This is a genomic window from Ruegeria sp. BE10 (assembly GCF_056538905.1).
This window is the reverse complement of sequence record NZ_JBQFTX010000003.1, coordinates 221,479-275,283: the sequence shown is the minus strand read 5'-3', so window position 1 is coordinate 275,283 and position 53,805 is coordinate 221,479. Positions and strand designations below refer to the sequence as shown.

The following is a 53,805-nucleotide window of genomic DNA, read 5'->3' as shown; positions in this document are numbered from 1 at the left end:
ACATTGCGACGCCGAAGGAAGGTTAACCGATGCCCGAAGCAGATATTGATCGCATCTACGACTACGACCCCAAGTACCTAGCCGACATCCTGCAGTCGGTCAAAACCATTGCAATGGTGGGGGCTAGCGCGGACAAAACAAAATTCAGTTATGGCGTTCTGCGACAGCTCAGTGAAATCGGTTATGATATTGTACCGGTGAATCCTAACCCGAATGTTTCGGAAATTAGAGGGCTCAAGGTCTACCACTCGCTAGAAGAGATCGACAAACATGTTGATATGGTTGACGTCTTCCGCCCAAAGGAAGAGTTGTATGGCTTTGCCGAGAAGGCTATCGCTATCGGGGCAAAAGTTCTTTGGGGTCAAATCGGTGTGTACGACGACCAAGCAGCGCAACTCGCTGAAGCGGCGGGCCTTAAAGTCGTGATGAACCGATGCCCCAAGATTGAACTCTTCCGCCCTTTTTGGAAGCCGCGCCTGGACTTAAAGATATGATGGAAATTCGATTGGTAGCGGCCTCCTCAGCTTCCAATGAGGGTGCCAATTGAGATATTGTGCTTACGGAAGAGAAGACAAGTAATCCTGTCACTCTACACAACCGCCTAGTCTAAAACCAAAAATGTCCGATTAGTTTGGAGAACCAAAGGCCGCTTTGTCCGCAGTGCGGTTTCTCACGACAATTCGACGAACGACCGCACCGAGCCCTGAGCGGAAGTGTCAAAGTGTCGCTGCGCGCGCTCGCAGCACGAATTTTGCCGCGTAAGCATCATATTGAGCACGGCAACCCGGCGCGAAGAGCGGTCATTCGCGCCGGGTGCAGCGAGATTTCGTCTGGTAATGAGCGAGACGCGGACTTTGCTGCCGTCCAGGAATTGAAACCGAAAGTCAGCTTTTGGTTTCCAACGACCATTCCTGCGCTTTGACCTCAAGGGCTTCATCTCTCAGGTAGAAATGAAAATGCCGCGTCCCAGACCCTTCCATCTTGACCCAAGGCGTGGGGTCCATGTCGTCTCTGGTGTCGCCTGAAATTTCGTAGAACTCGCCCCATGACGGAGCGAGCCCGCTGAAACGGCATTGGCCCCCATACCAACCATGGTCATTCATTGGTGTCACACGATACCGCTCGCAGCCTGAAAAGCGGACTGTGATTGAGGGTATGTTCTCGTATTTACGATAGGCGTATGGATTTGGCCGCATTTGGGCCAGTAACGTTTGATCATTCTGCTCAATCTTGAGGCCGACATCATTTGGATGAGCGTTCCAAGTTTCATTGAGGTGATTAAATGTCGGCAGATTATCCGTTTGGAAGTGCCAAGGAAGTTCGTCTTTAGAGGTCCAAGTGACGACAGGGCGATCTGGACCCTGCGCTAACGGGCGAAGAGCTTCGCTAGGTTTGTTGACCAAGACAGCAATACTGCCGCGCCCCGGCATCTTCCAACCAGTCAGGCAGTCTCTAAACCGCCGCCTATCGACTTGAGCGATAGTCAAGTTCTGGTCCGCAACCGTTAATACGTCTCCTGCCTCTGGAACGTGCGTGAGCCGATCCAACATCAGGACGGTTCGAGGTTTTCCAAATTCATCATCTGGTAAGGCAAAAACGTCGGTCACCCGACCCTTGGGTTTGCGCACACGGTTGCTCCACTTGCTGGAACTGACGTTACCCATAATGAAAAACCTTTGAAAGCAGACACTCTGGCACCGTGCAGTATCGTTAAATTTGGGCTCGCAGTCGACCAATGCCCATGCAGCAAGGCATTGGACGCAGGCGTCGCGGAACCAGCCGTCGATAGATCGAGCCAAGCCCTTGATCTTGAGTCGCCTCGCTCGCCGGACGGTCGTTCACAAATCAGGAGCCGAGCTTCGCGCTACAGGCGGCGAATGCGGGCTGAGAGCCCGGAGCCGCCATTACTATGAGAACTGAGTGCTGCGGGTGCATTTGTCTGCTCTCCGCGCATTGTCGACCTTGGTCGCCTAGATGCCCGCCATTGTCTGAGTGAAATGATCGGATGTCGGCTGCGAGCCCATCCTGTGAATTTGATTTTCTCGCTGCGTGAGCTCGCAGCACAGACTTTTCCGCGTGCGCATCATCTTGTGCACAGCAACGCGTCTGAAGAACCGGCCGTTCCTGCGCAGCGCAGCGACAATGGATGCGCCAACTCACAGGTCGCGGACTTAGTGCTAATTCAGACGACATTGGAGTGAGCTCAATGGCGCCCTTTTGATTAAGCACCAACGGGCTTCTTTTTCAGGTGTTGAATAAAGAGGCGCAGTGGTGTCATCGAACGGTATTCCCGCGGGAAAAAGATATTGATGCCGGGGATGGAAACCCTGTTTTGGACTAAGACTTCTTCGACTAAACCGGATGCCAGTGATTCCAGACACGTGTCGCGAAACGAATAAGCTATTCCCAGCCCGCGGGCCGCCATTTCAACCGTGACCGGCGAAGAGTTTGCGATCAGGCTACCGCCCACTTCGACGGCGTAGTCACCTTCAGGGCCGGTGAATGTCCAGGGGGCGAATTGGCCGGAGCTTTGGAAGCGGTAGCGCAGACAATTGTGTTCCAACAAATCCCTTGGGTTTTCTGGGGTGCCATTCTCCGCAAGATACTTCGGGCTTGCCACCACAGCTGTTTGCAATGGACTTGTTAAGCAGATGGCAATCATATCCTGCGCAATCATGCCACCCATACGAAATCCAGCATGGAAGCCCTCGCCAAGCACATCCGACAAAGCATCGGTTAGCAGCAGCTCAACCTCGATCTCGGGGTATAGCTCCTGGAATGAGACCAGCGCTTCGCGAACGACCAGATGATAGGCGATCTCGGAAATCGCGAGCTTCAACGTACCGCGGGCTGAATGGCCTGCTGTAAGTGCGCTTTCAAGCCCGTCGGCAAGTTGATCAAATGCCGGGCCCGAGCTTCTCGCCAGAGCACGCCCGGCTTCTGTCAGATTGATTGACCGCGTCGTCCGGATGAACAGTGCAGTTCCAAGTCTGTCTTCTAGGTTCTTTAGCTGATGACTTACTGTGGACCGTTTGAGCCCCAGCTTTTGTGCAGCAGCACTCAGGCTGCCGTGTTGAGCAATCGCATTGAACACTTCGAGAGTGGAAAGAGGCAGGCGCATTGGTGCATCTCCTACACCATAGAGATGGTTAACAGGCATATTGTTGTCTGTGATGGAATAAATAGATTTGGCCAACAAGTAAACGCGCCCCCCCCGGACGGCAGAGACAAATCACCAATGAACATTCTCGTTTTGACCGCTCATCCAAACCTCAAAGCCTCATTGGTCAACCGAGTGTGGTTTGACGCCCTGTCAGATGTGGCAGGCATCGCAACCCGTGACCTGATGGCCGTCGGCGGGCGAGAGATGAAATTTGATCCGGAGGTCGAACAGGCGCTGCTTCGGAATGCTGACCGAGTCGTGTTACAGTTTCCGTTCTACTGGTACTCCTCCCCGCCCGTACTCAAGGCGTGGCTTGATCAGGTGTTGCTGGCCGGGTTTGCCTATGGCCCCGGTGGCAGCCTACTGAATGGAAAAGAGCTTGTACTTGCCGTTTCCACTGGCGGACCGGTCGAAAGCTACCGGACTGCTGCATTCAACAATTTTTCCATGTCCGAGTTTCTGACTCCGTTTCGACAGACGGCACTTACAACTGGCATGACCTATCTGCCGCCGTTCGTACTCCACAGTGCGATGAGCCAGGACCAGATCCGGATCGAAGCAAGCGTTCCGGCGTTGATTGCGCATCTGACTGGGCAACAGCCTGAAGCCAGCGCCAAGTTGGCTGGATAGGCACATACCCCTCGCTAAAAATCAGGAGAAGTAAATGGAAAACCTCGAAAACAAAGTGATCCTTATCACCGGTGGTGGTACGGGAATTGGGAAAGCCACGGCATCTGCCTTTATTGCCAATGGGGCGAAGGTGGTTATTACCGGTCGCAGACAATCCGTTCTTGAAGAAGCAACTCAGAAACTTGGGCCGCAAGCCTACGCTATTGTTGGGGATGTCAGCAAAGATGGCGAACCGGCCCGAATTATCGAGGAGACCATCCGCAAATTTGGCCGGCTGGATGTTTTGGTCAACAATGCTGGAACAGGAAAGATGGGTCCACTGTCTGAAACCAGTGACCAGGATATCGAAAGCATTTACCGAACCAACGTGTTTGGACCGCTGGCTTTTGCCCGCGAGGCAACCCCCCATCTTGCCATCAGTAAGGGGGCAATCATCAATATTTCTTCGGTAGTCGCGCGCGGCATGATGCCTGGTGCTGCGGTTTACGCATCGTCAAAGGCAGCTGTGGACCACGCAACCAGACTCATTGCTGCGGAACTCGGTCCAATGGGCATCCGGGTCAATGCGGTCGCACCCGGACTTACAGACACGGAAATAACGGCAGACGTAAAGTCAAATGAACAAATGCTAGGAATGATTATCGCTCAAACACCGATGGGTCGCATCGGTGAACCTGAAGACATCGCAAACGCGGTTCTTTTGCTTGCCGATAACCGTGCCGGGTGGATCACAGGCCAGTCTGTACAAGCAGGTGGAGGGTTCCTGTTGTAAGGCGACGAGGGTGATTTTGAACATCAAGCTTCAATAAATATCCGCAGAGGGTCAAAAGCGACCCGGCAACATCTTCAACATGATGTTGTCGGGTCTTCAATGATTACAGCATGAGATTTCTTGCCGAACCAAACGATTTGCTGAGTTACACCGTCGGGATCAATATTGCGCTGCTGAAGCAACGAAAACCGCAAAGACTGACTCACTTGAATTAGCCTTTGTAGGGCAATGTACGAACTCTGCGTTTAGCGCCTCTTCAAGCGTTAAGCAGCATCTGGAAGATTGGGGCTCAGACCAGCTCAATGCACCCGCAGTGTTTCCCGAAGAACAAGCAATCGGACAACGGCCATTCAAACCAACTGTAAAGTTCAGGTGTCAGCGCAGTGCTGATGTCTGGGCCTGGCGGGAGGATTGGAGGGCCCAACATGCCAAGAATTCAACTTCCCGCTGTCACCCCGAAACGAAGAGCCTGGATCAAGGGCCGGTTCATTGGCCAGAAACGACCGCTGTTGCCGAAACAGGTCTGGGCGATCCGAGCGCGGCTCGAATTGGCGGGCAACCTGCGCGATCTTACATTGTTCAACGTGGCGATTGATAGCAAGCTTCGCGGATGCGAATTGGTGAAACTGGGTTTACCACCATGTGCGAGAGCGACGCCCCTGGCGATGTCGTTGATTTCTTGCGCGGGTATCATGACAGGTTGGGCAAGGCAGTTTTCGAGAACGAAGGCACACTGGACAAATATCTGGGCGACGGGCTGATGGGGACCTTCGGGACACCAGAGCCCAGTGAGAACGACGTCAGTAACGCACTTCAATGCGCCTTTGACATGCTTGAGGTATTGAGCATCTGGAATCGTGACAGAAATGCTGAAGGGCTTCCTCCGGTGCGCATCGGAATTGGCATCCACTTCGGTCCTGTAATTTCTGGTGACATCGGAAACCGGCGCCGTCTTGAATACAGTGTCATCGGCGATACCGTGAACGTTGCAAGCAGGCTGAAGCAGTTGTCGCGGAACCTAAAATCTTCTTTGGTGGTTAGCGGTTTGTTGATCGAGGCAATAAGTCCGACGGACAAGGCTGGGCAATCCTTAGTTAAGTGGTTGGTGTCCGCCGGAGTGCAAGATTTGAGGGGACGACGCGGAAAGATCGGCGGTTGGATCTACCCGCTGAAATAGTAAGTGATTGCACATGGCTTTGCCATTCCCCCGATTCAACTTTCGCAATCCATTCGGTCGGACCCGCTCATTGAGCCGGTCAACGCCATCCATTTCCATATGGTCATGCAGCGTGTGACGATCGTAAAACAACTCGGGTCTGGAAAATCGACTCATCCACAACGCTTAATCGACGTGCGGCACTTACCAGAAACCGGTTCAGCGGATCACGTGGACAGAACAATTGGCGTGGTGAACGACCCGGTTTGCAGTTGACCCAATAAAAATGTTCTCGATCCCCGGCTTGTGTGAGGCCAGCACTATGCAATCGATGTCATTTTCATTTGCGAAGTCAACGATCGCGCGGCCAGCGCTCCCCGAGACAAGGCGCGGTTTCGCACCCGATAGGTCGGCAGCATTCCGATGTAAGCTTTCCTGAAGTTCTTTTCGCGTATTTGCCAGAACTTCCTCGGGTATCTGAGATGCCACATATGCAGGGATCGGTTCCTGCACATGAAGCACTGTGAATTCCGCATCGGCATTCGCCAGCAAACGAGCAGCTTCAAATGAGGCCTGTGTATCGTGATCTTTGTCCAGTGCGACTGGTACCAGAATGTTTTTATACATATGAGCTACCTTCCATTGCTCCAGCTGCGATCGTTCCGACCTCTGCGGTGATACGGCTCTCTATACCGGATCGGATTTCGGAGATTTACCCGCCTTCTTAGCTGTGCTTGCAACATCATCCATTGTCTTTCCCACAGCTTCGACTTCTGTTTCCGCTGCATATGCTGCACATCGGGCAACTGTTTCGAACCATTCCTGAGCGTCAGCCACAAGGCGTTCGGCTGAGTGCTTCTGCCACTCTGCTATGGATTGCAGCGCTTTCGCCGGATCAGTCGGGTCTGCAGCAGACGCCGAGCGCGCAGCCTCCAGCGCGGTTCGCACAGCCTCGTGACGCCTCTCAAACCAATGCTGAGCAAAGGCCTCTGCCTCTTTCAGCGATTTTTCCTGCATGTCCCAGAATTGCTCAAGCTGAGCGCCCAGAAACGGATTGGCTGAAGTAGATGGCTGCATCTGCTTGAAGATATCGACAAGTGGGTTGGAGTAACTTGATTTTGGCTTCTCTTCATGCATCGGAGATTCCTCCTCATCTCTAAATGCTGAATATTAACTGAGATCGAGGAAACTTGCCTTAATGTAAATCAACCAGTGCCGGCAAACGTGGTAGTGGTGTCCTGCAATCCAAGGGTGGACTTTGTGCCAACCTATTCGGTCTGTATAGCCTCAAGATACGCAATCACATTCGCCAACGGCACACCTGCGAACATCGGTTGGCCGTCAGGCATCGTCAGCGCAACTTTTTGATCCGAATCCAAAGCTGGTCCAAAAATGGGCATTTCTCCACCATGCGCGAGCAATGGTGCGCGACCATCAATTTGACGCGCCACCGCCTCAATCGGAAAAACACCGTCGTTTTGGGCCGCGAGCCTCGTCAGATCAGGTGTCCTTATCGCCAGCATCTCCGCCATTGGACCATCTCCTGTGGCCTCGAAACCATGGCATTGCCAACAATAAGTTCTGTAGAGATCGTGCCCATTTTGAAGGTCAATATCCTGCGCCAGTGCAGCACTTGCAGCAAATATTGACAAAAGAAGTCCGCGACAAACTAGCATCTGTTCCTCCTCCGAGATCAGCATTTCGAGTTGAAAATACGCGATATCGAATGAATGCTTCATTGATCTCGCTCATATTCAACCTTTGAGTACCAGCTGGGAAAAACCATCACGAAACGACGGTCGCAGCATTCGGATCCGCCTCTCTGATCAGTCTTAGCGCCTGATGATATAGATCAATGCCAAATAAAGAATTACATTTCAAAGTATGAATGTTTCAGAAGAAGCTCGGCATGAGCGGTGATGAGCCCTTGGTTTATCATCGGGGTGCTTGTTTGCGGCACAGCTTCGGTAACCCGGCAATTGCCCATCAAGGAGTGAGGTGAATGCATACAGTTGATCCACCGTCCCCTAAACTCCGACGTTCTCTCACCACCCCGTTGCTTACATTATATGGGCTCGGTGTTACCGTCGGTGCGGGAATTTATGTGCTCGTCGGCGCAACCGCCGAGGCTGCGGGCCCTTATGCTGCAGTTTCGTTTCTTGTTGCAGCGCTCGTCGTTTCGCTGACGGCTTTGTCGTACGCCGAACTCGCGACACGCTATCCCGTAAGCGCGGGTGAAGCGGCATACGTTGAAGCGGGATTTCAAAGGGGCTGGATTGCGGTTCTAATCGGTCTTGCCGTTGCTGCGTCTGGGATTATTTCAGCCTCCGCTGTTGCGATTGGGGCGACCTCATACCTTCACACCCTGACGGGGCTTGGCACCGCATTGCTTACGATCGGCGTTGTGTCGATCATGGGGCTGATTGCACTCTGGGGCATTACGCAATCGGTGTTTGTGGCAGCCGTGATCACGGTCATCGAGATCGCGGGGCTTCTTTTTGTGATTGGCTGGGGCATGTCTGTGCAGGAACCGCAAGGCCATGAAATTAGTGAGATGATTCCGGGACTCGAGCTCAGCACCTGGCGCGGTATTATGGCGGCATCTCTGCTGGCATTTTTTGCCTTTGTCGGCTTTGAGGACATGGCAAACGTCGCGGAAGAGGTAAAAGACCCAACCCACACAATTCCAAAGGCTATCCTTTTGACGCTCGTTCTGGCGACGGGTTTGTATCTAGCGACCTCGATCACGGTCCTGCTCGTTGTTCCTATCGATACCTTGTCGACCTCGGCCGCCCCACTCACGCTGGTTTTCTTCGACGCACCCGAAGTAATCAAACAAGGGTTCGCCGCAGTCGCAGTCGTTGCAACAGTCAATGGCGTCTTGATCCAGATGATTATGGCGTCGCGGGTGATCTATGGTCTTGCCGACCGGGATCATCTTCCGAAAATACTGGCGACTGTCCCGCAGGTTACCCAAACACCGGTCGTCGCAACCCTGTTGGTAGTTGCGATAATTCTTCTGCTGACGCAAACCTTGCCAATCGGCATACTAGCGGAACGCACATCCCAGATCGTTTTGGGAGTGTTTGTTTTGGTCAACATCTCGCTGATATTGCTGAAGTCCCGGCCAGGGTCAACTCGGGAACATTTCCGCGTACCTCTTTTTGTACCAATTCTTGGGGTGCTGACCAGCGCTCTGCTTTTTGGTGCCGGATTTCTCTGAGAGAAAAACCGACAGCACAGGGTCATCAGAACGGGGTCCAACTGACGCATGAACATTGACCGATCAACATTTGGAAGGCGGTTTTCAGGCTGGTGGCACCGGACTTTCGTCGATCTGATCGCGCAATTGCAATGGTCTTACCTGCCACCATTGATGGTTTACTTTGCGGCCGGGGTTTCGGGGCTAACATCCGTCGTCGGTGCGTTTTTTCTTAAGGACTATCTGAATCTATCCGCCGCTTTTGTTGCGGGATTGGCATTCTGGGCCGGGTTGCCATGGATTCTAAAAATGCCGCTGGGTCATCTGGTTGACCTGTTCTGGCGCTGGAAATCCCTACTGATTGCCGTTGGCGCATCCTTTATCACGGCGTCATTGCTCATCATGTACAGGCTTGTGGCTGCGCCTGACCAAATGGCCGGCATTATGCCACTTGAGGATTGGTACGTCGTTGCCTTGATGTTGGCTCCTTCAGGTTATGCCATTCAGGATGTCGTTGCTGACGCCATGACAGTCGAAGCAGTGCCGCAATCGGACCGAGACGGACGCGCGTTTATTCAGGACGAAGTTCGTGCCCGGCACACCACCATGCAGACCCTCGGCAGGATTGCGATCATATCCGGGTTTGCAGGGGTCGCCGCGATTAACATCTGGATTTTTTCGGGGGCGGAAAATCTGGAGCAAGCCGATCGTTTGGTTCTCTACGGTCGGGTCTATCTCATTGCCCTGGCTATCCCACTGTTGTCTGTCAGTGGAGTGGTTCTTCACGCTCTGATACAGCGTCGCCTCGTTCGTCGAGGACACCTTCTGCACAGACCAGATCAAACCACCGAAGTCAGGTGGCCGATACTGCTGGGCGGACTTGCGTTTGTTGTTCTCAGCATAGTGTTGGGAACCGCAAATTTTGCCTTCGCGCAAGAGACCGTTTTTGCGGTGTCGCTCACGGTCATTCTCTACCTCATGTCGCGTTTGCTGAGAGAGCTGGAGTCGAAACAGGCCAAAGTTCTGATCGGAACAGCAACTATCATTTTCGTTTTTCGAGCAGTTCCCTTGCCAGGACCGGGCCTGACCTGGTTCGAGATCGACGAGCTTGGGTTTGACGAACAGTTCCTGGCCATTCTAGCGCTTCTGACCTCACTACTTGCTCTGCTTGGCCTGATTATCCTCAGGCCGTTTATGGCAAGTCGTTCGATTGCGCAGGTTGTAGTGTTACTCACGATTGCCGCCGGAGTGCTGTCCCTGCCAAACCTTGCCTTGTACTACGGGGTGCATGAATGGACGGCCGCGCGCACAGGTGGGGTCGTGGATGCAAGGTTTATCGCCATTCTTGACACAGCCGTTGAGTCACCGCTGGGTCAAATCGCGATGGTCCCAATGTTGGCTTGGATCGCGCGCAACGCCCCAACACATCTGAAGGCTACCTTTTTTGCGGTCATGGCGTCGTTCACCAACATGGCATTGTCAGCAAGCAGTCTCGGTACAAAATACCTGAATCAGATCTTTACCGTTACCCGCGCGGTTACCGATCCCAGAACGGGTACCGTTGCCTCCGTCGCTGACTATAGCCACTTGGGGAACTTGCTGATTACCGTGGGCTTGATCTCTGTCATCATCCCACTGGCTGTGGTTTTTCTGGTGCAAAACTCGCCTTATCAGACGCGCGATTGAATATGCGGATCAATCGCTTTCATCGAGAAGTATCTTGAGGTGTGACACCGGAACGCCAATATTCGAGCCGCCAAATTCGGGTAAGATCGCGGCATTGATAGCAACCACCTCGCCGTTTCGGTTAAGGGCAGGTCCGCCGCTTCCGCCGGTTGTGGTTTCAGCATCATAAACGACTGCACCGGGACTGGTCTGGGCGACGATCCCCCGGCTGGCCAGAGGCCTGATCTTGTTCTGCTCTGAAAGGTGTTTTGCAATAGTCCAGAAATCGACGGCTCCGTCTCTCTCAAGCGTTTTCAGAAAATCCGGCCCAGCCTGCACAATCAAGGCCTTAAGGCCAGTCGGAAATCCAAGCAAGAAAACTTCTTCACCTGCTCGCGTCGGGTGAGGTGCCAGTGAAAGTCCAAGCCCTTGAACACGGTTCGCATCAACGGACAGAAGCGCCAGATCGGCCGTTTTGCTTGCCCTAAGCAACACCGCTTCCATTGGCTTGGATTGTTCTGGAAGATAAGCCAGCAGGCTAAGTATCTCGGCTTCAAGCCCTGCTGCCTTCAGGGCCTGCGCGCGATCCCCGGTCGTCCAGGGCAAGGCGACATGACGGTTGGTCACCAAAAGAGAGGTGTCCTGCAATAGAAACCCGGTTCCGGTGAACTGAAATTCTGCCGGCGCGCCTTCCGCATCTGGCTCAATCCATGGTTTTCCGAATGGAGTTTTTAGTTTCTCCCCGTCCGGGCCAAGCACATGCCGCAGCAATTTGCCGCTTTCGGTCTGTCGCAATCCGTAAGCACCCTGGATGAAGGCAATAGATCGCGTCGAGGCTGTGATAACTCGCCTCGAAGCACCAGCGCGTTCTTCCAAAGTGCCAAGGCGCTGCTCGGTGGAAATCACCTGGTTGTCAAACGCTTCTCTGAGCGCGACCAGATCATCCGCCGTCAGTGCATCTTCTCGCGTCTGCGTAAGCATGACAGCAACCGCCTCGATCTTGAGAGCCTCCTGTTTAAGGCTGTCCGCCAGCTTCCGATCGTTCTGAAAAAGCAAATAGCCAAAGGCAAAGATCAGAAGAAGCACACCGATAACGGTAACCCTGAACAAAACCGTGGTTTGTGATGTCAGCCGACGCCCGCCTTCGCGCAGCGCACCGGACATTTTTCTGGCGAAGGGTCGTCGGCTGGAGCGCGCATACACATAAGCGTCACTTATTATGTCTTCGACCGTGTGATGTGCAGGGAATGAGTGGTCACACACCCTGTAACGCGACATGGGCCCCTCTGCACCGAACTCAATCATGTCGCCATGCCCAAGAACTGCCGAAGCAGTTTTTTGACCATTGACCCAGATATCCCGGCCAGGCAAAGCGTTTAGCGCGTAACCGCCTTGCGACCACTGAATGGTTGCCACGTCTTCGTCATGCGGGGGCAAATCCTCTTTCCGCCTGAATTTCAGGATACGATCAGGACCCACCGAAGCAGCCAAAGCGTTGCCGACAAGCCAGGTAACGGTTCCGCGGGACGGCCCCGTCAAGCTCTCCAGAAATGCACGGACATCGCCCGTTTCACTTTCCACATCGCTTTTGTCCGGCGTCCGCATCGTCCATCTCTGTTCTCTAACCCTATTGGCACATTATCATGCGCAGCAGTGAAACCGCTATGGTGGGCAATAATGTGCTCTTTTTAAGAACACCAAGGGTCCGCGCATGCTGCCCGGACCATGATGGTTGCGCGTGCGCCTCTATTGCTCCTATTTCGATGAGACCTTAATCTTCCGGCTGGGATCCTGAGGTTCTGTTTTCGGCATCGTGACGTGCAGGACGCCTTTGTCGAACGCAGCGGAAATCTCCTCGATATCGACTGCATCAGGCAGCGTCATTGTCCGAGTGAAACTGCCATAGCTTCTCTCGCTAATGCGCAGATCGCCTGTGTCATCATGCGTAACATTCTTCTGGCCCCGCAGCGTCAATCTGCGGCCTTTGATTTCGACTTCGACGTCGTCTTCTTCGAGACCCGGCAATTCAGCCGTGAGAACGATCGCTGTATCCGTTTCGTGGATGTCAATCGCCGGCGAAATCGCACCTGTCATGTCCAACGACGGGAAGCCCGTGCGTTGCGCGGCTGTTTCCAGCGGCAGGAATGGCGCTGCGCCCCCGAAAAAGCGCGACATCATGGATTCCATTTCGCGTCGAAAATTATCAGAGAGCGGATGTGTTCCAGCAAACAGTTGTGGTTTTTTGTCTTCAAGCATTTTCTGATCCTCCTCCTTCGGTGCGATTGGGGGGAGGCTGCATTATGGCAAAAAACTCGTCTAATTACCTTGATCTTGCGCAAGCAAGCGTCCTCGATAACGCGCCAAAAGGACATCCCGGCCGTATCGGCATTCCGAATGAAACAAGGCGCATTACCGGTCATACGTCCAGGCCAAGGGGTAAACTGATCTGACTCTATTGCGCCACCGAACGTCTGAAAAGCATCAGGCTGGACGCCAGAAGGATTGCGCCGAGTAACGCCATCCATAAGAACTCTGGCCAGACCGTCTCAAACCTCGCCCCCTTGAAGATGATGGATTGGCTGGCGGACATGTAATGGCGGGACGGAAGGATCGATGTTCCGACCTGAAGCCAGTCGGGCTGCCCCTCGATCGGTGTCTCACCTCCCGACAGCATCAGCATCGGAAGGACTGTCAGCATTACCAAAAGTGCAAATTGCGCCATTGAGCGTGCAATCGTTGCAAGAAATACCCCAAGTGCGGTTGCTGTGAAGAGAAACAGGGCGGTGCCAAAAAGAAACAACACCTTCGACCCCGCGATGTTGATCCCCAGGAAACCTTGCATAACAAAGGTCAGCGATAAGGCGGCCGCGACAAGAACCACCGCTGCGTTTGCCCAAATCTTGGCCATCGCAATGTCAAACGGGGTAAGCGGCATCGCAAGCAGATGTTCGATTGTGCCATGTTCACGCTCGCGGATCATCGCCGCACCGGTGAGGATCGTAGTCAGCCACATGATCTGGCCGATGAGCGCCACGATTCCGGCAAAACGAACAGTATCACGGTTGGGATTGAACGCACTGCGCATGATGATATCGACGGGCAATGACTCAGCCAGGTCCGCACCAATGGCAAAGCGACGGATCTCGGCGCTGAGGATATTGACGATATAGTTTGCGCCAATCCCGGCCTGTTCCATCGCCGTCGCATCAATCAGAACCTGAATTTCCGGCGTGCGCCCGGCGCGAACATCTTTCTCGAACCCTGGTGGCACCGCGACCACAAACAGGAAATGCCCGGCATCCATCTTTTCGGCTCCGGTACCTGGTGCGATCTGGACAACGGGTTGAAACTCCGGAGGGAAGAATGCCGTGGCAAGAGACCGTGAAAGGGGCGAGCCATCCTCATCGGCAAATGCAATGGAGGCATTGTTGACCGAGTTCGAAACCCCCGTCGCCTCCATCACGGGTGCCAGCGTGAATGACCAGACCAGCAGCGCCATCATCACCCAATCACGCCGAAGGCTCATCATTTCTTTCAAGCCAAGCCAGAAGATGCAGGACAACCGTTGCATTCATTTCTCCTGCGCTCGAAGTAAAAGGGCAGCGATCAACGTCAGCACTGGTCCGAAACAGGCTAGGGCGAGAAGATCGGGGGCAAGCGCATCCCAGCCCAGTCCTTTGGTGAAGGCACCGACATTCAGGTGCAGGAAATAGGATGACGGCCAGAGTGATCCGATTGTCTGCGCACCGCCTTCAAGAGTTGAAACCGGCTGCAGCAGGCCCGAGAACTGAATGGTCGGTACGACCGAGGCGATCGCGGTGGCGAAGGTAGCGGCCACCTGGCTTGAGGTCATGGTCGCAATGAGTAGCCCATAGGATGTTGTAGCCCAGACATACAGCAACGCGCCGATTGCCAGAGGAACCGGGTTGCCTTTGAGCGGTACATCAAAAACAAAGACCGTCATTCCAGCCAAGAGCAGGAAATTGGCGAACGCGATTGCGATATAAGGGATTTGCTTGCCAACCAGAAACTCAAGCCGCGTCGTTGGCGTTGCATAGAAATTGGTGATTGTTCCCAACTCTTTTTCACGTGCGACGCTGACCGCCATCAGAACTGCCGGTAACATTATCAAAAGGATCGCAGGCATGGCTGGGGCCATTGCGGCAATACTCTCGAAACTCTGATTGTACCTGAAGCGTGGCTCGATACGGGCGATCTCGACCGGATGCACACCGTTTTGGCGGGCCATTGCCGCCAAAAAGGTATTGTGGAGCCCCGCCACATAGCCTTCTACAGTCTCGCCTTTGAACGGAATTGCGCCGTCCACAATTGCAAGCACGTCCGTTGCTTCAACAGAGCGGATCTTGCGCCCAAAGTCAGGTGGGAGTTCGACAACCAGCGAGGCATCTCCTCGGGCCAGCCGTTCATGGCCCTCATCGATACTCGTCAGTGGCTGCGTTGGGTTGAAGTAGCGCGATCCTGAAATCTCTGCAATGTAGGCGCGGCTTTCTGGCCCCTGTGACAAATCCAGTACCGCGAAATCCAGTTCTTCGATGTCCAGCGTAATCCCATAGCAAAAGACCAGCATCAGGATCACTGAGCCCAGGAACGCAAACGCCAAACGCACGCGGTCGCGCAAAATCTCGATGGTTTCACGCTTCGTGTATGCCAGTGTGCGCCTGATACCCCCGCCAGCGCTGTCATCAAGGGCATGAACCGATGCCTCAGGAGCTTTCACCGGTGCCGGAGGGTCAGCTGCCTTCAATACCGTGACAAATGCTTCTTCCAGACTGTCTACCTGTGCCCCGGCGATCAACTCATCCGGTGTTCCCTCAGCCAGAACACGGCCCGCGTGCATGAACGACACCCGATCACAGCGCTCTGCTTCGGCCATGAAATGGGTCGAGACGAAAATCGTCACTTCTTCATCTCTCGAAAGCTCAATCAGCAACGCCCAAAACGAGTCGCGCGCCTCAGGGTCCACTCCCGAGGTTGGCTCATCCAGGATCAGCACGCGAGGTCGGTGGATCACAGCGACGGCCAGGGAAAGACGTTGCTTGATGCCAAGTGGCAGCGCCGTGGCCAACATGTCCATATGTGCAATCAGGCCAAAGCGTTCCGCCAGTTCATCGATACGCCTATCGCGGTCCGTGATCGCAAAGATGCGGGCATGTAGCTGGAGGTTCTGCCGAACGGTCAACTCGCCATAAAGCGAGAATGCCTGACTCATGTAGCCAATCTCGCGACGCATCCTCAGGTCGCGTGCATCAACCGGTCTTCCGAACAACAGCGCCTCACCGTCACTTGCGGGCAGAAGACCTGTCAGCATTTTCATGGTGGTCGACTTGCCGCAGCCGTTCGACCCGAGGAAGCCGAAAATCTCACCACGGTTGATCGAGAATTCGACGTTATTGACTGCCGTGAAATCGCCAAAGCGCCGCGTCAATCCGCGTGCCGTGATCACTGGGTCTGCCTCACTGTGATGTGTGGGCGCTTTCCTTGGTGCGATCAGGGGATCTCCGTGCGCCTGCAACCGCCGGTAGGACGTTTCAAGATCGCTGGCTTCCCCCTTCAATTCTGCCGGAGAACCATGGAAAAGCACGCGCCCGGCATCCATCGCGACGATAAAGTCGAATTGTTCGGCTTCTTCCATATAGGCTGTCGAAACCAGTATGGAGAGGTCGGGAGTAGCCTCTCGGACCGCGTCGATCAGCGCCCAGAATTGACGCCGCGACAGTGGGTCGATGCCGGTGGTCGGCTCATCCAGAACCAAAAGCTTAGGATCATGGATCAGTGCACAACACAGCCCAAGCTTCTGCTTCATGCCGCCCGAGAGTTTTCCCATCAGACGATCAGAGAATGGCGCAAGCCCGGTTGCCGACAGCAATGCTGCGATCCGGATGTCACGCTCCTGTTGCCCCTGTCCGAAGAGACGCGAAAAGAACTCAAGGTTCTCGCGCACCGACAATTCTGCATAGAGGTTCCGGCCCAACCCCTGCGGCATAAATGCGATCGCTGGGCAGATTTTGTGACGATGGGCACGGTCGTCGATCGATCCACCGAGAACCTTGATCGTGCCGGATTGAAGCTTCTTCGCGCCGGTGATCAATCCCAAAAGCGTTGATTTGCCAACCCCGTCAGGCCCGATCAGCCCAATAAGCTGACCTACCGGCAGGTTAAGCGACAGGTTATCGAGTGCTTTCCGCTGGCGATACTTATGCGTGACACCACTGACGCAGAAATCAGATGTGCCCGCCTGGGAATTCATTCGAACAATTCGGGTGGAATCCGCCTTTCCAGATATTCCGGCCATACACTGTCAGAAGTAAGCCTGATCACAGCGATACCGCGAAGGCCGGTTTTCACATGTTCGATCCGTTCTGTGATCAGATCCTCAGGAATGCGAACCCGAACGCGAAAGACCAACTGTTCACGCTCGCTCAATGTCTCTACCTGCTTTGGAGTGAACTGGGCTTCGGGAGATACAAAAGTGACGGTTGCAGGAACGGCAAAATCCGGCAAGGCATCAAGTACGATGCGCGCCTCAGCCCCGATGGGCAGCAACCCCGCTTCGCGTGCGGGCAGGTACACGTCCATATAGACGTTCTCTAAGCTGAGAAGCGTAAGGATCGGCTCACCCGCGCCAACAACTTCACCGGGCTCAGCCAGTCTGTAAAGAATGCGCCCCGGCATAGGGGCAACAAGCGAAGCATCCTCGATCTGGGCGACGATCCGGCGCACTTCGGCTTCGGCAGCCGCGATCTGGCTGTCCGAGGTTGCAACCCGGGCCTTGGCGGCACCCAGAACGGCGTCGGCAACCTGAAATGCGGTTTCGCGATCTTCAAAGACTGTCATCGAAATGTTTTGACCGGCCAACAGTGCCTTTGCCCGTTCCAGTTCCTGCGCCGCGCGACGCTGTTGGCTTTCTCGTTGGACAACAACAGCCTCGGCTTCGGCCTTGGCTTGACGCGCCAATGCTACTTCGGCTTTGGCGCGATCAAGCGCTGCAGACAGTTCATCGGTGTCCATCTCGACCAACAGTTCACCTACAACAACCAAGTTGCCTTCTGCCGCCAAAACCTGTGCAACCCGCCCTGCGAAGGTGGGGGCAATTTCCACTTGTTCGGCCTCTATCCGTCCATTGCCCTGTACAAATCCAACTGGCAATTCACTGCTGTCTTCTGAAACGAATAGGTACAACGCCGCACCTGCGAGAAGGAGCATTACGACGATCAGTATTGCGCGCACATTCTTTTTCATGATCTGGCGTACCGCGGTTAAAGCTACTAGGTGACGTTATCTCAAACCCCGCAAAACGCTTTGTTTTGGATCAAACAGAGCCCTTTAGAGGGTTGTTCAGGCCAAACTCGGGTAGAAAACCGGCGCAGCAGTCTGATTGTTAACCCGCATCAATGGCTCAATGCGGATTTAACGGCGTGACTTTAGATTTCGGTTGCGCCGAACTGACGGAATTGTTGCGCATGGGCAAGCATCACGCGGTCGAAACAAATGCCCAATTGTCCATCCATCGTGTCAAAGCACTTACAAGTCACACTTCCAGCGTGCGGATGAAATCAACACTGCGTCAGTATTGCGGGTTGCCGCTGCTACTTCGGCAACATGAAGAACTCTTCCAGTACAATCTTTCCGTCTGCTACTGAATAAACTGCAATCTCACTCAAAGTGATACGTTGCCCAGTTTCCTTCTGCTTTACTACAGCCTTATATCGCACACTGAAGCGGTTTGGGGGATGAACATAGGGGCCATCGACGTCAAATTCGATGATTTCATGAGCTGCCAGCCAATCCTCTCTTTTCCCTTTGATAGCATCACGGCCTTTGGTGATGCGAAACTGTCGAACCGGAGGCACAACCGCTTCTATGGATTGAGCGTTCTCGGCATACATTTCATCAACATTTGTAAGGCCCCTGCGATCACGCATCGCCTGAACAAATGTTCTTCCAATATCGACTAATTCTTCCATGATAGCCCTCATTTTAGGCATCAACTGTATCACATCTTGCCTTTTCCAATCTTGACGAGGATCAATGAATTTAGATGTTGGCGAAGAATCCAGTTCGGGAACGAGAGGGCAATTAGTGCAGTGGTAAAGAACGGCCCAATTCCCGGCACCGTCATCAGCCAATGCGCCATCTCCTTGCCTCGTGGTCGGTGAGTCACCTCCGCATCCAACTCTCATATCTGACTGATCAACTGGCTCGCATCCCGATCAGCGGACTTAGGCAAGCCTGTGCCGCTTCCCCTTGTGTTGCACCATCATGCGACAACCGATATCGACCACGAAGACAACCATGCTCCTGGCATCTAGACTATTGAGTGCAGGAAAAGCTTGTTTTGGGCTGCACAATTAGACAACGCCTTCAAAACCAACTTAAACCGATCGTTTTGTTCTGGCGGGCGCAGTGATCGAAGAAGTGGGTCTTACCCTTTAGTAGCGCCAAGGTAAGCAAACCAGTAGGCCAAGGCGACTCCTCCCGCCCCGCCGACAATATTGCCCAGAGTAACCCACAATAGATTGGTCGCCGCTGAGAAAACCGGCACAGTTGCCCCCGCTGCCCAACCCTGCGGGAAGAAAAACATGTTCGCAATCGAATGCTCGAGTCCCAGCAACACAAAAGCAGTGACGGGCCACAAAACGGCCAGAACCTTGCCGGCGACGCTGCGGGCGGCAAAGGACAGCCAAACAGCAAGGCATACCAACCCGTTGCACAGTGCGCCACGGGCGAAGGCCTCCATCGGATCCAACCCCGCTTTGGCATCGGCTATCACCACGGCGGTATTACCCATCGGCCCCTCGAGCAGGCCGGTCAGAGAGAAGGCCAATGCAAGCCCGAGGGCGCCCACGAAGTTTCCGGCGTAGACGATGCCCCAGCTTCGAAACAGCAGTCGCAGTGGTATCTTGCGGTCGACCGCTGCGATCACCATCAAAACATTGCCGGTGAATAATTCTGCACCACCTGCGATCACCAGGATAAGGCCCAGGGAAAACACCGCGCCACCCAGAACGCGGATCGGCCCCGCAGCGCTGTCTGCGCCAGTAACCGCCATCGTATAGGCCGCTGCGCCAAACCCTATGAATGCCCCGGCCAGCATCGCAAGAACGAACATGGGTGCCATTGGCAACTTTGCCTTTGTGACCCCAGCAGTCTCAACTAACGCCGCAATTTCAGAGGGTTTATGAGCGTCGAACAGGGACGGGGTGTTCATGTCGGGCTCCAAAGTTACCACGGATCTACGTATCAGGGATTGTGCAGCCTATCTTCTGACCTTGAACCAAAGCACAAATAAAAAGGGGAAGTTTATCTATTCCACCACAGTTCGGGTCGTTTCGTCTAACACAGTTTGGTCGCCGGTCATCGCCACAGGCACCCATGACCTCGGTTTCAGCATCCGTTTTCGTGTCACCGTCATGAAGCAGTGGATGTCAGACTCCGTTTTCACGGCCGGGAGTTCAGCGTCACGGGGTAGCCATCGAAACTTAATTCTGCCACGAGATTTCAATGCAAAGCTTATTGATCGTCATCGTTTTTGTGCCGATTGGGACCAAGTTTGAAATTTAGGCAACGGTCAAAACCGCACAAGTGGCATTCCGACTGATGCCTTGAGAGGTGCTCCCTTGAATCAGGCTACCAATGCTTCCCAATCCGCGGCGGCCCGTCACAATTAGGTCAGCTTTGCATTGCTCGGCGCATGCGATGATCTCGTCGACCGGATCACCGCGTTGGGTATGTGTTTGCGAAACTGTCTGATTGTATTCTTTGGCAATCTCTTTACCCGCGGAAATGATCTTGTCTGCTGCCTGCTGAACCTCTTCGTCTGAAGGCATTGTCGTGACGGCGTGATAGCCAGCAACAGCGCCCATTGCGAAAGCCACGGTTTGCGGCTGAGGTGTATGGACAAGGTGAATTTGGGAGCCATATTTGCTTGAGATATCACAGGCAACGCGTAGAGCTGCTTCTGACGCCTCTGATCCATCCAAGCCAACCACAATTATTTTGAACATGTCGCACACCCTCCTTTGTGAGGGGTCAGTATGGGTGAACTTGCAGCAACTAGCATTGACTCAAATCAACACTTTTCGCTGCAAATTCGAGCGTTGTCGTCCGTTCGTTTCCAGAAGGTTCACGGTAACCGAACAAATTTAATGACCGTTGGAGCTGCAAGCTAGTCTCGCCAAAGGGGCGACAGCGTATTTTACTGCAAAAAGCCTCCTGCAGGCACTGCTTTGTTCAAAGGGTGTCAATTTGGGCCCAATGATAAAGATCAAGAGTAATGGCGAGAAGTATTGCTATTATGGACGTGCTTTTCAGTCCCTTTGGCGAGGTTGGCAGCTTTCCTAAGACACGAAATTCAATCTAATTCCTGAGGATAACGACTATGCAGCCCTCTCCGCCTTGGATTCGCCCAGCTGCAATAGCCGCGGCATTCTTCGGTCTCCTGACAATATTCTCCGGCGGAACGGCCCTGTTTGGGGGTGCCGCCGCTAAAGCAGCAGTTGGAGATGCAGTTCCACTCGTGCTTTGGTTCAATTTTCTGGCTGGGTTCGTCTATCTGCTGGGCGCATTCGCGCTCAATAAGTCCTTAATCTGGGCTCATCGAATTGCCTGGGTGATTGGATTATCTACACTATTGGTGTTCGCTGTTCTTGTAGTTGTGGCTCTTATTGGAACGCCGTTTGAATGGCGAACCGTCGGAGCAATGACCATACGAACTGGATTTTGGTTGGCGATAGCCGTCTCGCTTTCCAGAACCGCATGAGCCAACCAAACGACGCCGCACTCGCGTCCAAATAACTTGGCAAGACAGTCACTTTTGATTGAGATCAAGGGCTGAAGCGAAAGGTTTCGGCATAGTTGGTGCGCTTTTCGGATCGATTTACGGGAGGATCGAAATGACAGTACTGATTGCCTACGGCACCATTGAAGGTCAGACTGCCAAGATTGCTCGCTTTGTCAACGATGTCACAAGAAAAGCCGGCTACGATACAATACTGATCAACACCGGAGACCAGATACGACACGTGTCCCTGACAGGTGTGGACAGGGTCATTCTTGCGGCTCCTGTCCATGAACGCCGGCACCCCAAGCTATTCGAAGCGTTTGTTGAAACGCATAGAGACGCGCTTGCGTCCCGGAAGTCGCTAGTGCTTTCGGTCAGCCTAAAGGCGGCTTTTGCAAGAGGCCAGGAAGACGCCTGGGACTATCTTACCGAAATGCTGATGCGTACGCATTTTGAACCTGACCTAACGGCTTTGGTCGCGGGTGCTGTGCAGCCTGACAACTATGGGTATTTTGAAGAAGAGATCGTTCAGCATGTTGTCTTAAAGGATCAAAAGATCGATCCAAGGGACGGTGCTCGGGAGTTCACCGATTGGGACGCTTTAAGGGAAACCGTGGTAACATTCTTGGACAAATGATCCATCCCGTGGCTTAACTACTGCCTTTCTTCAGTTGTCTTACCTGTAAATGTCGCCGCCACATTGCGCCTACGCCAGTTTTAACAGGCGTTCGAATTCACTGAAATCCATTCGCATGCCACCACCAGCCAGGCTATAAGATGCACGATATGACACTGAACAAGATGGCTATGATTAGGGCCTGAAATATTAAATTAGTAATGCGTGTCATTGGATCTAACTTCTTCGCCTATTGTGTCTTGTGGTTATTCTCGAACCAGCCCTTCGAGAAACCGCAGTGCATGCTCACCTCGTCCGCTCCTCAATGATCGGTTTTGGTCGCAGCGAAAAAGGCAGTTTGAAGTTCGGCAAAATTGGCCTTCGTGAATGACTGTTTCGGAGAGCTGTGTTGCATCGCAAGGATAGGCGTGCCGCAGGAGCGAAGACCTTCTGCTTGAGCAATAGCCGCGGCTGCGAAAGGCCGTTTTGTCCGCAGCCCTGCCGTCTGTGAAACGCCGGGGAACGTCCGGAATGCGCGGTTTTTGACCTACCGCATGTGCGAAAGGCGCAGATGAGACTAAGGGCAGCTCCGGGCTCATTCCGGCCATTTGCTGCATGGAATATTTAAGGCCGCTTCGGTCCCAAAGGAAAATGCTGCTGCCAAAAAGGAAAAACTCTGGTGCTCGTACCATTTTTTGAGATTTGGTGGAGCCTAGGGGAGTCGAACCCCTGACCTCTTGCATGCCATGCAAGCGCTCTCCCAACTGAGCTAAGGCCCCATCAAGGTACTGCCGAAGCAGTGGGCGGACGTTTATGAGACGGCGACGGCGAGCGCAAGACCAAAAATGGAATTTGCCAAAAAGTTTCCGACCCGCGTCCGGGGTGGGCATGAGGCGACGCGGGGCCGCCTCTGACCGGTTTTAGTTTTCGTCTTCCGACGACATGTCGGTGATATCGTCCAACGAGACGTTATCGTTGTCGTCGTCATCATCGTCCAGAAGATCGTCGTCCAGTTCGACGTCGACATTGTCGTCATCATCCAGAACGATATCTTCATCCGACGCGTTCTCACGCGCTTTGGCCGAGGCGGCATCTTCCGCATCTGCGGCGATCATCCGGCTTTTGCCGGTCTCAAGCTCCACGATCTCGCCGGTATAGGGGCTGACGATCGGGTCCTTGTTCAGGTCATAAAACCGCTTACCGGTTGTCGGGCAAACGCGCTTTACGCCCCATTCTTCCTTGGGCATGTGAAATCCCCTTGATATCAGGTGAGTCGTATCAACGATTCAGGTCACGTGCCACATGCAGCGGGCACTGTCAAAGCCTTTGCGCAGGAGAAACAGGTATATGGGAGATCACGCACTGCCCGGGACGCCACCGGTGCCACTGACGTTGCGCAAATCGGCGCGAGCGCGGCGGATCAGTTTGCGGATTTCCCAATTGGATGGCCGGGTTACGCTGACCTATCCACAAGGCGTGCCAGAAGCCGAAGCCTTGAGTTTTGCGCGCACCAAAGAAGAGTGGATACGTCAGCACCTGCTGGACCGTCCTGACCCTGCGGTGGTTCAGTTCGGGCAAACCATCCCGATCGAAGGCACAGAGCGGCGAATCGTGCCTGCCAGCGGGCGGCGCGTTCTGTTACAGGGCGATGAGGTTGCAGTACCCGAGGGTGCCGAGGCACGGCGTCTGGCGCGATTTCTCAAGGAATTGGCGCGTGATCGCCTGACCGGCGCCTGCGATGATTACGCGGCGATGCTGGGACGGTCCTATTCCAGCCTGACCATGCGCGATACACGGTCGCGTTGGGGGTCGTGCAGTTCCGCTGGCGGTCTGATGTTTTCCTGGCGGTTGATCCTAGCGCCGCCTGAGATCCTGCATTATGTCGCCGCGCATGAGGTGGCGCATCTGGTAGAGATGAACCATTCGGCCGATTTTTGGGCGCAGGTCGAGCAGATTTTCGGCGACTATCGCGATCAGCGGCGTTGGCTGCGCGACAACGGGGCGCAACTGCATCAATACAGATTTGATACCAAGGCAAGTTGACCCCGGGTTCATTTGTGATCACATGGGGGTATGTTGTCCGCACGCCCCACTGAATCCCATACTGCCACCCATGATCGGGTCTATCGTGTTCTTCGCGCACGCATTATGCACGGTGAAATGGCGCCGGGGCAGGCGCTGACCCTTCGCGGGATCGGTAAGGAGTTTGGCGTCTCGATGACCCCCGCGCGCGAGGCCGTGCGCCGCTTGGCAGCCGAGGGAGCGCTGTTTCTATCCACATCGGGCCGAGTTTCGACGCCTGAGCTGACTAATGACCGGATCGAAGAGTTGGCTGCGCTTCGTGCGCTGCTTGAGGTTGAACTTGCCAGCCGCGCCCTGCCGCGTGCACATATGGCGCTGATTGACCGGCTGCAAAGCATCAACATGAACGTGGCCGAGATGGTCACCAAACGTGATGCCGTTGGCTATATTCGCTCAAACCTAGAATTTCACCGCACTCTGTATCTGCGGGCGCAGGCCCCGGCGATGCTCGCGATTGCGGAAACCGTCTGGCTGCAACTTGGTCCCACCATGCGTGCGCTGTACGGCCGACTGCGGCGGACCGACCCGCCGCATAACCACAAACTGATCATCGCGGCATTGCAGGCCGGTGACGAGCCTGGATTGCGTTTGGCCGTCCGCTCGGACGTGACCCAGGGACTGAGGTTGCTGGTCAGCTGAGCGGCTTGTTGCCGAAGCCCGAATTTTGCATCTGATTGACGTCGTCGTTCTGGTTTGGGGATTGGGTCTGGGCTAGTCTGGACCAAATCACAACAAGAGCAGTTTTCAGTTATGATCAATCGACGGATATTTTCTTTGGGGCTCGGGTCAGCCCTGTTGTCGGCCTGTTCCACAGGCACCCCCACCAGCACCCCGGCATCCCGGATGCGGCCTGTGCCCAACGCCGGGTGGGATGCGTGGGTTGCCGGTTTCAAGGGCCGCGCGGCGTCGCAGGGGATATCGCAGACAACCCTAAACCTGGCTTTTCAGGGGGCGGGGTACCTGCCCGATGTGATCGAGCGGGACCGCAATCAGGTCGAATTCAAACGTTCACTCGAGGACTATTTGGCCATCGCGGCCTCAGATGAGCGGATCGCAACCGGCAAGCAGATGCTGGTGCGCCATGCAGGCACCCTGTCGCAGATCGAGGCGAAATATGGCGTCGACAAAGAAGTAATCGTGGCCGTCTGGGGCTTGGAAAGCCGCTACGGCGCGCGGCGCGGGGATGTGCCGGTGGTGTCCGCAGTGTCGACTTTGGCTTATGACGGGCGGCGCGGTGCGTTCTTTGAAAAGCAACTGATCGCAGCTTTGTGGATCATTCAAGAGGGCGACACAAGCCCCGCCAACATGACCGGCAGCTGGGCCGGAGCAATGGGACACACGCAGTTCATTCCGACATCCTATCTGGCCTATGCGGTGGATTTCACCGGCGACGGACGGCGGGATATCTGGTCCGAGGATCCCACGGATTCGCTGGCCTCGACCGCGGCCTATCTGGCGCGCGCGGGCTGGGTACGCGGGCAGCCCTGGGGCGGTGAGGCTGGCACTGTATCCGGCACGCCGGTTACAGTTTTGCAGCCGCAGACACCCGGCCCCCGCATTGCGGTGTTCCGCAATTTTCAGGTCATCAAGCGCTATAACAACTCGGACAGCTACGCGATTGGCGTCGGACATTTGTCTGACCGGATTGCAGGCGGTGCGCCGTTTCAGGCCTCATTCGGGCCAGACGCAACGGGTTTGACGCTGGAAGATCGCAAGGAGCTCCAGCGCCGACTGACATCGGCCGGCTATGATACTCAGGGCGCGGACGGGGTGATCGGCAACAACACCAAATCCGCCATCAGCGCCTATCAACGCGCCAGTGGCATGCCGGTCACTGGGGAACCCTCGGTTGCGTTGCTGCGCAGCTTGGGGGGCTGACGGTTTACGCCGCCAGCCCTTTCGAGCCGATATCGAGGAATTTCTGCCGGCGGTCTTGAATCAGGGCCGCCGCGTCTTTGCCGTCCAGTTCTTTCAGCATCAGGGTGATAGCATCCCGAACGGATTCGACGGTGGCAGGACGGTCGCGATGGGCACCGCCTTTGGGTTCCTGAATGATAAGATCGCAGACGCCCAGCTTGTGCAGGTCCTGCGCGGTCAGGCGCAGCGCCTCGGCGGCCTCGCGCATCTTTTCGGCATCTTTCCACAGGATCGAAGCGCAGCCTTCCGGCGAGATCACCGAATATACCGAATGTTCCAGCATCGCGACGCGGTTCGCGGTGGCAAAGGCCACAGCCCCGCCGGACCCGCCTTCGCCGATGATCACCGACACCAGCGGCACGCCGATCTTCAGGCACATCTCGGTCGACCGGGCAATGGCCTCGGACTGACCGCGTTCCTCGGCCCCCTTGCCGGGATAGGCGCCTGCCGTGTCGATCAGAGTGATAACGGGCAGGCCAAAGCGACCGGCCATTTCCATCAGGCGCACGGCCTTGCGATACCCTTCGGGGCGGGCCATGCCGAAATTCCGTTCGATCCGCGATTTGGTGTCCGAACCCTTTTCATGACCAATCACCATCACCGGCTGATCGTTGAATCGGGCCAGACCACCGATAACTGCCAGATCGTCGGCAAAGTTGCGATCGCCCGCCAGCGGGGTGAACTCGGTAAACAGCGCCTCGACATAGTCCTTGCAATGCGGGCGGTCCGGATGGCGCGCCACCTGGCATTTTCGCCAGGGGGTCAGATCGCCATAAAGCTCTTCCAGAAGCTTTGCGGCCTTGGCGTCCAGCGCAGCGGCTTCTTCGGCCACGTCCATTTCTTCGTTGGCACGGGCCAGCGCACGCAATTCCTCGGCCTTGCCTTCAATCTCGGCCAGCGGTTTTTCGAAATCCAGATACTGGGTCATGACGCCTCTCAACGCGGAAGTTCTTTGCTATATGACCTGAGGTTGCGCGGGATGCAACTCAGCAAGATTTGTGGATGCGGAATATGCGACCACGGATAAGCAAAGAGAAGGAAGGTTGCCGATGGCAAACAGCTACGAAGATCGCATTCTGCGCGTCTTGACTTACATCCACGATCACCCCGCCGGGGATCTGTCGTTGGATGCCTTGTCTGATGTGGCTGCGATGTCCCGGTTTCACTGGCATCGTGTGTTTCGCGCGATTACCGGCGAAACCTGCGCGCAAGCTGTCCGCCGGATCCGGTTGCACCGTGCCGCGTGTTGGCTGGTGCAAACCGACCGGTCCGTGGCAGAGATCGCGTCGGCGGTGGGTTATCCTAATCTGAATTCCTTTGTGCGGGCCTTTTCGCAGGCCTACAGCGCCAGCCCGGCGGCCTTTAGAAAATCCGGGCGTTGGCTGGTGCTTAATCGCAAATTGAGAATCGGAGAATATCCAATGCATCCCGTTACAACCCGTACAGAACCCGCCCGCCGCGTAATCGCCTTGGCTCATAAAGGGGATTACGCAGAGATCGGCAATAAGTTTGAGGCATTTGGTGCCTTGTGTGATTCCCGCAACCTATGGTCTCAACTTGGTCCAGTCATCGGAGTCTATCTGGACAGCCCCGATGATGTGTCACAAGACCAACTGCGCAGCTATGCAGGCGCCGAATTCAAAGGTGGTGACACACCAGAGGGTATGGAAGACGTGCAGATTCCAGGCGGCAAAACAGCTATTCTGACCTACAAGGGCCCATACTCCGGTTTGCACGCGGCGTATCACACGCTGTTCGGAAACTGGCTGCCTGAGTCAGGCGAGGAACCCGCGGACCAGCCGTGCTACGAGATCTACCTGAACGATCCGCGCAACACCGCACCCGAAGAGCTGCTGACCGAAATTTGCCTACCGCTGAAATAGGTCAGTTTGGCCACAGGACCGGGTAAAGCGAGGCGACCAGCAGCACCGCCATGGTCCAGTTGAACACCACCAACCGGCGCGGGTTCGTCAGAATCCGCGCCATCTGCTGCCCCAGCACCGTCCAGGTGCTGACTGACGGCAGGTTCACCGCTCCGAATATCAGCGCCACGATGATGATGGCTTGCATCGTGTGATCTGGCGTGTAGGCCGTAGTAGCCGTCAGGGCCATGGCCCAGGCCTTTGGATTGACCCATTGAAAGGCGGCAGCTTGCAGAAAGGTCATTGGATCACCCTCGGCCATCTTGCCATTGGCCGGGGCCGCATGCGCGATCTTCCACGCCAGATACAGTAGATAGACGACCGAGGCGAGTTTCAGCACCGTGTAGCTGACCGGGTATCGGTCAAATACCTGCACCAAACCGGCACCGACCAGCAGGACCATGACAGTAAACCCCAACCCGATCCCCAACATATGCGGGATGGTTCGGCGAAACCCGAAATTAGCCCCCGAGGCCATCAGCATCAGGTTGTTCGGCCCAGGCGTGATGGACGAGACAAAAGCAAAGGCGATCAGGGCCAGAAGGATATCATAGGTCATGGCGGGGATAATCACTGACAAAACAGCAAATGAAATTGCGTTTTTGTGCGTGTTTGGGGTAATTACACAATTAATGGCGAAGATTGATCACATAAATCAACAAATATTGCGCGCGCTGACAGGTGACGGCCGTATCAGCAACTTGGAACTGGCGGACCGCGTTGGCCTGTCGCCCTCGGCCTGCTTGCGTCGCGTGCAAGAACTTGAGCGCGCTGGCGTGATCACCGGCTACCGCGCGGTATTAAGCCCGAAAGAACTGGGCGTAGGGTTCGTGGGTTACATCGGCGTTGGATTGGGAGAGCATACCAAAGCCGCGCAGGAAGGTTTTGAACGGGCCGTGCAGCATGCGCCCGAAGTGATTGAATGCCACAATATCACCGGCACCATCGAATACTTGCTGCGCGTGGAATGCGCTGATCTTGCCGAGTACAAAACCTTTCACACAGAGGTGCTGGGAACCCTGCCGCATGTGACGTCGATCACCTCCTACGTGGTGATGGATTCACCCAAGGATTTGCGCGCCTGACAGGGAAATTGTGAATTTTAACTGTCTTGCGGGGAAAATCCTCACATCCTAGTGTCACAGCAATGGGAAAACCAAAATGGGGGCAAACCCCTCTTATGCCGTCACAGGGAGACGATCATGAAACTTATCAAAGCCGGTGCGCTTGCCGCAGCTATGGCATTGATTGCCGGAGCGGTAGCGTCAGCGCCGCTTAAGCTGCAACCTGCAAGCCCACAACCCAGCCCGCAGGCCGGGTTGAATGTGAAATACTATGGTACAGGCAATCAACACAAGAAGATCCGAGATCTGAGCCAGGCGAAAAGCCTGCTGTCACAAGCGCAACCCGGAACACCGTTGCGGGGGTTGGATTACAGGGACACCAGCAAGGGTGAGGACGTCATGACATTCGACGGCGCTTACAACGTTGCTGCCGAAGTTACTGGGTATATGCGGTTCGACTCGCCGGGGATTTACGAGTTGGAAACGTGGTCAAATGACGGGATTGAGGCTTCGGTTGGTGGTCAACAGATTGGCCGCGTAACCGGTATTCAAGGCTGTGAAGCCAATCAACGTACCGAAGTAGAAGTGCCCCAGGCGGGCTGGTATCCGTTGAAGATCATCTATTTCCAAAAATTGGGATCCTCTTGCCTGATGATGAAGTCGGGCAAACAAGGCGAAAAGCTCACCTGGGTGCCCAACGACATCTTCGGGCGGTAACAAGAAGGCGCCCCGCAGGGCGCCTTTTTTTGGCCATTAGCCAGCGGCGATCAGTTCCGCTTGCGCCACAATCACTTCGGCCTGTTTGATCGACGCGATATCGACCAGACGCCCTTTGTAGACGGTCGCGCCTTCGCCATTGGCCTTGGCCTGTTCCATTGCCGCCAGGATTTCGCGCGCTTCCGAAACAGCCTCGTCCGAGGGGGTAAAAACCTCGTTGGCCAGTGCGATCTGCTTGGGATGGATCGCCCATTTGCCGACCATACCCAGCGTGGCTGAGCGTTTGGCCTGTGCGATGTATCCCTCATCATCCGAGAAGTCACCAAACGGCCCGTCCACCGGCAGCACGCCATGGGTTCGGCAAGCGGCGACGATGGCCGCTTGTGCCCAATGCCAAGGATCGGACCAGTGCTTTTCGCCTTCGCGCAGCATGTAATAGTTTTCCTGCGTTCCGCCGATGCCGGTGGTCTGCATGCCCATCGAGGCCGCGAAATCCGCCGCACCCAGGCTCATCGCCTGCATTCGTGGTGACGAGGCAGCGATTTCCTCGACATGGGCAATACCTGCGGCAGATTCGATGATCACTTCGAAGGATACCGGCTTGGTGCGGCCCTTGGCGCGTTCGATGGCGGTAACCAGCGCGTCCACGGCATAGACATCTTCGGCGCAGCCGACCTTGGGGATCATGATCTGGTCCAGACGGTCGCCAGCCTGTTCCAGCAGATCCACAACGTCGCGATACCAATAGGGTGTGTCCAGTCCGTTAATGCGCACGGACATGTACTTGTTGCCCCAATCCACGGTGTTCAGCGCCTCGATCACATTGGCGCGAGCCGCGTCCTTGTCCGACGGCGCCACCGAGTCCTCAAGATCAAGGTTGATCACGTCTGCCGCTGACGCGGCCATTTTCGGAAACAGCTTGGTGTTCGATCCAGGCCCGAACAGCTGGCAACGGTTGGGGCGGGCGGGGGCGGCGGGTTGAAGGCGAAAGCTCATCTGGACCTCGTGCGAGAAATGAAATTACAATTTTTCTGCTCATTGAGGTATTAAATTGCGTGCTTATGCGCAAGCGTCTTTATGCAAGTGCGGCATTGCGTTCGCAGCATTTGCCACGGAAAGCGATCAAACTGGTGATTAAAGTTTAATCACTGTGAAAACTTGAAAGAATATTTCAGTAAATGAAGAATTCGCGCGAAAATTTCCCACCAATGGCAACTATGTCAGGCGAAAACGCAAAGCACTCGTCAGGCGCGTCCCATAGGCTGCGCCGGAATCAAAGGAGTGAACCGCAATGATCGAGACACCGTACCTGCTGTTTTTGGGCGATGCGCCCGACCAATTGGCGGCCAAAGTGGCAGTTGGCATCAAAGACTGGCGCCCGGAAAACGCTGTGGGCCAATATCGGATGGACGGCTGCAAGGCCGATCTGGGCCTGACGGACATGACCCTGACCGAAGCAAAAGAGGCGGGCGCTAAGACTCTGGTCATCGGTGTGGCCAACCGTGGCGGCGTGATCAGCCAGGAATGGAAAAAGGTTCTGGTGATGGCGCTGGAGGAAGGCTTTGATCTGGCGTCTGGCCTGCACAACCTGCTGCGCGACGAGCCCGATCTGGTTGCCGTTGCCGAGGCCACGGGCCGCAAGCTGCATGATGTGCGCGTTCCCGAGGTCGAGTACCCGATCGCAAACGGCATCAAACGCAAGGGCAAGCGGTGTCTGGCAGTTGGCACGGATTGCTCGGTAGGCAAGATGTACACGGCGATGGCGATGGATGCCGAAATGCGCAAGCGTGGCATGAAATCCACCTTCCGTGCCACCGGCCAGACCGGTATTCTGATCACCGGTGACGGTGTGCCGCTGGACGCCGTGATCGCTGACTTCATGGCCGGATCGGTCGAATGGCTGACACCCGACAATGACGACGACCACTGGGACTTGATCGAAGGGCAGGGATCGCTGTTCCACGTGTCCTACTCCGGTGTGACCATGGCGCTAATCCACGGCGGCCAGCCGGACGCACTGATCCTGAGCCACGAACCCACCCGTGAGCATATGCGCGGTCTGCCGACCTATACTTTGCCGACGCTTGAAAACCTGCGCGACACCGCGCTGGCACTTGCCAAGGTTGCAAACCCTGATTGTCAGGTCGTGGGTGTCTCGGTCAACACACAGCACATGAGCGAAAAGGACGCCATCGCCTATCTGGCGAAGGTCGAGGCCGATATGGGGCTACCCGCCACTGATCCGTTCCGCTTTGGTCCGGGCAAACTGGTCGACGCGCTGGCCGCGTTGTGATCAATAGACCCCGCCAGAGGACTCTCTGGCGGGGAAATCTTGAATGAATAAAGGAGTGGGCGCGTGCAGATTGACGTCTCTCGTGATGTATTCCGGTTGGCTCAGGTCTTTACTATCTCGCGCGGGTCTAGGACCGAAGCGAATGTGCTGACTGTACGTGTATCGGATGGCGGGCATCAGGGGTGGGGCGAATGTGTGCCCTACGCTCGGTATAATGAGACGCTGGAGTCGGTCGAGGCCGAAATTGCCAGTTTGCCCCGGACGTTTGATCGAGCGCAGTTGATGGATCTGTTGCCCGCTGGTGCCGCCCGCAATGCGGTAGACTGTGCACTGTGGGATCTTGAGGCGAAGCGCGCCGGAAAACGTGCATGGGAACTGGCCGGTCTGCCCGCGCCCGGCCCAGAGATCACCGCCTACACCTTGTCGCTGGACACGCCGGAAAAGATGCAGGCACAGGCGGCTGAGAACGCGTATCGTCCGCTGTTGAAGATTAAGCTGGGTACGCCAGACGACATGCCTCGTCTGGAAGCCGTACGCGCAGGTGCCCCTGACGCCAAGATCATCGTCGACGCCAATGAGGGCTGGTCGGCCGAAGTCTACGCCGATCTGGCACCGCATCTGGTGCGGCTGGGAGTTGCGCTGGTCGAACAGCCTCTGCCAGCCGGGGAAGATGACGCCCTGATCGGGATGGATCGCCCGGTGCCGGTGTGTGCCGATGAATCGTGCCATGACCGCAGTAGCCTGCCCGCGATGAAGGGCAAGTATGACGTAGTAAACATCAAGCTCGACAAGACTGGCGGTTTGACCGAGGCGCTGGCCCTGCGTGAACAGGCGCTGGCCGAGGGTTACAAAGTTATGGTCGGATGCATGGTCGGCAGTTCGCTGGCTATGGCGCCCGCGACACTGCTGGCGCAGGGTGCGATGGTAACAGACCTTGACGGCCCGCTTCTGTTGGCCGAAGACCGCGACAACCCGCTGAATTTTGATGATGCCGGAGTGCATCCGCCTTTGGCGGCGCTCTGGGGGTGACGAACGCCCGGAAAATGATCCGGTGGATCATTTTCAGTAAGGAACGGGCGAAGCCCTGAGACGAAAAGGATATGACATGACCCGCACCGTTTACGTGAATGGCGAATACCTGCCTGAAACCGAAGCCAAGGTTTCCATTTTTGACCGTGGTTTCCTGTTCGCGGATGCCGTTTACGAAGTCACCAGCGTTCTGGATGGAAAGCTGATCGATTTTGAAGGCCATGCCGTGCGCCTCAAGCGGTCTCTGGACGAGTTGGAGATGGCCGAGCCCTGCACCAAGGATGAGCTGCTGGACATTCACCGCAAGCTGGTTGAGCTGAACGGCATCGAAGAAGGTCTTGTGTACCTGCAGGTCAGCCGTGGATCGGATGGCGACCGGGATTTCGTGTTCCCGTCGGCGGACACCAAGCCCAGTCTGGTTCTGTTCACGCAGAACAAGCCGGGTCTGGCCGACAGCCCAGCGGCAAAAAAAGGTGCAAAGATCATCTCGATCGAGGATATCCGCTGGGGTCGCCGCGATATCAAAACCGTTCAGCTGCTGTACCCGTCGATGGGTAAGATGATGGCCAAGAAAGCGGGCTGCGACGATGCATGGCTGATCGAAGACGGCTGTGTCACCGAGGGCACCAGCAACAACGCCTACTACGTGAAAGACGGCAAGATCGTCACCCGCCCGCTGTCGACCGACATTCTGCACGGGATCACCCGTAAGGCCGTGCTGCGCATGGCGGCTGAGGCGCAGATGGAAGTCGAAGAACGCCTGTTCACCATCGACGAAGCGAAAGAGGCGGACGAAGCCTTTACCACCTCGGCCAGTGCCTTTGTCATGCCGGTAGTTGAAATTGACGGTGTAACGCTGGGGGATGGCACGCCGGGCCCGATCGCCAAACGGCTGCGTGAGATTTACCTGGACGAAAGCCGCAAGGCAGCGATCTAAAGCAAAGGCCCGCCGGATTGGCGGGCCTTTTTCGTTTTAGGGGATTAGTCTTTTTTCCCAACATTCTCTTCAAACGCGACCTTGAAGGTGGCCTGTTTTTCAGGGCTTGCGTCGGTCTGATAGTTCGCCTTCCACTCATCCATGGTCATGCCGTAGAAAATCTGACGGGCTTCGTCCTTGCCCATCTCGATGCCCTTTTCATTGGCCGCTTCCTGATACCAGCGCGACAGGCAATTGCGGCAGAACCCGGCCAGATTCATCATGTCGATGTTCTGAACGTCCGTGCGGTCTTCCATCAGGTGCTTTTGCAACCGGCGGAACGCGGCGGCCTGAAGTTCGATTTCGGTTTGCTTGTCCATTGTCGGGCTCCCAATGCGTGTCGTTTGCCTGACCTAACAATCCGAAGGCGTCGTTACAATAAACAGGAAGGGCCAGCAGGCCCTTCCCAGCGATCGATTTCGGTTTTAAGCCAGCTTCAGGGCCAGCCACGGCATCAGGCAGAATACGATGGTCAGTATCTTGTAGTTGGCCAGATACCGGAAATAGGCCCTTTTCGCATCGCCAGGCTCCATCTGGAACATCCGGCCGTGTATCTTGGCAGCCCAGTCCTGTGAAACAACAATCATCAGAGTAGTGAACACCAGAAGGGCGAGGTTAAGGACCGTCATCCAGCCGAAGACGGTCGTCAGGAATTCCTGAGTCATGGTCGTCTCCTTTCCCTTAATATATGGGGGCTCGGGATACCCTCACAATAACGTGAGACCCGGAATCGACCTTATTTGACCTGACGTCAAAGACCGCTTTCGCTCAAAGCGTCCTGCAGGATTATGGCCAAACGCTCTGCCCATTCACGCTGTCCGGCATTGTCCGCGATCAGATCATTACGCAGCTCGATCAAGGTGTTAGGGCGGCCATGCGTTGTGCAGTGCCGATCAATTGCGTCACCGGGCAGCACGCCAGTATAGGGCTCGTTGACACCAACACACAGGTCTGCTTCGGCCTCAAGACGGTCGATCAACGGGCGCGAGAACCGTTCATCCGGAGTGTGCAGCACCCCGATTTGCCATGGGCGTGGGTCGCGGCCACGCAGTTGGCGGGTGAAGGAATGCATCGACACGATCACCGCATGCGGCAGGCCCGCCATACGTTCCAGCGCCTCGTGATAGGGGCGGTAGCACATGTTCAAACGCCGTTCACGCTCAGACGCGTCTGCGTGGCGGTTGCCGGGGATGATTGAACCGTCATACAGCTTCATCAGCAGGGTGGGGTCATCCTCACCCCGGTTGGGATCAATCACCAGACGTGAGAAATTGGCGGCAATAACTGGCGCGTTCAGGATCTCTCCCAAATGCTTTGACACCTCATACGCGCCCACGTCATAGGCGATGTGACGCTCCATATCCTCGCGCGGCAGGCCGAGGTCTCCGCCGTTGATTTCGGGGGGCACCGTGTTGGTTGCGTGGTCACATGTGATCAGCCAGCGCGAGGGGCGATCAGCGCCGTGGATAAAAAACGGGGAATACGTCATAAGCCTGTCATCTAGTTTGCCGCAGGTGTAGGGCAGTTGCTTCGGAAAGGGAATTGCGCAATAAGCAGCCTGATGCAATGTTTGCGGTAACATTTGTGCGATTCAGACAGAAGACGTGAGGAGAGAAATACCAATGCGACGCCTGAGGAATGTAAAAATCGTGGCGACGCTGGGACCGGCGTCCAATGATTATGACACCATCCGTGCGCTGCACGAGGCCGGGGCAGATGTGTTTCGTCTGAACATGAGCCACGGCAGTCATGATGAGATTCGCGAACGTCACCGGATCATCCGACAGGTGGAAAAGGATCTGGAAAGCCCGATTGCGATTCTGGCTGACCTGCAAGGGCCCAAACTGCGCGTGGGTGAGTTCGCCAATGACGCCGAAGAACTGGAAGAGGGCGCAGCCTTCCGTCTGGACCTTGACGCTACTCCGGGGGACAGAGGCCGCGTTTGTCTGCCGCATCCCGAGATTTTCGCCGCACTTGAACCGGGCGCGCGGCTGTTGGTCAATGACGGCAAAATCCGCCTGATCGTTCAGGATTGTGGCAAAGAATTCGCCAATTGCACGGTGGAGGTCGGAGGCACGATATCGAACCGGAAAGGTGTGAACGTCCCCGATGTGGTTCTTCCGTTGGCCGCGCTGTCTGAAAAAGATCGCGATGATCTGGAGTTTGTCTGTAAATTGGGCGTTGACTGGCTGGGGTTGAGCTTTGTTCAGCGCGCCAAGGACGTCTTTGAGGCCCGGGCACTGGCTGATGGCCGGGCCTCAATCCTGTCCAAGATCGAAAAACCTGCGGCAGTTGAGGCATTTGACGAAATCCTCGATGCCTCGGACGGGATCATGGTGGCCCGCGGCGACCTGGGGGTCGAATTGCCGGTTTCAGCCGTACCGCCGATCCAGAAACGGCTGGTCAGGCGGTGCCGCGCGGCGGCTAAGCCGGTGATCGTGGCCACTCAGATGTTGGAGAGTATGATCGAAAGCCCGATGCCAACGCGAGCCGAGGTTTCGGACGTCGCGACAGCGATTTATGAAGGCACAGATGCCATCATGCTCAGCGCTGAATCAGCGGCGGGGTCGTATCCGATAGAGGCCGTGCAAACCATGAACAAGGTCGCTATCGAGGTCGAGGCCGATCCGACCTACACCCAGATCATCGCCGCCTCGCGCACCGCAAAGGGCACCACAATTGCTGACGGGATCGTGGCAGCTGCGCGTGAGATTGCTGAAAAGACAGACATCAAGGCCATTTGTTGCTTTACCCAAAGCGGCACAACGGCGCTGTTGACCGCGCGGGAACGTCCCGGTGTGCCGATCATCGCCATGACGCCCGCCACCGGAACCGCACGGCGCCTGTGCCTGAGCTGGGGCTGCCATTGCGTGATGACGCCCGAGCTTGAGCGCTTTAAGGGTGCCGTTGTCAATGCTGCTCGAACGGCCCGCGCTGCTGGGTTTGCTACCGAGACCGATCAGATTGTGGTCACCGCTGGGGTGCCGTTCAACGTACCCGGAACCACTAATATCCTGCGTATTGCGCCCTGTGACGAACGTTTGATTTACAACACAGATCCGGGCTGATGAACTTGCGTCAACGTGCATGCTGCCTCATGGCAGACAGGTCACTTGTCAAGCGACAGGGCTTTTTACGATCTCCATTACAGTAAATGAGCTGGTCTGGTGAATTCCAGGCAGCTTATTTATTTTCTCACCGAGGATATCGCGGAAGTGCGTGATATCCCGCGTGCGGACTGTCAGGAGATAATCAAACGATCCTGCCACCATTAAGCAGCTTTCAATTTCTGGAATATTGCGGACAGCGTCATTGAACCTACCAAGAGATTGCTCAGCCGTCGCGGCCAGTGAAACCTGCACAACGGTGACCAAAGCTAGCCCCATTCGCTCTTTATCGACGATGGCACAATAGCCTTTGATGTACCCGTTTTTTTCTAAGCGCTTGACCCGCTCGGAACAGGGAGTATTGGTCAGGTTGACACGTGCCGCAAGATCGACGATTGACAACCTTCCGTTGATTTCCAGCTCTTGCAGTATGCGTTGGTCTATTTTGTCCAATTCTCTATCGATCAGTAAAAATCCCTGAAATTTTAGCGCAAGACGACATTTTTCACTGAATATAGACTAAAATAATCCCCAATTCCTAGTGATTATTCCTGATACTTATCTGAAGACAGCTGCGTCAATGTGTTCCAAGTTTGGCTGTCTTGTCGAGGGCACGGGCCTCGACCCAACGAAAAAAAATTGGAGAACCGACATGACAACAAAAATTGTCATTGGACTGGACGGGACAGAGACCGGGGAGCGCGCGATCGCTTTTGCCAAGGATTTGGCAGGGCGCATCGGTTCATGCGAGTTGCTTGTGGTTTATGTAATCGAATGGTCCCCATTTACTTTTCAAACACCTGAAGAAAATGCCCTGCGCCATAAGCGGCGCGAGGAAGAGGTCGAATTGGCCTCGACACGGATCGTCACCCCTGCGGTGGAAGCTTTGAACGCGGCCGGTTTTACGGCCCATGGCATTGTACGCCATGGTGACGTGGCTGAAACGCTGAACGCGATCACAGTCGAAAACGGTGGTACCCAGATCGTCGTCGGGCGCGCCTCGGCGGATGGGTTCAAGAAACGGCTCTTTGGCAGCTCGACCCAGAATCTGGTCATGCATGCCGATGTACCGGTCACCGTTGTGAACTGAGCGGAGGGACGAGAATGAATATGCTTAAAAAACTGGGCTTTGCCACAGCGGCTGCCCTGTTCGCCAGCCCCGCTTTAGCCCAAGAGGCGCCGGGTCTGGACGACAAGATCAACCAAGCCTTTGCTGATTTCACCGGGCCGTTCGTTAGCTTTATCTTTGCCCCGTTTCCGGGCACTAGCTTCCCTTGGATCGTGGGTTGGCTGGTCGTCGCGGCCACAGTGTTCACGCTGTATTTTGCCTTTGTGCAGCTGCGGTTCTTTAGTCACGCGATCAGCCTTGTGAAAGGCGACTATTCCGATCCCAACGATGCGGGTGAGGTCAGCCACTTTCAGGCGTTGGCCACGGCGCTTTCAGGAACGGTCGGTTTGGGCAACATCGCTGGTGTGGCGGTGGCCGTCGGGATCGGCGGGCCGGGCGCCACGTTCTGGATGATCGTCGCGGGCCTGCTGGGCATGGCGTCGAAATTCACTGAGTGTACGCTGGGCGTGAAATACCGCAACGAATACGACGACGGCACCGTTTCCGGTGGCCCGATGTATTACATGTCCAAAGGGTTCAGTGAGCTGGGCTTGCCGGGCGGTAAGATACTGGCTGTTCTGTTTTCGATCTTCTGTATTCTTGGCGCGCTGGGCGGGGGCAACATGTTCCAGGCCAATCAGGCGCACCAACAGATTGCAGGCATTGTCGGGGATTATCCGGGCTGGATTACAGGCCTGGTCTTTGCCGGTATCGTGTTTGCAGTGATCGTGGGCGGCCTGAAATCAATCGCGCGCGTCACCGAAAAGGTCGTGCCGTTCATGGGTGTTATGTACGTGGCGGCAGCACTAGTGATCATCATCATGCACGCAGACCAGATCGGCTGGGCCTTCGGCCAGATTTTTGCGGGTGCCTTCACTGGCCTCGGCATCGCAGGCGGTATGGTTGGGGCGCTGATCCAGGGCTTCCGCCGTGCGGCGTTCTCGAACGAGGCGGGCGTTGGTTCTGCGGCGATTGCCCACTCGGCCGTGCGGACCAAAGAGCCGATCACCGAGGGCTTCGTGTCGCTGCTTGAGCCGTTCATCGATACGGTCGTGATCTGTACAATGACTGCACTGGTGATCATCATCACTCAGCAGCTGATCATCGACCCGGAAACCGGCCTTTACATGCTGACCGAAGATGGTTCGGCTATTGCCACCGTTGACGGTAATTCGGGTGTCAGCCTGACGTCTGCGGCGTTTGGCAGTGCGTTCAGCTGGTTCCCCTATGTTCTGGCGATCGCGGTGGTTCTGTTTGCCTTCTCTACCATGATCAGTTGGTCCTATTATGGCCTCAAGGCCTGGACTTATCTGTTCGGCGAAGGACACACCAAAGAGCTGGTGTTCAAGGTCATCTTCTGCATCTTCGTTGTCATCGGTGCGGCGGCCAACCTTGGTCCGGTCATCGACTTCTCGGATGCGGCGATCTTTGCAATGGCGGTTGTGAACGTCTTTGCGCTCTACTTCCTGATGAAAGTGGTGCGCGAAGAGCTGGCCAGCTATGCAGCCCGCCTGAAAAGCGGCGAAATCCGCAAATTCGAGCACTAAAATCACTCCACCGGGGCGGCCAACGCTGCCCCGGTGCCTGACCACCCTGCGAAAAGCGCAGATTCTGGTCAAAACCCCCTTGCCAGTATGGAAGAACTTGCGTAAACGGCGCTTCTGATCGCGTGACCGGCCAATGTGGCATGCCGAGTCGCGTCAAGTACCGAACCCCGAAAGGAGACGGAAATGCCTAAGATGAAGACAAAGTCGAGCGCCAAGAAGCGCTTTAAGGTGACTGCGACCGGTAAAGTCCTTGCTGGCCAGGCCGGCAAACGTCACGGCATGATCAAGCGGACCAAGAAGTTCATCCGCGACGCCCGTGGCAACACCACCCTGTCCGCCCCCGACGCCAAGATCGTCAAGGGCTACATGCCCTACGACCGCTAAGAGGAGATTAACAGATGTCCCGCGTTAAAGGTGGAACCGTAACTCACGCCCGTCACAAGAAGGTTATCAAGGCAGCCAAAGGTTACTATGGCCGCCGCAAAAGCACCTTCAAGGTTGCCCGTCAGGCCGTCGACAAGGCCAACCAGTACGCAACCCGCGACCGTAAGAACCGCAAGCGCAACTTCCGCGCGCTGTGGATCCAGCGGATCAACGCTGCTGTGCGTTCGCATGACGAAGCACTGACATATTCCCGCTTCATCAACGGCCTGAACCTGGCCGGTATCGAAGTGGACCGCAAAGTTCTGGCCGACCTGGCCGTGCACGAACCGGAAGCGTTCGGCGCGATCGTCGCCAAAGCTCAGGCCGCTCTGACTGCCTGATCCTCTGAAAAGAGACAGTGAATGAAAGGCCGTCCCTTTGGGGCGGCCTTTTTTGCAAGCCCACACAAGTGCGATACTTAATTGGAACACAAAACGCGCTGCTTTGAAATTCTCCGCGCTATTTCTTCGGATAGGCAAAAAATGCGCTGCGCGAATGTCCAAATCGGTGATTGTGCCAGTTTTCGCGCAACGAAGCGTAGCTTATAATGCGAGATTGGTTTCCCGGAAGATTGGGGTCTCGAACAAAGACGACCTGTTTCGCGTCGTCAAAGCCTATCAAAACAAAGGTATGACCCGCGTCTTGATGAACATCTATCAATACTGGCAATCCCTTCTCCAAGTTTCGTTTAATCTGCTTAAGCCCAGACGCAAAACCCGAGTTAGTTTTGGGATAATCGCGTATTTTCCAATTATACCCGAGACTTTGAAGCGCATGGTTCATGTCACGCCAATAGGTAAAGTCCGCATTTCTTCGACTTTCTGGCTTGTAACCCTCAGCTAAAGCTTTGAGTTCTCTTGGGTCAGCGGCGTTGCCAAAGTAACTCATAACCATAGCGGCAGAAGTCGGCACACAAAGATTGAGCCCCTGACGGATATGGGGAACATCCAAACGCACAAGGGACTTCGAAATCTGTGGCGGAGGAAGTTTATTGTGAGAAACCGCCCCATACTTCCAACTTATTTCCGCGCTGAGGCACGAAGCACAAAATAGATAAGCAAAAGCAATTAACAACGACGTTCTTTTCATAGCCATCTCGATTAACCATTTGTCAAAATACAACGGAGGCTAGTCTAAAAGCTGTCAATTTGGCAAATGCAGCAATGAAAGAGTCGAGGCTGTTGGGCATCGCGCAAGTGGCCGCTTTGTCTCGTATGGCACGCAATTTGGGTTCTGAGCCCCAGAAGGCCCAGGGCGTTCAACGATGGACCCAGATATTTGGTGTTACATGGCGATATGCGGGGCAATCGCAAATAAGCATCACCTAATTGTTGCTATCCTTCTTCACCAACTGCGCTGCAAAGGCCACGCCGGCTCCCGGTCCCGCATAGGTGACCATGATCACGTCATCCAGATAGACACCGTTGAAAATCCCAGCCGAGACGTCATCCCCCGATATCCCGGCCTCAGCCAATACGAACCGGGTGGGGTCATCCAGGCTGAAGGTGCCCATTGCTTCCTCGACGATCCATTCGGTGTCACCGATGCGCCGCCAGCGGTTGGTGGCAGTGATAAGGTTGCCGTCCAATTTGGTGACTTCCAACTCCATCTCGGTCTGCAGCAGGCCCTTCTCGTGGTTGGGGTTCGATTTGGCGAAGGCCACCAGATAGGTGCCATGCCATGTACCGACGATCTGAGGGAAGCCGCTGCCGTCTTCGGCACTGGCGGGGGCTGCAAGGGCTAGCACAAGGGCGGCGGCAACGCTGCGGAAAAGGTTGAGTGTCATGGGGCGATCTCCTGCAAAGGGTGCCATCAGGCTACCCGAGTTCTGGAAATTGGCAAACCATGGTTTAGAAACAAAAAAACCGGCGCCGAAAGCGCCGGTTTTCATAAGCTTTGTGCAGCGACTTAGCCGAACACACGACCAAGCGCGCCGTCGACGGCGTCGGTGATCTGGTCGATGTCATCTGCCGTTGCGATCAGCGCGGGCGAGAAGCACAGCGTGTTGTTGCGGCTGGGGATCGAGCGGTTGGTGGCACCGATGATGACGCCTTGCGCCATACAATCAGCCACAACGGCCTGAACCTTTTTCTCGTCCATCGGCTCTTTGGTTGAACGGTCTGCGACCAGCTCGGCACCCAGGAACAGGCCCTTGCCACGCACATCGCCGATGACCTTGTGCTTTTCCATCAGCGCCTGCAGGTTGCCCATCATACGGTCACCCATGTCGGCGCAGTTGCCCAGCAGGTTTTCGTCTTGAATGATGCGCATGTTTTCAACCGCAGCTGCCGGGCCGGCGGTGCAGCCACCAAAGGTCGAGATGTCGCGGAAATAGCTCATCGGATCAGCGGCATCGTCCTTGAACATGTCAAAGACTTCCTCGGTGGTGACCATGCAGGCAATCGCCGCATAGCCCGAGGCAACGCCTTTGGCCATGGTCACGAAGTCCGGCTTGATGCCGTATTGCTGATAGCCGAACCAAGTGCCGGTCCGGCCAACGCCGCAGACCACTTCGTCGATATGCAGCAGCACGTCGTACTTCTTGCAGATTTCCTGCACGCGCTGCCAATAGCCTTCGGGCGCTTCGATCACGCCGCCGCCTGCGGTTACCGGCTCAAGGCACAGGGCGCCAACGGTGTCGGGACCTTCGCGCAGGATGACCTCTTCGATCTGATCTGCGGCCCAGACGCCAAAGTTTTCTTCGGGCGCGCCGTCCAGCTCGTGCTTGCGGTACTCCATGCAGTGGGGCACGCGCACGAAATCGGGCGCGAAGGGGCCGTACTGGGCGTTGCGCTCGTCCTGACCGCCTGCCGACATGGTCGCCAGGGTCGAGCCGTGATAGTCACGGTCGCGGTACAGGATTTTGGTCTTTTTACCGCCATAGCGCTTATGCGCGATCTGACGGACCATCTTGAAGGCCTTCTCGTTCGCCTCAGAGCCCGAGTTGGTGTAGTACACCCGGCTCATGCCCGGCATTTTGTCGATCAGCATTTCGGCAAAAATCGAACCGGGGATCGAACCTGCGGTATTGGCGAAATAGCACAGCTTCATCAGCTGTTCGTAGACCGCCTTACAGATTGATTCGCGGCCATAGCCAACGTTGACGGTCCAAACTCCACCGGACACGGCGTCCAGATGCTCTTTGCCCTTTTGATCCCAAACGCGCATGCCCTTGCCTTCGACAATGATGCGTGGGTCATTGGTTTCAAAGGGTTTATGCTGGATCAGGTGATGCCAGATGTGGGCGCGGTCGGCTTCGACTACGCGGGAAAGATCGTTTTCGTTGAACGTGCCGTCCATGACATGTCCTTTCAATAAAGCTCGTTGCACGGATTGCAGGGGCTATCCCGAACCGGCAGATGTTTTCGATGGCTCAGATCACCTTGAATGGCCTGTCGGAGATAGGGCCAGATTGCACCATCCCGTATTGCCAGTCCATTCCTGAGACGTATTTTTACGGGTTTGTCAGGGGCTCAACTTTGTGCTCAATTCGCGCAAATCGCGATTGGGAGGATCAGCGGATGGGAGCCACACAAATTTACGAGCGTCATCTGGACAAATGCCGGGCCAACTATGTGCCGTTGTCCCCGTTGAGCTTTCTCGAGCGCACAGCGCAGGTTTACCCTGATTACCCCTCGGTTGTGTATGGTGATCGCCGGTATAGCTGGGCCGAGACCTATGCCCGATGCCGCCGTCTGGCGGGCGCATTGGTCGCACGTGGAATAGGGCAGGGCGACACTGTGTCGATTATTGCCGCCAATATCCCTGAAATGTACGAGGCACATTTTGGCGTGCCCATGGCCGGTGCCGTTTTGAACGCGATCAACACGCGTTTGGATGCGGCGATCATTGCCTTCATCCTTAATCACGCGGAATCCAAGGTGCTGCTGGTCGATCCCGAATTTTCGGGTGTGGTGAAAGAGGCGCTGAAACAGGTCGACCACGACCTGCTGGTCATTGATATCGAAGACGCCAGTTTTGAGGGCGGAGAAAAGTTGGGCAACCTGACCTATGACGCCTTGCTGGCAGACAGCGATCCGGAATTTGAGTGGTCCTTGCCCAAAGACGAATGGGACGCGATCACGCTGAATTACACGTCCGGGACAACGGGCAATCCGAAAGGCGTGGTTTATCACCATCGGGGCGCGGCGCTGAACGCACAGTCGGACTTGTTGGATTGGGATATGCCGAAACACGCGGTCTATCTGTGGACCTTGCCGATGTTCCATTGCAATGGCTGGTGTTTTCCATGGGCGATGGCGGCCAATGCGGGCGTTTCGGTCTGTCTGCGCGCGGTGCGGGCCGAGCCGATCTATGCAGCCTTCAGGGATGAGAAGGTTACGCATTTCTGTGGCGCGCCGATTGTGCTGAATATGCTGGCCCATGCGCCGGATGAACTGAAAGACTTTAATCATCAGATCAAGGTGATGACAGCGGGTGCTCCGCCCCCTGCCGCCGTGATTGAAGGGATGGAGGCCATGGGGGTCGAGGTGACCCATGTATATGGTCTGACCGAGACCTATGGCCCATCGGTGGTCTGCGCCTGGAAAGACGAATGGAACACCAAGGATGCACAGGAACGCGCTGCGCTGAAGGTGCGGCAGGGGGTGCGCTATTCGGCCCTGTCGGGCCTGATGGTGGCCGACCCTGAAACGCTAGAACCTGTACCTGCCGATGGCGAAACCATGGGTGAGATTTTCATGCAGGGCAACGTGGTGATGAAGGGCTATCTGAAAAATCCCGAGGCAACGGACAAAGCCTTTAACGGCGGTTGGTTTGCTTCGGGCGATCTGGGGGTGATGTATCCCGACGGCTATATCGCGCTTAAGGATCGGTCCAAGGACATCATCATTTCAGGGGGCGAGAATATCTCGTCGGTCGAGGTCGAAGGCATCCTGTACAAACACCCAGCAGTGATGGAGGCCGCAGTTGTGGCGCGACCGGACGAAAAATGGGGGGAAACCCCCTGCGCCTTTGTCGAGCTAAAACCTGACGCCACCGCGACCGAGGCGGAGTTGATCGCATTCTGCCGGGATAACATGGCCCATTTCAAAGCGCCTAAGACAGTGGTGTTCGGAACCTTGCCCAAAACCTCAACTGGGAAAGTTCAGAAGTTCGTGCTGAGGGATCAGGCGCGTACGCTGACCTAAGCGCCCATCTTGTCAAAGATCGAAAGGTTCAGCTCAAGCATCTCACCCATCCAGATGGCCCGGTCCCGATGATCCTCGAGGTGCTGTCCGGTTTCGGGGTGGGTGAAGATGGTCAGGCCCTGCCGGTTCAGCATCAGCCAGGGAATGACCTGATCGAACGCGTCCGGTGCAAAGGCCAGCTGGCAGCTCCAGCGTGGGTGAGGGCCGACATTGCGTTCATGCACGCGACCCATATCAATAGAAAACAGCCGTGCCGCTACTTCGCAAACCCGTCGTGCGGCATCCACTGTGTCCGCGTCAAAATAGACATGGGCGTGATAGCCGGTGATCTCGGGCATGGTGACCTCATCCATCTGTTTCACAGAAAACCTAGGCCGAACTTGCAGTCATTCCTATCCTCATCGGCACACATACCCTGTGCGCCGGGTTAAGTAGGGGCATTCGCACCCGGATGTGCCGCGGCAAAGGCGGGATGGTCGGCACAAGCGGCCTCGACCGCAAGGATGCGGGGCAGGTCTGACAAATCAACCTGCCAGCGCCGCGCATTATAGAGTTGCGGCATCAAGCATAGATCGGCCAGCCCTGGGCTGCTGCCCGTGCAATAGGGTGTCTGGTCAAATCCCGCCAGCAGCGTTTCAAACGCCAGCAGGCCGGGTCGGATGAAGTGGCGCATCCAATCGCCCGGCATCCCTTCTGCACCGTTGCTCAGCGTTGTGGCATATTGCGCCACCGACAGGTTGCAGACCGGGTGGATGTCCACCGCGATGGAGTGTGCCAGCGCCGTTGCCTTGGCGCGCAATGCAGGCTCGGCAGGCAATAAGCCCAACCCCCGGCTTTGATCCAGATAGTCGATGATTGCCAAAGATTGCGTCAATCGCAGCCCGTCAATATCCAGCACCGGAACCAGCCCCTGCGGGTTACGCGCAAGATGGTCTTGTGACTTCTGGTCCCCGGCCTTTAGATCAACAAAGACAGGGCGATAGGCAATTCCCGCCAAATTCAGCGCGATGCGCACCCGGTAGCTGGCCGATGAGCGCCAGAAATCAAAAAGAACCACTTCGCCCATTGTTTCAGGTCTCTCTTAGGGCCGCGGCTTCGACTGCCTGGTTCAGCACGTCGGAGTCCCCGATATGGTTCGCCAAAACCAGAACCAGACGCGCGTTCAGCGCGTCGCTTGCGGATTTGTCCAACCCGTCATGGGCGGCCAGCAGTCCGGCATAGAAATCATCGGCATTGTCGAGATTGGGGGTGAGGATCAGATCAGTCATTTTCTTACTCCTTGCCGGTGGCCCGGCGGATCGCCTGCCGGAATGCGTTTTCTTCGTAGCTGTCACGCCGCGCGGCAACATGCTGGTCGGGGCGGATCAGATAGACCGCGCTGGCGGCATCGCCCAGATACCGACGCTTGAGTTCCAGCGTCAGGTCATCCTTGACCGACAACGCAAGCCGGGTGGCTTCAACCCCGTCTTCTTCGATCCGCTCGGGGGCGTCGGCGTCAATGGTCAACAGGGTGAACTTGCCTGCCAATTTTGGCAACAAGAATTCATCGCCCAGCGGCGCATCCGGGCAGGCCGAGCCCGGTCGCGTGATATCCGGGCCGTCCAGTGCATCGGCTGAGCTGAGCGAAGACCCCTGATAGGCGCAGGGCGTGCTCAACCGTCCGGAATTGACCAGAGGGCGGGCAAATTGGAAATGTTCGCTGAGGTCCAGAACCGCGTCTCGCAACAGTCGCGACATCTGGGACTTCGGCGTGATGAAGTCGGTCGAGCGGCTGGATTTCGTGATATTCTCATCCGCTGCCTGCACTCGCTCGCGGCTATAGCTGTCCAGCAAAAGCTCGGGCGCTTTGCCGTCCAGAACCAGTTTCAATTTCCAGCACAGGTTATCAGCGTCCTGAATTCCTGTGTTTGCCCCAAGTGCCCCAAACGGGCTGACCTGATGGGCGCTGTCCCCGGCAAACAGAACGCGCCCATGGCGGAACCGCTCCATCCGGCGGCATTGGAACGTATACACCGATACCCATTCCAGATCGAAATCCACATCCTCGCCCAGCATCGCTTTGAGGCGGGGGATGACATTCTCGGGGCGTTTTTCGCGCTCTTTGTCGATGTCCCAACCCAATTGCAGGTCAATGCGCCAGACATTGTCGGGCTGCTTGTGCAACAGAGCCGACTGCCCGCGATTGAACGGCGGATCGAACCAGAACCAGCGCTCGGTTGGGAGATCGGCTTCCATCACCACGTCGGCGATCAGGAAGTTGTCTTCGAAGACGCGGCCATCGAAATCCAGCCCCAGCATGCGACGGGTCGGAGAGCTGGCACCGTCGCAGGCAATCAGCCACTCGGCTTCGACGTTATAGGGCCCCTCGGGGGTTTCGACCTCAAGCACCACGTGGGTGTCATGGGTGCCGATGGCCTCGACCTTGTTGCGCCCACGGATTTCGATGGGCGCGCCCGAAGCCTGCAATTGCCGCACACGGTCGACCAGAGCATTTTCGAAATAGTATTGCTGAAGATTGATGAAGGCCGGGTTTCCAAAACCCGTGTCGGGTTGCAGATTGAACTCATAGACCTGGCGATTGTCGAAATAGACCTTGCCGACATTCCACTGCACGCCCTTGTCCACCATAGGGCTACCCGCGCCCAGACGGTCAGCAATATCCAGTGTACGTTGCGAAAAGCAGATGGCCCGGCTGCCGAAGCTGACCTTGTCATTGTCATCCAACACCACGACCGGGACACCTTGCTGGGCCAGATCTATCGCAGTGACCAGCCCGACCGGCCCGGCACCGACCACAATGACCTTGTGCCGGATGGCGATGGCAGCGTCCTGATCCGGGCTGCGTTCGTAGGCGTAAAGTGGGACTTCGAAAATCTTGTTCATGGGTTCTCCCCCGATACATATGCGCGCAAGACGCAAATCTCTTGTCCTCTGACGCGGCCACGCCCGAGACCTTGCCCAATGCTTTCATTGATTTTTCCGACGCAAAACGATCTGGATCAAATGCGACGGAATGTCCTTAACTTTGCAGATCCGACCACATCTCAAGGTCGCGCTGGGCGGTCCAGATGCGTGGCGTGTCAATGCCGCGTGCCTCGTCATAGGCGCGCGCGACGTTGAAGGGCAAACAGTGTTCATAGATCGCATAGTCGGCGAATTTGGGGTCGCATTCAGCGCGCACAGCTTCCCAGGCCTGTTTTAAGGTGCCGCCACACGCAGCGACCCGTGCCGCCGGTCGGTAGGTGCTGTTGACGAAGTCGCGGGTGCTTTCAATCGCTGCGTTCACCATGTCTGCGCCGATCAGCGCATCTCCGCGCCCCGGGGCGATGGCATTCAGATCAAACGCCTTGATTGCGTCCAGCGTACCGCCCCAGTCGCGGAAATGCCCGTCACCGCAGTAGCAGGCGGAATGATATTCGACGATGTCGCCAGTGAACATCACGTTCTGGTCTGGCACATGAATCACGATGTCCCCGGCAGTGTGGGCGCGACCCAGGTGCATGAGGTCGACCCTGCGATTGCCCAGATAAACAGTCATCCTGTCCCGAAATGAAGTCGTGGGCCATGTCAGGCCGGGAATGCTTTCGTGCCCTTCAAACAGGCGGGGAAAGCGCTGAAACTCGCTATCCCAATCCTCTTGCCCGCGTTCGGCAACCATAGCGCGGGCCTTGTCCGACATGATGATCTGCTGCGCCTCGTAGGCACTGGCGCCCAGTACACGGACCGCATGATAATGCGTCAGCGCCAAATGTGTAATCGGCTTATCCGTGACCGAACGCACGCAGTCGATCACCTTGCGTGCCAGCTGCGGTGTGGCTTGTGCTTCGATAATCATCACGCTGTCGTCGCCGATGATTACGCCGGAATTTGGATCGCCCTGCGCTGTAAAGGCATATAGGCCCTCGCCAATTTCGGTGAACGAGATCGCCTTCTCAGAAAGATCCGATTGCGAGGCGAAGGCCTTTGTCATCAGTTTGTTTCCTGCAGGATCTTTGCCAACTCAGGTGTGACTTGTAACGTCACGCGCTGCATGTCAGCGGACAGGGCTCCCATGGTTTGCTGCATGAACGGCTGCATTTTGCCCATGATGGCGCTGCCATGCTCTGATCCGTAGAAATCGATCAATGCAGACAGTTCTTCGGCCGAGAACAAGTCAGCGCTGCTGTCGATCATCTGCTGTTCCAATTTCGGACGCAGGCTTTGCATCGCGCCAGACATCACAACACCAATACGCTGCAACTGATCCTCCGTCACAGTAACGCCCGGCGGAAGAGTGGCCGCAACCTGCGCTGCCATACCTTCGGGTGAGAACATGTTGTCCATCATCAATTGCACATCCGGCAACTTCACATATTCCTCGGCTAAGGCTTGATTATCGGCGGCCAAGGCCGAATGGCTGAACCCGATGGCCAGTATCAGAGAAGCAACAAGAGTTTTCAGGGTCACGTTTGATCCAATCACGTTTGGGCACGTTTCATCGTGCATATGGGGTGTCGAGCGCGGCGAGAACGGTTCCGGTGCAATTGCCGAAGCCAATCGTGTAACCGTCACCTTTGGCAGCGCCCTTCAACTCTAACGTGTCGCCATCTTCGATGAAACTGCGGGATTCACCGCTGTCCAGTGTCAGGGGTTCCTTTCCTCCCCAGCTTAGCTCCAGCAGTGAGCCGCGTTCGGGCTTAGTTGGACCCGAAATGGTGCCAGACCCCAGCAGATCGCCGGTGTTCATCGGGCAGCCGGATGTGGTGTGATGCGCCAGTTGCTGCGCGGCTGAATAGTACATTTCCTTGTAATTGGTCCGCGCGATGGTTGTGGCGGCCTTGCCATTGGGCGCCATTGAGATTTCCAGATCGATATCATACAGCATCGGGCCGCAATCTTTCAGGTGATCCAGCAGTTCGACCTCACGTTCCGGAGTGTCGCAGCGGAACGGCTCCAACGCCGCTTTGGTGATGATCCACGGGCTGATCGAAGTGGCCGTGGCCTTGGCCTGAAACGGGCCGAGAGGCTGGTATTCCCAGGCCTGGATATCACGCGCGGACCAGTCGTTCAGCAGGACGTAGCCAAAGATGTTGTCATCCGCCTCCTGCACCGAGATCGGACCCTCCGACGGGGTGCCGACGATGGCGCCCATCTCAAGCTCGATATCGAACCGTGCCGAGGGGGCAAAGCGGGGCGTGTCGTCATTCGGCCCTTTCAGCTGACCCCAGGGGCGGCGAATGTCCGTACCCGAGACAACAACTGACGACGCCCGGCCGTTATAACCGATCGGGATGTGTAGCCAGTTCGGCGGCAGCGCGTTTTCCGGGCCGCGGAACATGGTTCCGACATTCTGGGCGTGATGCCGTCCCGCGTAGAAATCGGTGTATTCGCTGACGGCAAACGGCATGTGCATTTCAGCCTCTGACTGCGCGATAAGCAGGGGTTCGACCTTGTCTTGCTCTTCCGACCCTTCGGTCAGCAAATCTGTCAACCGATCGCGCAGGGCAGCCCAGACGGCGGGGCCTTGCTCCATCAGCGGGTTCCAAAAGGGCAGGTCAAACAGTGGCTCATCGGACAGGTCGATCAAACCCTCGGCTTCAGCCGTGGTGACATCCAGGATCAAGTCTCCGATGGCGACACCACAGCGGGGCTCGTCGCCCCCGGTCGAAAACACGCCATAGGGCAGGTTGTTCAGTGGAAAAGGGTGGGCCGCGTCATTGGCCGAGGCCACCCAGGATTTCATCAAAGGCATCTGTGATCCTTGTTTGTCTGATCTATTGCGCGTCGCGCAAGGATTTTAGCCCCAGCAAAAGCGCGGCCACTATCATGAACCCGCCCCCAGCCCGGTCCAGCCACAACCGCGCTGCACCCTTGAGCCGCGCAGCCAGCCAGCTGGCGCTGCCGCCATAGGCAGTCAGAAACAGCCCGTCGATGGTCAGATAGGTGGCAGAGAGGATTGCGAATTGCGGCCAGAATGGCAGCGCGCCGTCCATGAACAGCGGGAACAGAGCCGCGAAGAACACCACAGCCTTGGGGTTGGCGGCCGAGGTGATGAAACCCTGCATCCAAAGCGCCTTGCGGCTGGCGCGCGGCGCGGTCTGCGTGGTCTTGTGGTCCGCCTTTACGATCATCTTCACCCCAAGGAACACCAGATAGGCCACGCCCAGCCATTTGATCACCGCCAGCGCTGTGCCCGATGCCGCAATGATCGCGGCCAGACCAAGCCCCGCAGCGAGCATTTGCAACAGATTGGCCGTCAGGTCTCCGGCTGCCGTGAACACGCCGCGTTTCAGGCCATTGGTTGCGGAATTGGACAGCATCAGCAATTGGCTGGGGCCGGGTGTGCTCATCAGCAGCAAGACGGTGACGACATAGGTGATCCAGATATCAAAGCTCATCTCAGCCTCACTTTTTGCCAGGGGTTCCGTCGAACTTTTTCTCAAGAGAGGTCCAGCAGTCAATGTAATCGTCCTGCAAGGGGGCCTCGTTGGCGGCAAAAGGCGTCAGATGTTGTGGAAAGCGGGTCTCGAACATGAAGGACATGGTGTTGTCCAGCTTGTCGGGGCCCAGGTTGGCATTCGAGGCCTTTTCGAACGCCTCGCGATCCGGCCCGTGCGGCAGCATCATGTTATGCAGGCTCATCCCGCCGGGAACAAAGCCCTGCGGTTTGGCGTCATACTGACCGTAGATGTTGCCCATCAGCTCGGACATGATGTTCTTGTGATACCACGGTGGGCGGAACGTATCCTCGGCCACCATCCAGCGTTCGCGGAACAGGACAAAGTCGATATTGGCTGTGCCCGGCTGCCCCGAGGGCGCAGTCAGCACAGTAAAGATCGAAGGGTCGGGGTGATCAAACAGGATCGCGCCGACGGGGCAATAGGTGCGCAGGTCATATTTGTAGGGCGCGTAATTGCCGTGCCACGCGACCACATCCAGCGGGCTTTGGTCGATCTTCGTGGTGTGGAACTGCCCGCACCATTTGACGGTCACGGTCGAGGGCACCTCGCGGTCTTCAAACGCCGCCACTGGCGCTTTGAAGTCTCGCGGATTGGCCATGCAATTGGCGCCGATCGGGCCACGACCGGGCATCTCGAATTTCTGACCGTAATTCTCGCAGACAAAGCCACGTGCGGGGCCTTCCAGTACCTCGACGCGATAGACCAGTCCGCGCGGGATGATGGCAATCTCTTTGGGTTCCAGATCGATGATCCCCAGCTCGGTGGCAAAGCGCAGGCGGCCTTCCTGCGGCACCACCAGCAGCTCGGAATCGGCTGAGAAGAAGTAAGCATCCTCCATCGACTCGGTAACCAGATAAATATGGCTGGCCATGCCCACCTGCGTGTTCACATCGCCCGCCGTGGTCATAGTGCGCATGCCCGTCAACCAGGTCAGCCCCTGATCGGAATGAGGCACTGCATCCCAGCGATACTGGCCCAAGCTGATCACATCCGGATCAACGCAAGGCGCGGATTTCCAATAGGGCAGGTCGATCTTCTCGTAGCGATGCGAATGCTTGACCGAGGGCTGGATGCGGTAACACCACGTCCGCTCGGGCGGGTTGGCGGTAAAGGCTGTTCCGCTAAGCTGTTCGCCATAAAGGCCATAATTACAGCGCTGCGGGCTGTTCATTCCCTGCGGTAACGCGCCGGGCAAGGCCTCGGTTTCAAAGTCATTTCCAAAGCCAGGCATATAGCCTGCATGGGTGCCCACGGGCGTGCTGGCCTGGGTCATTTTGTGCGGATCAGTCGGATGGTTCATCCTGTGTTCCTCCATTTGCTGCTTGAGGAATAATAGTTGTTTTTGTAACTAACAAGCATGACAGATGATCAATTCAGCGAAAATGATGGCTTTGATCTGCAAGATTTCCTGCCCTATCTGCTGAACCGCGCGGCCGAGGAAATCTCGTTAGAGTTCCAGCAGATCTACAAGGATCGTTACGGTATGCTGCGCACCGAATGGCGGGTTCTGTTTCATCTGGGCAATTATGGAGAGATGACAGCCAAAGAGATCGGCGAACGCGCCCGATTGCACAAAACTAAGATCAGCCGCGCAGTACACAGGTTAGAGTCCCGCCGGTATCTAGTGCGCAATCGCAGTGAAACAGACCGCAGGGTCGAAAACCTGATGTTGACCCACATGGGGCAATCCGTCTATCGCGAGCTAAGCGGTATTGCCGAGCAATATGACGCAAAACTGACGGCCCAATTTAACCCAGATGAAGTCGTGCTGTTGCGCAATATGCTGCGGCGGCTGGCACATATGGATTGAGCACTGGTAATCGCGGCCCCTGGTCCCCAGATGACAACCAGAGCGGACACTGGAATAATATAAAAATGACGACCCTGACTGCCGAAACGGCAAAATCCAATGATCTTATTGACTGGTTGGTTACACGCGGCCTGGAAGGGGCAGCGAAAGAAGAGCTGCTGGATGGCTATTGCAACAAACTTTTGGAACTTGGCGTGCCGCTAATGCGTTTTCAC

The 53,805-nt window shown here is 56.0% G+C and carries 59 protein-coding genes, 1 tRNA gene and 1 pseudogene (2 of these 61 cut by a window edge); 27 read left to right on the top strand and 34 right to left on the bottom strand.

The genetic code is table 11. The features are described from left to right. Positions 1 to 26, top strand: the end of a protein-coding gene (locus tag ACR0M2_RS09585; RefSeq protein ID WP_170377340.1) for a 2Fe-2S iron-sulfur cluster-binding protein. The gene continues 340 nt to the left of window position 1, outside the view; only the last 26 of its 366 coding nucleotides appear in the window; the start codon falls outside the window, past its left edge; the stop codon is at positions 24 to 26. A 3-nt stretch (positions 27 to 29) separates the two neighbouring features. After that, positions 30 to 494, top strand: a complete 465-nt coding sequence (locus tag ACR0M2_RS09580; protein ID WP_170350251.1) for a CoA-binding protein — start codon at positions 30 to 32, stop codon at positions 492 to 494. Between the two features lie 390 nt (positions 495 to 884). Here ACR0M2_RS09580 and ACR0M2_RS09575 read toward each other — a convergent pair whose 3' ends face one another. Both ACR0M2_RS09575 and ACR0M2_RS09570 read right to left on the bottom strand, forming a co-directional pair. Continuing rightward, positions 885 to 1,628: a hypothetical protein gene (locus ACR0M2_RS09575; protein ID WP_480704795.1), complete on the bottom strand. Its 744-nt coding sequence runs from the start codon at positions 1,626 to 1,628 to the stop codon at positions 885 to 887. 593 nt (positions 1,629 to 2,221) lie between these two features. After that, complete coding sequence (locus tag ACR0M2_RS09570) at positions 2,222 to 3,121, bottom strand: LysR family transcriptional regulator (RefSeq protein WP_226688886.1); 900 nt, start codon at positions 3,119 to 3,121, stop codon at positions 2,222 to 2,224. 117 nt (positions 3,122 to 3,238) lie between these two features. Between ACR0M2_RS09570 and ACR0M2_RS09565 the strand changes: the two genes are divergently transcribed. The 4 genes and pseudogenes from ACR0M2_RS09565 (at position 3,239) to ACR0M2_RS09550 (ending at position 5,742) form a co-directional block, all read left to right on the top strand. After that, the gene (locus ACR0M2_RS09565; RefSeq protein ID WP_480704793.1) at positions 3,239 to 3,793 is read left to right on the top strand and encodes an NAD(P)H-dependent oxidoreductase; all 555 of its coding nucleotides are present in this window, start codon (positions 3,239 to 3,241) and stop codon (positions 3,791 to 3,793) included. A gap of 34 nt (positions 3,794 to 3,827) precedes the next feature. Beyond that, entirely contained in the window at positions 3,828 to 4,565 is a 738-nt protein-coding gene (locus tag ACR0M2_RS09560; RefSeq protein WP_170359662.1) for an SDR family NAD(P)-dependent oxidoreductase, read from the top strand. A gap of 425 nt (positions 4,566 to 4,990) precedes the next feature. Beyond that, positions 4,991 to 5,194 (top strand): annotated as a pseudogene (locus ACR0M2_RS09555) (integrase); the annotation flags it as partial. Beyond that, the gene (locus ACR0M2_RS09550; RefSeq protein ID WP_480704791.1) at positions 5,176 to 5,742 is read left to right on the top strand and encodes an adenylate/guanylate cyclase domain-containing protein; all 567 of its coding nucleotides are present in this window, start codon (positions 5,176 to 5,178) and stop codon (positions 5,740 to 5,742) included. The pseudogene ACR0M2_RS09555 and the gene ACR0M2_RS09550, both read left to right, overlap by 19 nt. Before the next feature lie 198 nt (positions 5,743 to 5,940). On the opposite strand, the gene ACR0M2_RS09545 is transcribed toward ACR0M2_RS09550, so the two are convergent. The 3 genes from ACR0M2_RS09545 to ACR0M2_RS09535 form a co-directional block, all read right to left on the bottom strand. Further along, a complete protein-coding gene (locus tag ACR0M2_RS09545) occupies positions 5,941 to 6,348 on the bottom strand; it encodes a universal stress protein (protein WP_480689389.1) in 408 nt (135 codons plus the stop codon). 60 nt (positions 6,349 to 6,408) lie between these two features. After that, the gene (locus ACR0M2_RS09540; protein WP_480704789.1) at positions 6,409 to 6,858 is read right to left on the bottom strand and encodes a phasin family protein; all 450 of its coding nucleotides are present in this window, start codon (positions 6,856 to 6,858) and stop codon (positions 6,409 to 6,411) included. A 131-nt stretch (positions 6,859 to 6,989) separates the two neighbouring features. After that, positions 6,990 to 7,460 (bottom strand): c-type cytochrome, encoded by a 471-nt coding sequence (locus ACR0M2_RS09535; RefSeq protein WP_082643718.1) that lies wholly within the window; start codon positions 7,458 to 7,460, stop codon positions 6,990 to 6,992. A 263-nt stretch (positions 7,461 to 7,723) separates the two neighbouring features. On the opposite strand from ACR0M2_RS09535, the gene ACR0M2_RS09530 reads away from it, so the two are divergent. Together ACR0M2_RS09530 and ACR0M2_RS09525 are read left to right on the top strand one after the other, a co-directional pair. After that, complete coding sequence (locus ACR0M2_RS09530; RefSeq protein ID WP_480704788.1) at positions 7,724 to 8,944, top strand: APC family permease; 1,221 nt, start codon at positions 7,724 to 7,726, stop codon at positions 8,942 to 8,944. 48 nt (positions 8,945 to 8,992) lie between these two features. After that, positions 8,993 to 10,609: an MFS transporter gene (locus tag ACR0M2_RS09525; protein ID WP_480704787.1), complete on the top strand. Its 1,617-nt coding sequence runs from the start codon at positions 8,993 to 8,995 to the stop codon at positions 10,607 to 10,609. A gap of 9 nt (positions 10,610 to 10,618) precedes the next feature. On the opposite strand, the gene ACR0M2_RS09520 is transcribed toward ACR0M2_RS09525, so the two are convergent. The 8 genes from ACR0M2_RS09520 to ACR0M2_RS09485 all read right to left on the bottom strand — a co-directional run bounded on the left by ACR0M2_RS09520 (position 10,619) and on the right by ACR0M2_RS09485 (position 20,613). Continuing rightward, a complete protein-coding gene (locus ACR0M2_RS09520) occupies positions 10,619 to 12,193 on the bottom strand; it encodes a trypsin-like peptidase domain-containing protein (protein ID WP_480704785.1) in 1,575 nt (524 codons plus the stop codon). Between the two features lie 150 nt (positions 12,194 to 12,343). Then, on the bottom strand, positions 12,344 to 12,844 hold the full coding sequence (locus ACR0M2_RS09515) for an Hsp20/alpha crystallin family protein (protein ID WP_480704783.1): 501 nt from the start codon (positions 12,842 to 12,844) through the stop codon (positions 12,344 to 12,346). Positions 12,845 to 13,040: 196 nt separating this feature from the next. After that, the gene (locus tag ACR0M2_RS09510) at positions 13,041 to 14,159 is read right to left on the bottom strand and encodes an ABC transporter permease (protein WP_170397480.1); all 1,119 of its coding nucleotides are present in this window, start codon (positions 14,157 to 14,159) and stop codon (positions 13,041 to 13,043) included. Then, positions 14,160 to 16,856: a ribosome-associated ATPase/putative transporter RbbA gene (gene rbbA / locus ACR0M2_RS09505; protein WP_480704781.1), complete on the bottom strand. Its 2,697-nt coding sequence runs from the start codon at positions 16,854 to 16,856 to the stop codon at positions 14,160 to 14,162. Further along, complete coding sequence (locus ACR0M2_RS09500) at positions 16,853 to 17,848, bottom strand: HlyD family secretion protein (protein ID WP_480704779.1); 996 nt, start codon at positions 17,846 to 17,848, stop codon at positions 16,853 to 16,855. The genes rbbA and ACR0M2_RS09500 overlap by 4 nt, the downstream gene beginning before the upstream one ends. Positions 17,849 to 18,195: 347 nt before the next feature. After that, on the bottom strand, positions 18,196 to 18,735 hold the full coding sequence (locus ACR0M2_RS09495) for a SnoaL-like domain-containing protein (RefSeq protein ID WP_480704778.1): 540 nt from the start codon (positions 18,733 to 18,735) through the stop codon (positions 18,196 to 18,198). Between the two features lie 296 nt (positions 18,736 to 19,031). Next, positions 19,032 to 19,817: a formate/nitrite transporter family protein gene (locus ACR0M2_RS09490; RefSeq protein WP_480704776.1), complete on the bottom strand. Its 786-nt coding sequence runs from the start codon at positions 19,815 to 19,817 to the stop codon at positions 19,032 to 19,034. A gap of 349 nt (positions 19,818 to 20,166) precedes the next feature. Next, complete coding sequence (locus ACR0M2_RS09485; RefSeq protein WP_058283451.1) at positions 20,167 to 20,613, bottom strand: universal stress protein; 447 nt, start codon at positions 20,611 to 20,613, stop codon at positions 20,167 to 20,169. Between the two features lie 374 nt (positions 20,614 to 20,987). Between ACR0M2_RS09485 and ACR0M2_RS09480 the strand changes: the two genes are divergently transcribed. Then, positions 20,988 to 21,368, top strand: coding sequence for a hypothetical protein (locus tag ACR0M2_RS09480; RefSeq protein WP_480704774.1), 381 nt, complete (start codon positions 20,988 to 20,990; stop codon positions 21,366 to 21,368). 133 nt (positions 21,369 to 21,501) lie between these two features. Next, the gene (locus ACR0M2_RS09475) at positions 21,502 to 22,026 is read left to right on the top strand and encodes a flavodoxin domain-containing protein (RefSeq protein ID WP_480704772.1); all 525 of its coding nucleotides are present in this window, start codon (positions 21,502 to 21,504) and stop codon (positions 22,024 to 22,026) included. Between the two features lie 682 nt (positions 22,027 to 22,708). Here the strand turns inward: ACR0M2_RS09475 and ACR0M2_RS09470 are convergent. After that, positions 22,709 to 22,784: transfer RNA gene (locus ACR0M2_RS09470), tRNA-Ala, on the bottom strand. A gap of 141 nt (positions 22,785 to 22,925) precedes the next feature. Continuing rightward, positions 22,926 to 23,252 carry a TIGR02300 family protein gene (locus tag ACR0M2_RS09465; RefSeq protein ID WP_170350278.1) on the bottom strand — a complete coding sequence of 109 codons (327 nt, stop codon included), beginning with the start codon at positions 23,250 to 23,252 and terminating at the stop codon, positions 22,926 to 22,928. 100 nt (positions 23,253 to 23,352) lie between these two features. Between ACR0M2_RS09465 and ACR0M2_RS09460 the strand changes: the two genes are divergently transcribed. From ACR0M2_RS09460 to ACR0M2_RS09450, 3 genes are all read left to right on the top strand, one after another. Continuing rightward, the gene (locus ACR0M2_RS09460; RefSeq protein WP_170550735.1) at positions 23,353 to 24,048 is read left to right on the top strand and encodes a M48 family metallopeptidase; all 696 of its coding nucleotides are present in this window, start codon (positions 23,353 to 23,355) and stop codon (positions 24,046 to 24,048) included. A gap of 30 nt (positions 24,049 to 24,078) precedes the next feature. After that, positions 24,079 to 24,726: a GntR family transcriptional regulator gene (locus ACR0M2_RS09455; protein WP_170350280.1), complete on the top strand. Its 648-nt coding sequence runs from the start codon at positions 24,079 to 24,081 to the stop codon at positions 24,724 to 24,726. A gap of 111 nt (positions 24,727 to 24,837) precedes the next feature. Further along, positions 24,838 to 25,965, top strand: a complete 1,128-nt coding sequence (locus tag ACR0M2_RS09450) for a lytic murein transglycosylase (RefSeq protein ID WP_170550738.1) — start codon at positions 24,838 to 24,840, stop codon at positions 25,963 to 25,965. 4 nt (positions 25,966 to 25,969) lie between these two features. On the opposite strand, the gene ACR0M2_RS09445 is transcribed toward ACR0M2_RS09450, so the two are convergent. After that, positions 25,970 to 26,932, bottom strand: coding sequence for an acetyl-CoA carboxylase carboxyltransferase subunit alpha (locus ACR0M2_RS09445; RefSeq protein WP_170350282.1), 963 nt, complete (start codon positions 26,930 to 26,932; stop codon positions 25,970 to 25,972). 121 nt (positions 26,933 to 27,053) lie between these two features. Between ACR0M2_RS09445 and ACR0M2_RS09440 the strand changes: the two genes are divergently transcribed. Then, entirely contained in the window at positions 27,054 to 27,887 is an 834-nt protein-coding gene (locus ACR0M2_RS09440; RefSeq protein WP_480704770.1) for an AraC family transcriptional regulator, read from the top strand. 1 nt (position 27,888) lies between these two features. On the opposite strand, the gene ACR0M2_RS09435 is transcribed toward ACR0M2_RS09440, so the two are convergent. Beyond that, positions 27,889 to 28,485 (bottom strand): LysE family translocator, encoded by a 597-nt coding sequence (locus ACR0M2_RS09435; protein WP_425081523.1) that lies wholly within the window; start codon positions 28,483 to 28,485, stop codon positions 27,889 to 27,891. A gap of 73 nt (positions 28,486 to 28,558) precedes the next feature. Here ACR0M2_RS09435 and ACR0M2_RS09430 point away from each other — a divergent pair, with 73 nt between their 5' ends. Both ACR0M2_RS09430 and ACR0M2_RS09425 read left to right on the top strand, forming a co-directional pair. Beyond that, complete coding sequence (locus tag ACR0M2_RS09430; protein WP_170350285.1) at positions 28,559 to 29,011, top strand: Lrp/AsnC family transcriptional regulator; 453 nt, start codon at positions 28,559 to 28,561, stop codon at positions 29,009 to 29,011. Positions 29,012 to 29,128: 117 nt separating this feature from the next. Beyond that, positions 29,129 to 29,707, top strand: coding sequence for a PA14 domain-containing protein (locus ACR0M2_RS09425; RefSeq protein WP_170350286.1), 579 nt, complete (start codon positions 29,129 to 29,131; stop codon positions 29,705 to 29,707). A gap of 36 nt (positions 29,708 to 29,743) precedes the next feature. Here ACR0M2_RS09425 and ACR0M2_RS09420 read toward each other — a convergent pair whose 3' ends face one another. Beyond that, entirely contained in the window at positions 29,744 to 30,703 is a 960-nt protein-coding gene (locus tag ACR0M2_RS09420; RefSeq protein WP_170359907.1) for an L-malyl-CoA/beta-methylmalyl-CoA lyase, read from the bottom strand. A gap of 295 nt (positions 30,704 to 30,998) precedes the next feature. Here ACR0M2_RS09420 and dgcN point away from each other — a divergent pair, with 295 nt between their 5' ends. From dgcN to ACR0M2_RS09405, 3 genes are all read left to right on the top strand, one after another. Further along, complete coding sequence (dgcN, locus tag ACR0M2_RS09415) at positions 30,999 to 32,000, top strand: N-acetyltransferase DgcN (protein ID WP_480704768.1); 1,002 nt, start codon at positions 30,999 to 31,001, stop codon at positions 31,998 to 32,000. Between the two features lie 63 nt (positions 32,001 to 32,063). Then, on the top strand, positions 32,064 to 33,029 hold the full coding sequence (gene dgcA, locus ACR0M2_RS09410; protein WP_480704766.1) for an N-acetyl-D-Glu racemase DgcA: 966 nt from the start codon (positions 32,064 to 32,066) through the stop codon (positions 33,027 to 33,029). Positions 33,030 to 33,105: 76 nt separating this feature from the next. Beyond that, positions 33,106 to 33,966, top strand: a complete 861-nt coding sequence (locus ACR0M2_RS09405; RefSeq protein WP_480704764.1) for a D-amino-acid transaminase — start codon at positions 33,106 to 33,108, stop codon at positions 33,964 to 33,966. A gap of 44 nt (positions 33,967 to 34,010) precedes the next feature. Here the strand turns inward: ACR0M2_RS09405 and ACR0M2_RS09400 are convergent, their stop codons facing one another. The 3 genes from ACR0M2_RS09400 to ACR0M2_RS09390 form a co-directional block, all read right to left on the bottom strand. Beyond that, entirely contained in the window at positions 34,011 to 34,325 is a 315-nt protein-coding gene (locus ACR0M2_RS09400) for a DUF1244 domain-containing protein (protein WP_480704763.1), read from the bottom strand. A 105-nt stretch (positions 34,326 to 34,430) separates the two neighbouring features. After that, on the bottom strand, positions 34,431 to 34,670 hold the full coding sequence (locus ACR0M2_RS09395) for a DUF6868 family protein (RefSeq protein ID WP_170359919.1): 240 nt from the start codon (positions 34,668 to 34,670) through the stop codon (positions 34,431 to 34,433). Between the two features lie 86 nt (positions 34,671 to 34,756). Further along, positions 34,757 to 35,494 carry an N-formylglutamate amidohydrolase gene (locus tag ACR0M2_RS09390; RefSeq protein WP_480704761.1) on the bottom strand — a complete coding sequence of 246 codons (738 nt, stop codon included), beginning with the start codon at positions 35,492 to 35,494 and terminating at the stop codon, positions 34,757 to 34,759. Positions 35,495 to 35,627: 133 nt separating this feature from the next. Here ACR0M2_RS09390 and pyk point away from each other — a divergent pair, with 133 nt between their 5' ends. Beyond that, positions 35,628 to 37,073 (top strand): pyruvate kinase, encoded by a 1,446-nt coding sequence (pyk, locus tag ACR0M2_RS09385; RefSeq protein WP_480704759.1) that lies wholly within the window; start codon positions 35,628 to 35,630, stop codon positions 37,071 to 37,073. 48 nt (positions 37,074 to 37,121) lie between these two features. Here pyk and ACR0M2_RS09380 read toward each other — a convergent pair whose 3' ends face one another. Continuing rightward, a complete protein-coding gene (locus ACR0M2_RS09380) occupies positions 37,122 to 37,565 on the bottom strand; it encodes an Lrp/AsnC family transcriptional regulator (protein ID WP_174818870.1) in 444 nt (147 codons plus the stop codon). A 199-nt stretch (positions 37,566 to 37,764) separates the two neighbouring features. Between ACR0M2_RS09380 and ACR0M2_RS09375 the strand changes: the two genes are divergently transcribed. The 4 genes from ACR0M2_RS09375 (at position 37,765) to rplT (ending at position 40,531) form a co-directional block, all read left to right on the top strand. Beyond that, positions 37,765 to 38,202, top strand: a complete 438-nt coding sequence (locus ACR0M2_RS09375; RefSeq protein ID WP_170359925.1) for a universal stress protein — start codon at positions 37,765 to 37,767, stop codon at positions 38,200 to 38,202. Positions 38,203 to 38,216: 14 nt separating this feature from the next. Continuing rightward, positions 38,217 to 39,767 carry an alanine/glycine:cation symporter family protein gene (locus ACR0M2_RS09370; protein ID WP_170350296.1) on the top strand — a complete coding sequence of 517 codons (1,551 nt, stop codon included), beginning with the start codon at positions 38,217 to 38,219 and terminating at the stop codon, positions 39,765 to 39,767. Positions 39,768 to 39,950: 183 nt separating this feature from the next. Continuing rightward, positions 39,951 to 40,151, top strand: coding sequence for a 50S ribosomal protein L35 (gene rpmI, locus ACR0M2_RS09365; RefSeq protein ID WP_010443552.1), 201 nt, complete (start codon positions 39,951 to 39,953; stop codon positions 40,149 to 40,151). Between the two features lie 14 nt (positions 40,152 to 40,165). Then, a complete protein-coding gene (gene rplT / locus ACR0M2_RS09360) occupies positions 40,166 to 40,531 on the top strand; it encodes a 50S ribosomal protein L20 (RefSeq protein WP_152457001.1) in 366 nt (121 codons plus the stop codon). Between the two features lie 118 nt (positions 40,532 to 40,649). Here the strand turns inward: rplT and ACR0M2_RS09355 are convergent, their stop codons facing one another. The 3 genes from ACR0M2_RS09355 to ACR0M2_RS09345 form a co-directional block, all read right to left on the bottom strand. Next, the gene (locus ACR0M2_RS09355; protein ID WP_170359927.1) at positions 40,650 to 41,279 is read right to left on the bottom strand and encodes a C39 family peptidase; all 630 of its coding nucleotides are present in this window, start codon (positions 41,277 to 41,279) and stop codon (positions 40,650 to 40,652) included. A gap of 235 nt (positions 41,280 to 41,514) precedes the next feature. Beyond that, positions 41,515 to 41,976, bottom strand: coding sequence for a hypothetical protein (locus ACR0M2_RS09350; RefSeq protein WP_480704757.1), 462 nt, complete (start codon positions 41,974 to 41,976; stop codon positions 41,515 to 41,517). 122 nt (positions 41,977 to 42,098) lie between these two features. Continuing rightward, positions 42,099 to 43,490 carry an aminotransferase family protein gene (locus ACR0M2_RS09345; protein WP_170350299.1) on the bottom strand — a complete coding sequence of 464 codons (1,392 nt, stop codon included), beginning with the start codon at positions 43,488 to 43,490 and terminating at the stop codon, positions 42,099 to 42,101. A 221-nt stretch (positions 43,491 to 43,711) separates the two neighbouring features. Between ACR0M2_RS09345 and ACR0M2_RS09340 the strand changes: the two genes are divergently transcribed. Continuing rightward, the gene (locus tag ACR0M2_RS09340) at positions 43,712 to 45,340 is read left to right on the top strand and encodes an acyl-CoA synthetase (RefSeq protein WP_480704755.1); all 1,629 of its coding nucleotides are present in this window, start codon (positions 43,712 to 43,714) and stop codon (positions 45,338 to 45,340) included. Here the strand turns inward: ACR0M2_RS09340 and ACR0M2_RS09335 are convergent. From ACR0M2_RS09335 to hmgA, 9 genes are all read right to left on the bottom strand, one after another. Continuing rightward, entirely contained in the window at positions 45,337 to 45,678 is a 342-nt protein-coding gene (locus ACR0M2_RS09335; RefSeq protein WP_480704753.1) for a DOPA 4,5-dioxygenase family protein, read from the bottom strand. The two genes, ACR0M2_RS09340 and ACR0M2_RS09335, sit on opposite strands and share 4 nt — an antisense overlap. Positions 45,679 to 45,767: 89 nt before the next feature. Beyond that, a complete protein-coding gene (gene maiA / locus ACR0M2_RS09330; RefSeq protein WP_480704751.1) occupies positions 45,768 to 46,406 on the bottom strand; it encodes a maleylacetoacetate isomerase in 639 nt (212 codons plus the stop codon). A 4-nt stretch (positions 46,407 to 46,410) separates the two neighbouring features. Continuing rightward, entirely contained in the window at positions 46,411 to 46,608 is a 198-nt protein-coding gene (locus ACR0M2_RS09325) for a DUF2783 domain-containing protein (protein WP_170350302.1), read from the bottom strand. Between the two features lie 4 nt (positions 46,609 to 46,612). Continuing rightward, on the bottom strand, positions 46,613 to 48,223 hold the full coding sequence (locus ACR0M2_RS09320) for an FAD-dependent oxidoreductase (RefSeq protein ID WP_480704749.1): 1,611 nt from the start codon (positions 48,221 to 48,223) through the stop codon (positions 46,613 to 46,615). Positions 48,224 to 48,359: 136 nt separating this feature from the next. After that, on the bottom strand, positions 48,360 to 49,310 hold the full coding sequence (locus ACR0M2_RS09315) for an MBL fold metallo-hydrolase (protein ID WP_480704747.1): 951 nt from the start codon (positions 49,308 to 49,310) through the stop codon (positions 48,360 to 48,362). Further along, positions 49,310 to 49,786: a DUF2059 domain-containing protein gene (locus tag ACR0M2_RS09310; RefSeq protein WP_170359943.1), complete on the bottom strand. Its 477-nt coding sequence runs from the start codon at positions 49,784 to 49,786 to the stop codon at positions 49,310 to 49,312. The genes ACR0M2_RS09315 and ACR0M2_RS09310 overlap by 1 nt, the downstream gene beginning before the upstream one ends. 28 nt (positions 49,787 to 49,814) lie before the next feature. Next, entirely contained in the window at positions 49,815 to 51,071 is a 1,257-nt protein-coding gene (gene fahA / locus ACR0M2_RS09305) for a fumarylacetoacetase (protein WP_170411425.1), read from the bottom strand. A 22-nt stretch (positions 51,072 to 51,093) separates the two neighbouring features. Next, positions 51,094 to 51,717 (bottom strand): LysE family translocator, encoded by a 624-nt coding sequence (locus ACR0M2_RS09300; RefSeq protein ID WP_170411422.1) that lies wholly within the window; start codon positions 51,715 to 51,717, stop codon positions 51,094 to 51,096. Positions 51,718 to 51,724: 7 nt separating this feature from the next. Next, complete coding sequence (gene hmgA / locus ACR0M2_RS09295) at positions 51,725 to 53,080, bottom strand: homogentisate 1,2-dioxygenase (protein ID WP_480704745.1); 1,356 nt, start codon at positions 53,078 to 53,080, stop codon at positions 51,725 to 51,727. A 57-nt stretch (positions 53,081 to 53,137) separates the two neighbouring features. Between hmgA and ACR0M2_RS09290 the strand changes: the two genes are divergently transcribed. Continuing rightward, positions 53,138 to 53,590: a MarR family winged helix-turn-helix transcriptional regulator gene (locus ACR0M2_RS09290; RefSeq protein WP_170359952.1), complete on the top strand. Its 453-nt coding sequence runs from the start codon at positions 53,138 to 53,140 to the stop codon at positions 53,588 to 53,590. Positions 53,591 to 53,655: 65 nt separating this feature from the next. Then, positions 53,656 to 53,805: the start of an adenylate/guanylate cyclase domain-containing protein gene (locus tag ACR0M2_RS09285; RefSeq protein WP_480704743.1), read on the top strand. Its footprint extends 1,089 nt past the window's final position; the window shows 150 of its 1,239 coding nt (coding positions 1-150); the start codon lies at positions 53,656 to 53,658; its stop codon lies beyond the right edge, outside the window.

Excerpts from the sequence above, each read along its gene's own strand:
- ACR0M2_RS09465 (WP_170350278.1), bottom strand. The coding sequence starts at position 23,252 with ATGCCCAAGGAAGAATGGGGCGTAAAGCGCGTTTGCCCGACAACCGGT.
- ACR0M2_RS09455 (WP_170350280.1), top strand. The coding sequence starts at position 24,079 with ATGTTGTCCGCACGCCCCACTGAATCCCATACTGCCACCCATGATCGG.
- ACR0M2_RS09550 (WP_480704791.1), top strand. The coding sequence starts at position 5,176 with ATGCGAATTGGTGAAACTGGGTTTACCACCATGTGCGAGAGCGACGCC.
- ACR0M2_RS09435 (WP_425081523.1), bottom strand. The coding sequence starts at position 28,485 with ATGACCTATGATATCCTTCTGGCCCTGATCGCCTTTGCTTTTGTCTCG.
- ACR0M2_RS09440 (WP_480704770.1), top strand. The coding sequence starts at position 27,054 with ATGGCAAACAGCTACGAAGATCGCATTCTGCGCGTCTTGACTTACATC.
- dgcN (WP_480704768.1), top strand. The coding sequence starts at position 30,999 with ATGATCGAGACACCGTACCTGCTGTTTTTGGGCGATGCGCCCGACCAA.
- ACR0M2_RS09355 (WP_170359927.1), bottom strand. The coding sequence starts at position 41,279 with ATGAAAAGAACGTCGTTGTTAATTGCTTTTGCTTATCTATTTTGTGCT.
- rbbA (WP_480704781.1), bottom strand. The coding sequence starts at position 16,856 with ATGAATTCCCAGGCGGGCACATCTGATTTCTGCGTCAGTGGTGTCACG.
- ACR0M2_RS09540 (WP_480704789.1), bottom strand. The coding sequence starts at position 6,858 with ATGCATGAAGAGAAGCCAAAATCAAGTTACTCCAACCCACTTGTCGAT.
- ACR0M2_RS09400 (WP_480704763.1), bottom strand. The coding sequence starts at position 34,325 with ATGGACAAGCAAACCGAAATCGAACTTCAGGCCGCCGCGTTCCGCCGG.
- ACR0M2_RS09510 (WP_170397480.1), bottom strand. The coding sequence starts at position 14,159 with ATGCAACGGTTGTCCTGCATCTTCTGGCTTGGCTTGAAAGAAATGATG.
- ACR0M2_RS09565 (WP_480704793.1), top strand. The coding sequence starts at position 3,239 with ATGAACATTCTCGTTTTGACCGCTCATCCAAACCTCAAAGCCTCATTG.
- ACR0M2_RS09300 (WP_170411422.1), bottom strand. The coding sequence starts at position 51,717 with ATGAGCTTTGATATCTGGATCACCTATGTCGTCACCGTCTTGCTGCTG.
- ACR0M2_RS09335 (WP_480704753.1), bottom strand. The coding sequence starts at position 45,678 with ATGCCCGAGATCACCGGCTATCACGCCCATGTCTATTTTGACGCGGAC.
- ACR0M2_RS09460 (WP_170550735.1), top strand. The coding sequence starts at position 23,353 with ATGGGAGATCACGCACTGCCCGGGACGCCACCGGTGCCACTGACGTTG.
- ACR0M2_RS09350 (WP_480704757.1), bottom strand. The coding sequence starts at position 41,976 with ATGACACTCAACCTTTTCCGCAGCGTTGCCGCCGCCCTTGTGCTAGCC.
- hmgA (WP_480704745.1), bottom strand. The coding sequence starts at position 53,080 with ATGAACCATCCGACTGATCCGCACAAAATGACCCAGGCCAGCACGCCC.
- ACR0M2_RS09420 (WP_170359907.1), bottom strand. The coding sequence starts at position 30,703 with ATGAGCTTTCGCCTTCAACCCGCCGCCCCCGCCCGCCCCAACCGTTGC.
- ACR0M2_RS09340 (WP_480704755.1), top strand. The coding sequence starts at position 43,712 with ATGGGAGCCACACAAATTTACGAGCGTCATCTGGACAAATGCCGGGCC.
- ACR0M2_RS09290 (WP_170359952.1), top strand. The coding sequence starts at position 53,138 with ATGACAGATGATCAATTCAGCGAAAATGATGGCTTTGATCTGCAAGAT.
- ACR0M2_RS09370 (WP_170350296.1), top strand. The coding sequence starts at position 38,217 with ATGAATATGCTTAAAAAACTGGGCTTTGCCACAGCGGCTGCCCTGTTC.
- ACR0M2_RS09450 (WP_170550738.1), top strand. The coding sequence starts at position 24,838 with ATGATCAATCGACGGATATTTTCTTTGGGGCTCGGGTCAGCCCTGTTG.
- ACR0M2_RS09315 (WP_480704747.1), bottom strand. The coding sequence starts at position 49,310 with ATGACAAAGGCCTTCGCCTCGCAATCGGATCTTTCTGAGAAGGCGATC.
- ACR0M2_RS09520 (WP_480704785.1), bottom strand. The coding sequence starts at position 12,193 with ATGCGGACGCCGGACAAAAGCGATGTGGAAAGTGAAACGGGCGATGTC.
- ACR0M2_RS09475 (WP_480704772.1), top strand. The coding sequence starts at position 21,502 with ATGACAGTACTGATTGCCTACGGCACCATTGAAGGTCAGACTGCCAAG.
- ACR0M2_RS09485 (WP_058283451.1), bottom strand. The coding sequence starts at position 20,613 with ATGTTCAAAATAATTGTGGTTGGCTTGGATGGATCAGAGGCGTCAGAA.
- ACR0M2_RS09405 (WP_480704764.1), top strand. The coding sequence starts at position 33,106 with ATGACCCGCACCGTTTACGTGAATGGCGAATACCTGCCTGAAACCGAA.
- ACR0M2_RS09425 (WP_170350286.1), top strand. The coding sequence starts at position 29,129 with ATGAAACTTATCAAAGCCGGTGCGCTTGCCGCAGCTATGGCATTGATT.
- fahA (WP_170411425.1), bottom strand. The coding sequence starts at position 51,071 with ATGCCTTTGATGAAATCCTGGGTGGCCTCGGCCAATGACGCGGCCCAC.
- ACR0M2_RS09375 (WP_170359925.1), top strand. The coding sequence starts at position 37,765 with ATGACAACAAAAATTGTCATTGGACTGGACGGGACAGAGACCGGGGAG.
- ACR0M2_RS09530 (WP_480704788.1), top strand. The coding sequence starts at position 7,724 with ATGCATACAGTTGATCCACCGTCCCCTAAACTCCGACGTTCTCTCACC.
- ACR0M2_RS09320 (WP_480704749.1), bottom strand. The coding sequence starts at position 48,223 with ATGAACAAGATTTTCGAAGTCCCACTTTACGCCTACGAACGCAGCCCG.
- ACR0M2_RS09525 (WP_480704787.1), top strand. The coding sequence starts at position 8,993 with ATGAACATTGACCGATCAACATTTGGAAGGCGGTTTTCAGGCTGGTGG.
- ACR0M2_RS09395 (WP_170359919.1), bottom strand. The coding sequence starts at position 34,670 with ATGACTCAGGAATTCCTGACGACCGTCTTCGGCTGGATGACGGTCCTT.
- ACR0M2_RS09560 (WP_170359662.1), top strand. The coding sequence starts at position 3,828 with ATGGAAAACCTCGAAAACAAAGTGATCCTTATCACCGGTGGTGGTACG.
- ACR0M2_RS09445 (WP_170350282.1), bottom strand. The coding sequence starts at position 26,932 with ATGACCCAGTATCTGGATTTCGAAAAACCGCTGGCCGAGATTGAAGGC.
- ACR0M2_RS09390 (WP_480704761.1), bottom strand. The coding sequence starts at position 35,494 with ATGACGTATTCCCCGTTTTTTATCCACGGCGCTGATCGCCCCTCGCGC.
- pyk (WP_480704759.1), top strand. The coding sequence starts at position 35,628 with ATGCGACGCCTGAGGAATGTAAAAATCGTGGCGACGCTGGGACCGGCG.
- ACR0M2_RS09515 (WP_480704783.1), bottom strand. The coding sequence starts at position 12,844 with ATGCTTGAAGACAAAAAACCACAACTGTTTGCTGGAACACATCCGCTC.
- ACR0M2_RS09480 (WP_480704774.1), top strand. The coding sequence starts at position 20,988 with ATGCAGCCCTCTCCGCCTTGGATTCGCCCAGCTGCAATAGCCGCGGCA.
- ACR0M2_RS09580 (WP_170350251.1), top strand. The coding sequence starts at position 30 with ATGCCCGAAGCAGATATTGATCGCATCTACGACTACGACCCCAAGTAC.
- rplT (WP_152457001.1), top strand. The coding sequence starts at position 40,166 with ATGTCCCGCGTTAAAGGTGGAACCGTAACTCACGCCCGTCACAAGAAG.
- ACR0M2_RS09325 (WP_170350302.1), bottom strand. The coding sequence starts at position 46,608 with ATGACTGATCTGATCCTCACCCCCAATCTCGACAATGCCGATGATTTC.
- ACR0M2_RS09490 (WP_480704776.1), bottom strand. The coding sequence starts at position 19,817 with ATGAACACCCCGTCCCTGTTCGACGCTCATAAACCCTCTGAAATTGCG.
- ACR0M2_RS09570 (WP_226688886.1), bottom strand. The coding sequence starts at position 3,121 with ATGCGCCTGCCTCTTTCCACTCTCGAAGTGTTCAATGCGATTGCTCAA.
- maiA (WP_480704751.1), bottom strand. The coding sequence starts at position 46,406 with ATGGGCGAAGTGGTTCTTTTTGATTTCTGGCGCTCATCGGCCAGCTAC.
- ACR0M2_RS09500 (WP_480704779.1), bottom strand. The coding sequence starts at position 17,848 with ATGAAAAAGAATGTGCGCGCAATACTGATCGTCGTAATGCTCCTTCTC.
- rpmI (WP_010443552.1), top strand. The coding sequence starts at position 39,951 with ATGCCTAAGATGAAGACAAAGTCGAGCGCCAAGAAGCGCTTTAAGGTG.
- ACR0M2_RS09345 (WP_170350299.1), bottom strand. The coding sequence starts at position 43,490 with ATGGACGGCACGTTCAACGAAAACGATCTTTCCCGCGTAGTCGAAGCC.
- ACR0M2_RS09545 (WP_480689389.1), bottom strand. The coding sequence starts at position 6,348 with ATGTATAAAAACATTCTGGTACCAGTCGCACTGGACAAAGATCACGAT.
- ACR0M2_RS09535 (WP_082643718.1), bottom strand. The coding sequence starts at position 7,460 with ATGAAGCATTCATTCGATATCGCGTATTTTCAACTCGAAATGCTGATC.
- ACR0M2_RS09430 (WP_170350285.1), top strand. The coding sequence starts at position 28,559 with ATGGCGAAGATTGATCACATAAATCAACAAATATTGCGCGCGCTGACA.